The following is a 55011-nucleotide window of genomic DNA, read 5'->3' on the forward strand; positions in this document are numbered from 1 at the left end:
CTGCGGTACTGGTCGGACTTCCAGTTGAGCAGGGTCCGCAGCACCTCGGGATCGGCCGAGGACCACTCGAAGCGCAGCCCGCCCTGCTCCCTGCCGAACTTCCGCTCCTTGTAGCGGACGGTCTTGAGGTTCTTCGGCGAGTTGGTCTTGACCTGTTCGAGCCAGGCGTCGAAGCCGGCCGTGAAGTCCATCACCGGCGCGGGCCGCACATCGGTCTCGTAAGGGGCGAACGTCGGCTGCCCCGCGACCAGGTGGTCGAAGTCGAAGACGCTGAGCTTGCAGGCACGCAGCAGGGCCTTGGCGTCGAGCCGCAGGTCCTTTTCCGCGATCAACCCGTGGCACGTGGTCAGGAAGCCGCCGAGCGGCTTGCCGATGCCGAAGCTGTGCCGCTCGTACGGGAAGAATCCCTTGATGCCGCCGCCATCGGAGATGACCGCCACCCTCACGTAGTCGCGCAAGCGGTCCATCGCCACGGCGAACTCGACCGACAGGAACGGGTTGTCCAGACTCGGGTCGGCCTTCTGCAGCTCACGCCATCGGGCCCGCTCGGAGTCTCCGAGCTCTCCCGGCCGAACTACCTGGATGTTCACCTTGCCCTGGCCCCCTGTTCGGTCTGCATGTTCTTCCCCCGGTACAACACGCGAAGCACGTACATGAACCCTCCGAGCACGGCGACCGTCGCGACGCCGGCTCGGGGTGACCACGCGTTGAAGAGCAGCATGGCCTCGGCTAGGAGCACGTTCAGTACGAGGCTCGCGGCGGCTCCTACTGATAGTGCGGCAAGGGGATCACGATCACGCAACAGTCCCACCACTGCCGCCCCAGGAACCACCAGAAGGAACAGGGAGATCAGGAACGGGCGCAGCGGCGTCTCGATGTCGAACAGCGCGATGACCGCCCCCGCTATGCAGGCGAGCGCCACCAGCCAGGCCAGCGCTCTGCGATGCTGCTTGAGCATTCCTGTTTATCTCCCGCTCCTACTGGTCGAGCGCGTTTGATCGCAGTTCATGGGACCAATCCGCGCGTGGACACGTCAATGCCGACGCTTGGCGACGCACTCCGGTTTACCGCAGGCGGAGACTTCTTCGTGTGACGTTAAACACACGGTCAAGAGATCGTCTGCCCCGACGCCGTCCCCAAGCACACCAGGATGCCCTATGTGGCCTAGGATCTTCGACTCAGGGCCCGATATATGCCTATTTGTCGATCAATCCTGTGGATCTACTGTGAGTTTCCACCCGTTTTGCACATCAGTCGTGCAGCGGTTCGCTCGTCGAGGACGTCCGCAGCTCCTGGTCGGGTGAATCGGGGCCCGAGGTCGGCTCCCCGGTGACCGACGGCTCGTCACCGGGCGGGTCGGAGGCGCTCGGGGCGTCCTGCCCGCGCCAGGAGAGCGAGCAGGTGGCGGTGCCGCCGTTCGAGGTGAAGGCGACGCGGCCGCTGCCAGAGCCGCTCGGGTCGACGACCGTGACCATGAGCGTCACCGAGGCGCCCCGCCTGATCGACCCGCTGGCCGGGAACACGTCCAGCCCCTGCGAGGCCGTGGCCACCCAGGAGACGGCGGCGTTGCGGGCGCTCAGCCCGATCTTGGCCGCGCCGTCGATCCCGTCCGGGCACGAGGCGCCCAGCCTGGCGGCGGGCGCCGCCCTGCGCCGGGTGGGAGCGGGGCGAGCCGAGCGTCCCGTGGCCGGTCTGGTGCTCGGCCGGGTGGCGGCCGGCGGCGCGTCCGGCGTGCGGGTCCGGCTCGGCGTCGGCGTCGGTGTTGGGGTCGGCGTCGGATCCGGCTCCTCTTCCTCCTCGAACGACGGCGCCGGGCTCTCCTCGGCGGGGAGCGTGGGGGAGGGGAGCGGACGCAGCGTGGTCGTGTCGGAGGACTCACCGCCGTTGATCACCACCACGGCTCCCGTGGCGGCCAGCAGGCAGACGCCGGCCAGCACGAGCGGCCCCATGCGGCGCGGCCGGCGGCGGCGCGTGCGCCGGTCGGCCGACACGGGGAACCCGGTCCGGTCGAAGTTGTCGCCCAGGTCGGTGATCAGCACGCGCGTCTGGTCCAGCTCGGGCTTGACGCACGTGTCGATCACCCGGCGGCGCAGCGAGATCCTCGGGTAGGCCACCGGCACCATCTCCAGCAGCCGCGCGGCGGAGACCTGCCGGTGGCGCCGCTCGGTGCACACCTCGCACCCGCCGATGTGCCCCGACAGCCGCCGGCGCAGCAGCGGGGTGAGCGGGCCCTCCCAGGAGTCCACCATCGCCGACAGGTCGGGGCAGTGCGCCCGGCCGACCCTGGCCAGCACCACGGCCGCGGCGGCGATCTCCAGCTGGTCGCGGGCCCGGCCGAGCCTGGCCGCCGCCTGCCGGGAGGTCAGGCCGAGCACCGCGGCGACCTCCGACGGGGTCAGGTCGTGGCGCAGCGAGAGTTCGAGCACCTCGCGCTCGCCGCCGCTCAGCTCGCCCAGCGTCTCGTGGACCAGGTCGGCCAGCTCGGGGTCCTCGTGCTCGTCCGGTTCGGGCAGTGGCAGGCCGCCCGCCGGGGTGCCGCTGCGGCGGGCCAGCCTGGCGCGTACCTGGAACCTGGTCAGCGCGTACAGCCAGGGCCGCAGTCTGGCCGGGTCCTTGAGCCGGCCCACGCACTGCTGCGCGGTGACCAGCGCGTCGTGCACGGCGTCGGCGGCCAGGTCGTCGGCCCGGGAGAGGAAGAAGGCGTAGTCGTGCAGCCGCTCGGCGTAGGAGTCGTACAGCTTGGCGGGAGCATCGCTCTCACCCCGGCTCAGAGCTTCGACGAGCTGCTGATCGGCGGCACGATCGATGGTCGGCCATCCAGGCACGGATTCCCTCCCCGCGGGTAGCACAGGCGCTTCGGCCCCACGCGGAGAGGACGCGGCCGTCAACAGGCCGGTTCGCCCTTCATGCCCAATGGGCATGAAGGGGGCGGATCACCCGTCGCAGTTCGGCGTGCAGAGGCGGCGCTCCATGCCCTGGAGGAAGAAGTCGCGCACCTGGAGGATGTCCTCGGCGATGTACGCCTCGCCGCCCGTGGCCTTGGCCAGGGTCTCCATCTGCTTCTTGCCCTTCTTGGCGTCCGGCCCGAAAGCGATGAGCAGGATGGAGATCGGCCGCTTCGGGTTGTAGGTCTTGTTCAGGTACTGGATGATCTCGGCGTTCTTCACGCCGCCGTCGGGGTCGTCGTTGCCCGCGCCGTCGGTGAGGATCAGCAGCGTGTTGACCTTGTCCTGCTGGTACGTCTTCGTCAGCTGCCCGTAGGCGGCCTTGACCGTGTCGTTCAGCCCGGTGTCGCCCGTGGCCTTGGCCCGCATCTGGGCGAGCGTCCTGCCCATCACGTCCTTGCGCAGCACCCCGTTGATCGACTCGCTGAGCGGCCCGACAGGGACGTTCTCCTTCCAGTCCTTGCCCTTTCCGTCCAGGTGTGTGGAGAACGTCCACAGACCGATCTCGGATCCGGCGGGGAAGAGCCCGAGGCCCTCAGCGGCGATCTTGTTGATCGCCTGCATGCGCGTCATGCCCGTGCCGGGCACGGGCAGCGCCATCGTCCCGGAGACGTCGAGCAGGGTCAGCAGGCGGGTGCCGAGGTTCAGCCTGGACCAGGTCTGGACCATCCGCCCCACGGTCGCGCCGTCCGGCGGGTCCAGCGCCACCGGGGCCTCGGGGGTGAAGCCCTTGTCCTCCGACAGCGCGTCGCCGGCCTTGCCGTCCGCGCTGCGGAACCCGGCCGCGCGCAGGACCTTCTTGGCCGACTCCGAGGAGAGCTCCTGCTTGAAGTCCGTCGCGGCCTTCAGCACGCCCGTGTCCTTGGTCAGGATCGTGACGGGGTAGTCGAGGCTGAGCGTGCCCTCCTTGGGATAGAGGGCGACCACCGGGGCCTCGGGCTTCTTGACGTTGTGCGCGTGGATGGCCTGCTCGGTGGTGACGCCCACCGGCACCCTGCTGCCGGACTTGACCGTGAGGCTGGCCAGCAGCGCCGTCGAGTCGGGCGCGAGCTGGCCCGACAGCTCCTTGAGCGCGCCCACCAGCGCCTTGTCCTGGCCGGCCTCCTTGGCCGTGCCGGCCGCGGCCAGCAGCGCCGCCAGGCCGGCGGAGTTCTTCTGCGGGTCGAGCGCGAGCACCCGCACCTTCCTGCCGGGGCCGTCCACGTTGGCCACGTTCGCCGCCGAGACCATGGCGGTCCAGCTCGGCTGCAGCGCCCCCGACAGCTTCTGGGCCGACGCCTTCGCCGCCGCCAGCACCACGGGGGAGCTCGCGATCGAGCCCTCCACCTGCGGCAGCGTGTCCTTGCCCGAGATCGCGCGCATGCTCTCCATGAGCAGGCTGGAGTCGGCCACCCAGAAGTCGGCCTTGGCCTTGCCCGCCGCCAGCGCGTTCGCGGTCCTGGCCGCCGCCTCCTTGGCCACCGACACCTCGACGCACTTGCTGTCGATCGAGTGCATGGCCTTGTTGTAGGTGCCGGCGATCTTGTTCAGGGCGGGCTGGATGTCCGGGGTGGCCACCACGCGCAGCGGCAGCTTGCCGGCCGAGCAGTCGTGGTCCCGGTTGAAGATGACGAAGGCCGCGACACCGAGGAGCACGGCCATGGCGACCGCTCCGGCCAGCGGTACGAGCACTCTGCCGCGGCTGTTCTTGGACCGCCTGCGGGGAGGGGGTTCGCTGGCTCGGTAGCCGTCGTCGAGCTCGTCTGTGCGGTGTCGCCCCACGATGTCCTCTTAGGTTGCTTGAGACCTTCCGGAGACCCTAGCGGGAGTTGCTCCGCAATACTCCGGGAACGATACTCGGTGCGGTCTGTGTGGCAAAACAGCCCTTTTGGTGCGGCGATTACCGAGCGTGGCGGTCAATGGCAACAAGTGTGACCACCCCAGGCGCGCTTTCCCTCTCGTACGGCGACCACCGCCAGCACCACCGCCACCACCGGATCCACCCACCACAGGCCCATCGTGTTGAGCCACAGACCCGCGAGCACGCCCGCCGCCATGGCCGCGCAGATGAGGTTCTGCGTGCCCTCGCCCGCGGTGGCCGCGGAGGCCAGCCGCCGGCCGAGCCGCCGCTTGGCCAGACCCAGCGCCGGCATGCCGGCCAGGCTGAGCGACGTCACCACGATCCCCAGCGCGCTCGGCACCGCCCGGTGGCCCGCGTCCAGGTCGTGCGCGACGTGGAGGATCAGGTAGGGGGCCAGCAGCCAGAAGCTCAGCGCCACCAGCCGCCGCGCGGTGCTCTCGGCGCTGGACGACAACGTACGGGCGCCGGTGAACCGCCACACCACGATCAGGCTGGCCACCGCCTCGACCAGCGCGGTCAGGCCCCAGCCGATGAGCGCGACAGAATGCGCGGCCAGCCCCGCCGCCAGGCCGAGCGTGCTCTCCACGCCGAGCCAGACCAGCGTGGCCACCGAGAGCGAACGAGCGGTCCGCGCGGCCCGCAGCCACTCGGCTGACGCGGCCGGATGCTCATGAATTCGCTGATCAGGCACCATGAACCCCCGAACTCCCGGCTATCCGGCCGTCGACAGCGATCTGTACCGTACCCATCGCACTCCGTGACCTCGCACGGCGGTGGCAAAGGAAGGTCAAGCTTCGGCCGCATAATGAGCCTTTGATCGCCGAATGATCACCGAATGCTTAGGTGAGTGGAGATCCGGGGGGATTTCGTGCCGTTCACGCCCAGCCACATCGCCGCCGTCGTACCGCTGATCGCGTCGTCCCGGCTGCGCCGGATCGTCGATCCCTGGGCGCTGGCGATGGGCGCGATGGTCCCCGACCTGCCGATCTTCCTGCCGTTCCTGCCCGACTACACCGACTGGCACTCCTGGCTCGGCGTGGTCACCATCGACCCGCTCGCGGTCCTGATCCTGCTCCCCTTCTTCCACCTCGTCCTGCGCGACCCCCTGATCTCCCTCCTCCCGCCCGCGCTGGCGGGCCGCGCCGCCCTGCTGACCAGCGAGCGCCCGCGCCCGCTCCCCATGGTCGCGGGAGCCGTGGCCGGAGCCGCCACCCACGTGCTGTGGGACAGCTTCACCCACTCCACCGGCCCGGCGGAGTGGGGCGCGTGGCTCTCCGTCTCCGTCTTCGGCGTGATCAGGCTCTTCCGCCTCCTGCAGTACACCTCGTCGGCGATCGGCCTGACCCTGGTGGTGTGGTGGGCCTGGCGCGGGCTGTCCAGGATGCCCGCGGCGCCCGTGCCCGACCGGCTGCGCGTCTCCGCCCGCACCCGCCTGACCGTCCTCGCCGGCTCCGCCGCCGGCATCGTGGCCGGCGCCCTCCTCTGGCCCCTGGTGGACGCACCCAACCCGAAGTTCGGCCTGGCCAGTGTGATCACCAAGACGGGCGCGGGCACCGTGATCGGCCTCTGCCTGGTGCTCGTCTGCTACGCGCTCGTCTGGCAGGTCAGGCGGCGCATGGCAGTATCGGAAGGTGCTTGAGTACGTCACCGCCGCCGACGACCCGCGCCTCACCGACTACACCCGGCTGAGGGACGTGGAGCTGCGCAAGAGCCTGGAAGCCGAGCGCGGCCTGTTCCTCGCCGAGGGCGAGAAGGTGATCAGGCGGGCCATCGGCGCCGGCTACCCGATCCGCTCCGTCCTGACCACCCGCCGCTGGCTGGCGTCCCTGGAGGACGTGCTCGGCGACGCGACGGTCTACGTGGCGGACGACGCGACCATGTCCGCCATCGCGGGCTTCCCGGTCCACCGCGGCGCCCTGGCCTCGATGGAACGCCTGCCGCTGCCCGCCGTCGAGACCCTGCTGGAGGGCGGTGTGCGCCGCCTGCTCGTCCTGGAGGACCTGGTCGACCACGCCAACGTGGGGGCGATCTTCAGGTGCGCCGCCGCGCTCGGGGTCGGCGGCATCGTCCTGTCGCCGCGCTGCGCCGACCCGCTCTACCGCAGGGCGGTGAAGGTCGCGATGGGCGCGGTCTTCTCGATCCCGTACGCGCGCATGGACGACTGGTTCGAAGGGCTGTCCACGCTGCGCAAGGCCGGTTTCCAGACCCTCGCCCTGACCCCGGACCAGACGGCCACCCCGCTCGACACGGTCTCGTTGTCCGAACGGGTGGCGCTGCTGCTGGGCTCCGAGGGCGACGGCCTGTCCTCCCACTGGCTGCAGGAGGCCGACGAGGCGGTGTGCATCCCGATGAGCGCGGAGGCGATGGCGGCGGGGGTCGACTCGCTGAACGTCGTCGCGGCGGCGGCCATCGCCTGCCATGGGCTCATGCGGTCCACCTGACCGCCGCCTGAGGCCGCCGCGCTCGTCAGTCGCCGGATCCGCCCGGGGACCCGCCCGCGGGCTCGTTCGCGGACTTGTCGGGGACCACGGTGAGGCTGACGAGGTGGCGGGTGCGGCCGTCGCCTGGGCCGGTGCTCGTGCGGCGGGTCACCACCTCCTCGATCTCCGCGGCCAGCTCGGCGCACTCCTCCTCGGTCAGCCAGACCGCGGCCTGACGGCACAGCAGCCCCTCGCGGGCGGGGTCGGCGTCGTCGCGGGCGAGATAGCGGTCGACGTCGGCCATCAGAGCGCCGCTGTACAGGGCGAAGGCGCGCTGGTAGTCGTCCTTCGTCATGCTCGAACGCTCCTCCGCGTCCAGGAGCGACCTGTCCCCGCGGACCCGGTAACCGCGTTCGACCACGCCGCGGACGCGCCTCTCGCTCACCACCTCCAGGAAACCGGCCTCGGCGAGGGCGGCGACGTGCCGGTACATGGTGGCGGGCGGGACGTCGGGCAGCCGCTCGCGCAGCTGGGCCGTGGTCAGCTCGTCGGCGCCGAGCATGGTCTGCATGATGCGCAGTCGTACGGGATGGAGCAGATGATGTGCGGTTGCCATGTCCCCATGTTCTCATGTTTGATAGCATTATCGAAATCGATAACAATCGGATCGGAAGGCGCAGCCATGCCCGAGATCGACATGACGGTGACAGCGGACGACGGAACCCCCCTGGCCGGCACCCTGACCCTCCCCGCCGGGCCGGGCCCGTACCCCGCCGTGCTCCTGCTGCACGGCTCGGGCCCGCTCGACCGTGACGGCAACACCCGCAAGGCCGCCATGAACCTCGGCCGCCCGCTCGCGGACGCTCTGGCGGCGGCGGGCATCGCCACCCTGCGCTACGACCGGCGCGGCACCGGCGCCACCCCCGGCGCCTGGCGCGCCGCCGGCTTCACCGGCAATCGCCAGGACGCCGCCGCAGCCCTGCGCGCGCTGTCGAGCCACCCCGCCATCCGGCCCGAGGCCGTCGGCGTCGTCGGTCACAGCGAGGGCGCGACCCACGCCATGGCGCTGGCCGCGCACCACGGGGCCCGCGCCGCGGTGCTCCTGGCGGGCTACGCGCGATCGGGTGAGGACGCCCTGCGCGGGCAGGCGCGCTCGGTCGCCCAGACCCTGCCCGCCCCCTTGCGAGCGCTGCTGCCCGCCCTGGCCGGCCGCCTGATCGCCCGGATCAAGCAGACCCGCACGGACGTGGCCCGCGTCGCCGGAGCCCCGGTCAACGCCCGGTGGATGCGTGAGCTGTTCGTCCACGACACCCGCGCCGACCTCGCCGCCATCCGCGTGCCCGTCCTGGCCGTCACCGGCGACAAGGACATCCAGGTCGACCCGGATGATCTGGACGTGGTGCGCCGCCTGGTGCCGGGCCGTACGGAGATCCACCGCGTGCCCGACCTCACCCACCTCCTGCGCCGCGACCCCGGGCGCCCCTCGCTCGGCTCCTACCGCCGCCTCCTGCGTCAGCCGGTCGACCCTGGCGTGCTCACCCTCGTGGCAGGCTGGCTGGCCCGCACCCTCGACGCCGCCCCGGCACGGCGGCCCGGCACGGAACGGACGATCCCCTCCTGACCGCCCTCCTGATCGCCGGGGCGGAGAGGGCGTTTAGAAGCGTGACACGGGGCACCTGCACACACCACATCGTCGTAAGGAGATGGGATGCAACCCCTGGAGAAGGCCACAGCGCTGGGAATGAGCTTCGTGAGCGGCGCGCTCGCGGTCGCGCTCGCCAAGCGGGTGTGGACGCTGGCCACCGGCCAGGACGAGGCCCCCGACGCCGAGGACCTCGATCGCGGCTGGACGGAGGTCCTCGTCGCGGCGGCCGTGCAGGGCGCGATCTTCGGCCTGGTCAGGGCCGCGGTGCAGCGTACGGGCGCCAGGGCCTTCCAGCGCCGGGGTCGGTAGAAAGCCTGGCCCGCCCCCGGTGCGCGTGTGACCCTGGAGTCATGGAGACCTTATTCGAGCACGCGGGCGGCCAGGACAAGCTGCACGAGTTCATCGAGATCTTCTACCGCAGCCTGCTGGCCGACCCGCTGCTCCAGCCGCTCTTCGGCACGGGCCGGGCCACCCACGTCGATCACCTGACCGCCTTCACGGCGGAGACCTTCGGCGGCCCCGACACCTTCTCCACGGAAATGGGCGGGTTCCCGCTGCTCATCCGCGCCCATCGGGGGTTGCGCATCACCGAGGAGCAGCGGCTGCGCTTCGTCGAGCTCTACATGGCCGCCGCCGACCGCGCGGGCCTGCCCGACGACGAGCCGTTCCGTGCCGCCCTGCGCTCGCACGTGGAGTTCGGCACCGAGGTGGCCAAGCAGAACTCCCACGCCGAGACCGACGATCAGCTCCATCCCCTGCGGGAGGTGCCGCTCTGGGGCTGGGAGTGAAGGCGGTCAGCTCTGGCCGTCGGTGAGCCAGTCGGGATAGCTGTCGATGTCGTGGGTGACCGGCTCGGCCTCGACGGGCGCGTCGGGGGAGGCGTGCCTGATGTGCCGCTCCAGGGCGGCGACCTGCGGGCCGGTCGCGATGAACGTGAGCTGCCAGCCGGGCGCCTCGCGGCCGGGCGTCGCGTCCGGCGCTTCGGCGATGTCGATCGACGTCGCCAGGCCGGAGAAGAGGATGCCGTGAGCCAGCTCCGCCGCCTGCTCGCGGCCTCCGATCGTGGTGCGGACCTCGAAGAATTCCGCCATGAGGTCGTCCTTAATGGGGGAGTGACGGCCTCACCTTACCCGCCGAATGTACGGTGAGCGGTCTTTCGCCGGGAAAGTCCACATACTGAGCATGGCAGGCGTGCACCCCTGGTCAGCACCCGTGCGCTCGCCCGCCGAGGGGGTCGAACGAGGCCGGTCGATGCTGCACAATGTGAACGGTCGATTACTCTGTGCGAATGTCAGGCAGCCGAAAGGGGACCCATGAACGCGGCCCGCATCGTCGCACTCGCCACGGCGGCGAGCACCCCGCTCCTGACCCCGATGCCCGCCACCCCGCTACCGGCCCCGATGTCGGCCACCCCGTCACTGGCTCCGATGTCCGTGCCGGCCACTCCGCTGCTGGCTCCGATGTCCGTGCCGGCCGCCGCGCTGACGTGTGCCGTCTCGACGCCGGCCGGGCGGCCGGTGACCTTCGCGCCCAAGGTCGGGCTGACCCCGCGGCAGGTGACGGCGCGGGCCAACCTGGAGCTCACCGGGTGCTCCTCGCCCGACGGCTCGGCCGCGTTCCTGCGTTCGGGCTGGGCCGTGGTGAAGGCCGGGGCGCAGGCGTCCTGCACCAGTGCCCGTCAGGTGAGGGGCCGGGCGGTGATCACCTGGTTCGGCGCCGACGGCCGTCCCGTCGGCACCTCCAGGCTGCGCGTACGCGCCGACCGCCTCGTGGCCCAGCGCCCGGCCGACACCCTGCTGACCGGTGACGTCGCGGCGGGGTGGCTCGTGGGCGAACGCGTCCAGGGCGGCATCTCACCCGCCACCGCCCTCCTCGGCTGCGCCACCCGTGGCATGTCCGCCCTCCAGGGCGACGGCCGCATCACGTTCGGCTGACCCAGCCACACCGGTTCGCGACTTCACGCCGATCCACGACTTTTCGCTGTCGCACCTGTGGGGACACCTCCGGCCGGCCGGATCAGGCCACGTGGCCGGTCAGCCGAAGGCGATCTGTTCTTCGGCGTAGTCGAGGAGGCGTTCGGCCGTGGTGAAGCGGCGTTCGTTCTGGTCGTCGAGCAGGACGCCCACGACCTTGCGCCCGTTGCGCTCCCCGGCGAACAGCAGGCAGTGCCCCGCCGCGTTCGTGTAGCCGGTCTTCACGCCCAGCACCCCGTCCGCCCGTGACAGCAGTTTGTTGGTGTTCGTCCAGGTGTGCTTCCTGTGCACCTTCGTCTTGCTCACCTTGTGCGTCTTGCTGCCCACGACCGCCGTGAACGTGCTGTCCTCCAGCGCCCGCTGCGCCAGCTTGGCCTGGTCGAGGGCCGTGGAGTAGCCGCCGTTGGCCGGGGTCGGCATGCCGTCCGCGTTCGTGTAGCGAGTGTTCGTCAGGCCGAGCGAGCGGGCGGTGCGGTTCATCTTGGCGATGAACGCCTCCTTGCCGGGGCCGTAGTGCCGGGCCAGGGCGTTGGCCGCGTCGGCGCCCGAGGGGAGCATGAGCGCGTACAGCAGGTCGTTGACCGTGAACCGCTCGCCCTTCCTCAGTCCCGCCGTGGCGGCGCCGCCACGGGCGGCGTACTTGACGTCGGTCGCGCTGATCGTGATCGTGTCGCTCAGCCGGGCCTCGCGCAGCACGACGTACGCCGTCATGACCTTGACCAGGCTGGCCACCGGGACCCGCTTCGTCTCCCGCCTGCCGAAGTGGACCGTTCCGGCGGAATCGATGACGTACGCCTCCTTGGCGCCCACCTTGGGGGCCTCCGCGGCCATGGCGGGAGCGGATACCCCCACAACCACGGCGACTACCGCAGAACTGATCAAACCCGCAATACGCATGCCCAATATGGTGACAGGAGATCGAGGCTTCGTTTGCTCAACACGTCCATGCGGCGGCATCAGATGGGGGTAAATCTCTGATAGATCCGATATGGCGGGGGGAGGCCACCATGGCAGGAAGATTCATCATCAGTAGGGATGAGCAGGGCGGATACCGGTTCGCGTTGATCGCGAACAACGGGCAGACGCTGGCGGTGGGGGAGGGCTTCCCGAGCAAGGTGGCATGCGTGAACGGCATAGAAACCGTCCGCAGGAACGCTCCCGGCGCCCCCATAGAGGATCCGAACGGCCAGGAGATCGAGGGCGCGTAGCGAGAGTGTCGTCCGGCGGGCGGCTCCGTTACGGTGCGATCATGGCGGCCGTGCTGGCCCGGCCGCTCGGCGAGCTTCCCGCGACGTACGTCCTGTGCCTGCTCGCCGACGCCGAGCCCGCCGACGACGTGGCCAAGCTGCTGGCCGGCGAGCGTTGGCGGCTGGTCGAGATGGACACCGGCCACTGGCCGATGTTCTCCCGGCCCCGCGAGCTGGCGCGGATCCTGCTCGAAGCAGCCGGGGACTGACCACAGGCCGGCTCCTTCGCCGGTCGGGTCAGGAGGCGAGGGCCTGGTCCTCGGCGGCGCGGCGGCGGCGTCGGCGCCGGACCGTGAGCCAGGCGACGAGCGCGACCACGGCCACCGCCGCGACCGCTGCCGTCATCGGTGAGCGCGCGGCCAGTTCCAGCCAGCCCCACACGAGCGCCGTGAGGCCGAACCACCAGATCGGCGCCCAGGTCAGGCAGCCCAGCGCGCTGGCGACCACGTACCAGGGATAGGAGACGCGCAGCGCCCCCGCGACCCAGGGCAGCGTGTGGCGCAGCATGGGCACCCAGAAGCAGCCGTAGACGGCGAGCGCGCCCCAGCGCTCGACGACGCGTTCGATCTTGGCGATGCGGTCGCGGCCGAGCCTGACGCCGACGCGCGAGTCGTAGAGCTTCTCGCCCAGCCTGCGGCCGACCCAGTAGTAGACCTGGAACGCGCCGAACAGGGCCAGGATCAGGATGGCGCCCACGAGCCAGTAGGGCATCCCCAGGAAGAACGGCTCCGTCGGAGCGGGGACGGCGATCATCGCGCGCCACATGGCCGGCCCACCACCCCTCCACGATCCTTAGGTCAGGCTTACCTTATTTCAGCGGTGGGTCCGGTGCCACACCGGGTTGCAAGCCTTCCGCAAAGGGTGCAACCAACCGACAACCAGGACTCAACCACCCGGCCCCACTCTAAGGGTGAGTAAAAGGGGTGTTGACGATGCCGACCAGAAGCGCAGCCGTCCTGGCCAGTGGAACCACGAACGCCGCCAAGCTGTTCATCGCGGCCCTCGCCTTCACCAGCGCGTACGTCGGCTTCTCCGCCTACAGCAGCGCCGGCTCCGCGGCCGTGTCGTCCGGCCCCGCCACCACGATCACCCTGGCGGCCCGCGAGGTGCCCGTCACCGAGGAGATCACCACCGCCCCCGTGGCGGGCGAGGTCACGGTGAACACCATGGCCGACGGGCAGACCGGCTGCGTCAAGTCGTACGTGGCCCGCAGCCTGCTCATCAACCCCGACCCCGACCGGGGCGTCTCCTACCGCTGGCGGCTGACCCGCTGGAGCCCGGCCACCAAGACCTGGCGCACCTACCTGTCCGACCACGACGGCACCGCCGCCGCCGAGCAGACCGTCCAGTGGCGGCTCCGGGTCACCGGCAACCCGGGCTGGTACCGCGTCGAGCTGAAGATCCAGGGCGCCGAGCCGATCAAGAGCGACCGCTTCCAGGTGAGCTGCTGACCGGCCACTCAGCCTCGTTCCCGATGATCTCCTGACCGGCCGCACGGCCGGTCAGGAGCGGCCGTTGCCGAGGGAACTGCTGACCGACTGCCTGGCCGCCTCCACCCAGCGCGGCACGCCCACCCGCTCCGCCACCTCCAGCGCCTTCTCGTAGTGCTCGCGCGCCGCGTCCGGCTGGCCCAGCCGGATGGCCAGGTCGCCGAGGGTCAGCGCCACCGGCCACAGCGCCACCACGCCGGTGCCGGCGCCCGCCACCCGGTCGGCGAACGGCTTGAGCTTGTCGTAGCAGTCGACCATGCGCTCGCGGTCGTCGAGCAGCATGCCGGCCAGCGCCCGCCAGGTCATGGCCAGCTCGTAGAGGAAGTCGGGCCGCACCGGCGGCCTGGTCGCGGCGACGGCCTTGGCGTCGTTGACGTGGCCGGCCGAGGCCAGGGCCAGGGCGTAGGCGTCGAGGGTCCACTTGGCGCCCTGCTGATGCTTCTCGGCCAGCAGGTCGACCGTCTCGGCGGCCCGCCCGGCCACCAGGTGCAGGCAGAACGTGGTGATCAACGGCAGGTCCTGGCGGCCCTCCAGCATGCCCGCCCGCGCGGTCATCCTGGCCGCCTCGCGGTAGGCCCGCTCGGCGCCCTCGTAGTCGCCGCTGATCATGAGCCGCTGACCGGTGTACCAGACGACCACCGCGGCGGGCGCGGACAGGTCGTATTGCCTGGCCAGGCGGTCGGCCGCGGCCGCGTGCTCGTCGGCCACGGCGAACTCGCCGCGGGCCGCCGCACACTCCAGCAGCACCAGGTGGGCCAGCGCCTGGGTGGCCATCTGCCCGGAGCGCTGGGCCACCTCCAGCAGCTCCCTGCCGATGCTCTCCCGCGTGTCGACGGCCGGGATGTCGTACGACTGCCGCAACCGCCCGCTCAGCGCCGCCGCGATCAGCGTGGGGTCGCCGCTCTGCCGGGCCAGCTCCAGCGCCTCCAGCGACGCCTGGCGGCCCCGCTCGGGCGAGGAGGAGCCTTCGAGCTCCAGCGCCAGCGTGGTCAGTAGGCTCGCCCGCAGCCGCTGCTCACCCTCGGGCAGCTCCATGAGCGCCTTCTCGGTGACGTCCACGATCTCCCAGGCGGTGCGGGTGAAGTCGCGCGCCATGCCCTTGTGCGGCACGGCCAGCGACGCCGCCACCTTCGCGGTGATCTCCAGGTCGCCCAGCGGCAGCGCGGCGTCCATGGCCTGGCGGCGCAGCAGCCGGGCCGCCGTCATGTCGCCGCACAGGGCCAGCGCCCTGATCTGGCGCAGCATGAGCCGCAGCCGCTCCTTGGTCCGCTCGGGACGCTGCTCGCCGCTCTGCTCGTCCTTCCTGGACTCGTCACCGCGCGAGCGGTCGAACGCGGCGATGGCCTGCTCCCACAGGCTGGCCGCCTCGCGGTGGGCGAAGCGCCGCTCGGCCTGCTCGGCCGCCAGCCCCGCGTAGTGGACGGCCTTGTCGGCCGCGTCGGCCAGGAAGTAGTGGTGGGCCAGCGCCGCCACGTCGGACGGCGTGCGCTGCTCGATGACCGCCCCCACCTCGGCGTGCAGCCTGGTGCGGCGCAGCCGGGAGGCGTCGGAGTAGATCGTGTCGCGGACGAGGTCGTGGTCGAAGCGCAGCAGCCCGGGGCCCGGCTCGGTGACCAGCCCGGCTAGGAGAGCCGCCTCGACGGCCTCGATCACCGAGTCCTCGTCGACCGCCACCGCCACCAGCACGTCGAGGTCGACGTCGCGGCCGATCACCGCCGCCTGCAGCAGTATCTGCTGGGCGCCGGCGGGCAGCCGCGAGATGCGCCGCCGCAGCACGTCGCGCACGCCCGACGGCACCTGCGAGAGCACTTCGGTGGCGCTGGCCCGGTCGGCCGCGCCCTCGGAGTCGAGCAGGCGCACGGTCTCGCGGACGAAGAACGGGTTGCCGCCGGTGCGCTCGACGATCGACTCGACCGCGTCCTCGTCGATCTCGCGTACGCAGGTGGCCTTGACCAGCTCGGCCACGGCCTTCGGATCGAGCCCCGACAGGCCCACGCGCACGGGGCTAAGCCGGGCCAGGGCGGCCAGCACGTCGGACTGGCGGTCGTCGAGCTCGCTCTCCCTGCACGTCACCACGAGCAGTACCCGGCTGGTGGCCAGCAGGCTCGGCAGCGCGCGCAGCAGGGCCAGCGTCTGGTCGTCGGCCCAGTGGAGGTCTTCGAGCGTCAGCAGCACGGGCCCGCGCCGCGCCACCCCGGCCAGGTAGCCGCCGACCGCGCGGTGCAGCCGGAACCCGCCGGACACCTCGTCCTCGTCGGGGTCTGGGGCGGCGTCGTCGAGCAGCGGTGCGAGTAACTGGGTGTATTCGCCCGCGCCCGTCATGCCGATGAGCGTGCGCAGGATCTCCACCCAGGCCCAGCCGGGTGGCGTGGCGCTGGAGTCGGGGCAGGCGCCGGAGGCGGTGGTCCAGCCGTCGGCGCCGAGCCTGCTCTCCAGCTGGCGCAGCAGCGTGGTCTTGCCCGCGCCCGCGACCCCGGTCACGATCGCGACCTGGAAGCGGCCCGTACGGGAGGCGGCGGTGGTCAGCCTGGCCAGCTCGGCGTCCCGGCCGACGAACGGCTCTGGCTCCAGCGGCGGCGGCTCGACCGGCGCGGCGGGACGCGGCGGCCAGGTGTCGGTGACCGGCGCGGCCGGCCGCGCGGGACGCGCGCTCGGGGCCAGCTCCAGCTCCGGCGCCTGGGCCAGGATGTCGGACTCCAGCTTGCGCAGCGCGGGGCCCGGGTCGATGCCGAGCTCGTCGGCCAGGATGTTTCTGGCCCGGCGCAGCGCGGCCAGCGCGTCGCCCTGACGGCCGCAGCGGTAGAGGCCGAGGGCCAGCAGCCGCCAGCCCTCCTCGCGCAGCGGATGCTCGGTGGTGAGCGCCTCCAGGTCGGGCACGGTCTCGGCGTGCAGGCCGAGCCGCAGGCCGGTGTCGGCGTGCCGCTCACGCGCGACCAGGCGCAGCTCGGTCAGCCGGTTGACCTCGGCCTCCGCCCACGCCTGGTCGGCGAAGTCGGAGTAGGGGGTGCCGCGCCACAGGCCCAGCGCCTTCTCCAGGCGGCCTCTGGCGGACTGCGGATCGCTCTCTTCGAGATGTTCGCCCGCGGCCCGTACGAGCTGCTCGAACCTGAGCGCGTCGACCTGTTCGGAGGCCACGCGCAGGGCGTAGCCGGACGCGACCGTCACCAGCAGGCGGTTGGGCCCTCCGCGCGGGCGGCCGGGCTCCAGCACCCGGCGCAGGCGGGAGATGTAGACCTGCAGACCCGACTGCGCGCCCTTGGCCGCGTCGTCGTCCCACAGATCGTAGAGAAGCGTGTCAACGGGCACGACCTGACCTCGGGCCACGAGAAGCCGGGCGAGGACGGCCCGCTGCCGCAACCCGCCGAGGTCGAGTTCGTCGTCGTGTTCGTACGCCTCGACTGGCCCCAGAACTCGGAACGCCACCATGTCAGCCGCCACGCTATGCGGGCCTACGAATCACGCACAAGGTCTTTGAGGGGTTTGGGATTGTCACTAGGTGGCCTTCGAGATCGCGGACGGGGGCTCCGCGCCGGCGTTCCGGCCGTTGCGCCTGCGCAGGAGCGCCCATGCGCCCAGTGCCAGGCCGCCGAACGGGATCTCGATAGTGTAAGTCCAGAAGCCGAAAAGCAGTGCGGTGGCTATGGCGGGAGTCGAGTCGACGCCGAACGCGATCAGCAGCGCGGCCACCCCGCTCTCCATGATCCCGGCGCCGCTGGGCGTGATCAAAGCGCTGGTCAGGACCCTCGACAGGGCGAAGACGGCGATCGACTCGGCAAGGCCGGGCCAGGCGCCGGTGGCCTGCATGCAGACGGCCATGATCGCCCACTGGAAGCCGAGGAAGAACACCATGCCGAGCGACAGGCCAGGCCATCTGGTCCTGACGACGCCCGCGGTGTCGGCGCGCAGCCGGTGGAAGGCCCCGGAGGCGTCGAGCTTGAGCCGCAGCAGCCGGGTGATGCCGTCGAGGGCCCTGCCGAGCAGATCGGCGGCGCGCTGCCAGTAGAGGGCCGCGGCCACGATCGCGCAGAGCACGAGGATGGAGACCGCGCCCGTCCAGCCCGCGTTGGCCACGGTCGGGTTGGCCGCCTTGCCCGCCATCAGCAGCGCGATGATGCCGACGGCCGGCAGGACGAATCTGAACAAGGTGTTCCAGATGCCGCTGACCAGCGTCATGACCACGATCGCCCGGTTGCCGAAGCCCCAGCCCCTGGTCATCGCGAACGACACCGCGACCCCCACCGCGCCGCCGAACGGCAGCAGGTTGCTCACCGCGCTGCCCGCCGCGTTGAGCGTGAGCCCCTGCAGGTTGTTGAGCCCCGGCAGGGAGTTGGTCAGCACGAACGTGTAGGCCAGCAGGCTCAGCAGCCAGACCGCGGCCATCAGCGCGACCTCGCCCCCGCCGAGCGCGGCGAAGACGGCTCCGACCTGCGCCCAGGACACGTCCTTGCCGGTCAGCACGCGCACGATCTGCGGCAGGTAGACCATGAGCAGCACGGCCAGGCCGAGCGAGGCCGCCGACAGGAGGATCTGGAGCCATCTGTTCTTCATCGGGGTCCAGTCTGCCGGGTCCCGGCCGCGCGCACGTCAACCCTGAGAACTACTTCGGCCACCGGTCGAACGGATGACCGAGGCGGGCTCCGGGGGGCAGGTCGCGGCGGACGTACCACTCGGTGCCGAAGACGAAGCGGTAGATCGGGCGAGGGACCTTGAGCATCACGGCGAGCGTGCGGTCGCTGTCGCCGCCGCTGGCCTGGGAGGCGTGTGCGGCCATGGACGCCCGCTTCTGTTTCGTATATTTCCGGACATTGACCCGATGGGTGATCGTCTCACCCGGCGAGTACGCGCTCTCGAACGTCCGTACGTCGAACTCCGGCGGGAACCGGTAGAACCTGCCCGCCAGCTTCAGCAGCCGCACCAGCGGATCGCGGTTGACCGTCGCCTCCAGGACGATCTCCGTGCCGGCGATCTCGGCCGCCCGCTTGCCCACCCGGTGCACCTGCACGTGGTCGGGATGCCCGTAGCCGCCCGCCGGATCGTAGATCGCCAGCAGCTCGGCCTTCTCCTCGTGCAGGATCGCCGCCAGCGCCTTGGCGGCCGCCTCGGTGTCGGCGTCGATGAAGGCGTTGTCGGGCCGCTCGTCGGCGACGCCGCCCTTCGGGCTGAGCCCCGAGTCGCCGTAGCCGAGACACTCGACGCGGGCGCAGCCGAGCAGTGCGGCCGACTCGTACAGCTCCTTGAGCCTGGTCTCGCCCAGCTCGTCGCCCGGCTCCATCTCGGCCAGGCCGCGCTCGCCGGCCGTGGCCACCACGAGCACCACCCGATGCCCCTCGGCCGCGAGCATCGCCATGGTGCCCGCCGTCAGCAGGGCCTCGTCGTCGGGATGAGCGTGGAAGAACACAGCGGTACGTGGAGGCACACGCCCAGATTAGTGTGGGAGGCGTGCGGATCTTTCACGTGAGCGACTGTTACCTGCCGCGACTCGGGGGGATCGAGGTCCAGGTGGCCGATCTCGTACGTATGCAGCGGCAGGCCGGGCACGAGGTCTCGGTGGCCACGGCGACCAGGGGAGAGCCGCTGCCCGGCGTGCGCAGGATCGTCGCGCGGATGCCGTTCGACCTGCCCGTGCACCCCTTCGGCGTGGGGCATCTCACGCGCTGGATCACCTCGGGACGGCCTGAGGTGGTGCATGTGCACACCGGCGCGGTGTCGCCGTTCGCGTGGATGGGGGTGCGCGCGGCCTTTCGCGCGGGCGTGCCGTGCGTGGTGACCGTGCACAGCATGTGGGACCCGGTGACGCGGCTGCTCTACCGGCTGCTGCGGCTGGCCTTCGGCTGGCAGCGGTGGCGGCTGGTGGCCACCACGGTGAGCAACGCCGCCGCGGCCCCGATCCGCGCCGTCGCGGGCCCCGAGGTGCCGGTGCGGGTGGTCTCCAACGGCCTCGACCTGTCGGGCTGGGCGCCGGCTTCCGTGGGATGGGACGGCGGAGCTCCGTCTCCAGGCGGGCCGGACGAACGGGCTTCCGGCGCGCGGGAGAAGGGGCGTGAGGTGCACATCGTCGCCGTGGGCCGGCTGGCGCCGCGCAAGCAGCCCGTACGCCTGCTGAGGCTCCTCCAGGCGGCCCGTGCCCGCGTGCCGGGCGGGATCCCGATGCGGGCCACGATCGTCGGCGACGGGCCGGCCCGGGGCCAGATGGAGCGCTTCCTGACCCGCCACGGCATGTCCGGCTGGGTCTCGCTGCCCGGCCGCTACACCCGCGAGCAGATTCTCAAGCTGCTGGGCTCGGCCGACGTGTTCGTGGCGCCCGCGCCGCGCGAGTCGTTCGGGATCGCGGCGCTCGAAGCGCGGGCCGCGGGCGTCCCGGTGGTGGCCAGGGCGCAGAGCGGGGTCGCCGACTTCGTCAAGGACGGCACCGAGGGGCTGCTCGGGCGCACGCTCGGCGACCTGGCGCGGGCGGTGGCGCGGCTGTGCGCGGACGCGCGGCTGCGCGCCTCGATCGCCGCGCACAACAGGAGCACGCCCCCGGCCGCGGGCTCGTGGCCGGCCGTGCTGGCGGGGTTCGACGCGGCGTACGAGAAGGCTCGCGCCGAGCGCCCGCACCACGGCCCGGCGTAGCACCGCCCAGGGCAAGGAGCCCGGCCGCGAGAGCACAAAGCGCCACACCCCGGCAGGCCCCGCCCCCGGCAGGGGCCCGGTCGTGGGCATGGAGAAGGCCACCGCCGCGAGGAGCGCGATGGCGCTCACTCGCAGGCGGTGGCCCTGGGTCCGTGGGCGGGAGACGGCCGGCGCTCACCCCCCGTGCGCGCCGCGGAACGTCTCACCCCGCCACGGCCGGCGTCATCGCGGAGATGACGCCGGATCCGACGCGGCCGCCGCCGCGGTCCTGCCCCCCACAGGCCGTGACGGCGACCGCGAGCCCACTCAGGAGCAGGCCGCGGTGATCTTGCTGGTGAAGCCGTTGACCTTGCCGCTGAACTCGGTGATGCTGCTCAGGTTGCCGCCCTTGATGGAGCCGAAGCCGTCCGCGAGGTCGTTGAGCGCGGCGGCGACTTCGCCGTCGTACTTGCCCGCGAGCTCCTTGGTCTTCGTCTCCGCGGTCTTCGAGGCGGACTCGACGGCGTCCGCGTTGGCGGCGTCCTTGGTGACCGCGGAGCTCCACTCGGTCGCGATCTTGGCCGCGTCGTTGGCGGCGGTGTTGCAGTCAACGGCCTGGCCGATCGCACCACAGGCGGTGGTGAGCACGGCAAGAGTCAGCGTCGCGCCCGCGACGGCGAGGCGACGACGAGGGGGTGTCATTTTCTGTGCCCTTCGTAGGTTGAGCTAACGAAGGGAACATTATGGGTCCTCCCTTGACGGTCACTTGCACCCCGCTAACACCACGGGCATCAACTCGGTGTAAAGCCATGCAGCAGGACCTGCACGATCTCCTCCGGTTCAGGCAGCGGAAGATCCAGGAGCCCCCGGTACGTCACGAAGCCGGCGAACATGTCGGTGAGCATCCACAGATCCGCGTTCGGGGGGAGTTCGCCGCGTTCGATCGCGCGCTCGTACACGACCCATGAGCGCTCCATCCGGCTGCGCATGCTGGTGCGGATGAGCTCGGCGACCGCGGGGTCCCGGCCGGCCTCGCCGTACACCTGTCTGGCCGTGCGCGACAGGCCGGGCAGGCGCCACAGGGCGAGCGTGTCGGAGATGACCACGCGCAGGTCGCCCTCCAGCGAGCCGGTGTCGGGGATGGCGACGTGCGTGTTCATCAGGCCCGCGATGGCTTCGAGGAGCATGTCGCGTTTGGTGGCGTAGCGGCGGAACACACTCGCCCGGCCCACGCCTGCCGCCGCCGCGACGTCGTCCATGGTGAAGTCGAAGCCGTGGGTCAGCACGAGCCCGGCCGCGGCCTGCCTGATCCGGGTGTCGACCGTGGGGTCGGGCTTGCGACCGCGCGCAGACATTGTGATACTCCTAGTATCTGATATTGAGAGTCTCATTAATCAGGGGTCGTTATGAGGGTAATCATCATCGGCGCGGGCGTCGCGGGGCTCGCCCTGGCGCGCGGCCTGCTGAACGCGGGACACGAGGCCGAGGTGTACGAGGAGGCCCCCGAGCCGCGTACGGCCGGCGGCTCCGTCACGCTCTGGCCCGGCAGCACGGCCATCCTGGAGCGGCTCAAGGTCGACTGCTCGGGCGTCGGCCGCCGCCTGGAGACCCTGGAGTCGTGGGCCTCCGACGGGAGGCGGCTGCTCACCCTCGACCTCACCGTGGCCGAGCGCCGCTACGGCTACCCCGTCGTGCACGTGGCCCGCCACGAGCTGGTCGAGCTGCTCGCCGACGGCGTCCCGGTGACCTACGGTGCGCGGGCCGAGCACGTGACGCCCGAGCGGGCCGAGGCGCGCCTGTCCGACGGCCGCACGGTGCGCGGCGACGTGCTCGTGGGCGCCGACGGCCGCCGTTCGGTGGTGCGCGCCGCCCTGTGGGGGGAGGACTCCGCCACGCTGAGCCCGTTCGTGACCTGGCAGGGGTTCACCACGATGCCCACCGCGCTCACCGAGCTGCGCAGGGCGGTGATGATCGCGGGCGGCGCGGGGCTGTGCGGGCTGATCCCGGCGGGAAGGGGGCGGCTGCTGTGGTGGTTCGACGTACGGTCGGCGCCCGGCGGGCCGTTCTGGGCGGACGACGAGGACGTGGTGCCGCGGCTGCGCGAGCGCTTCGGCGGCTGGGCCGAGCCGGTGCCCGGCATCCTGGCCACGCTCACGGACGTCGACTTCTTCCCCCACCACCGGCAGCCGATCCGCGACGTCTGGGGCAGAGGTCCGACGACCCTGGCCGGTGATTCCGCCCACACCATGCCGCCGACCATGGCCCAGGGCGCCAACCAGGCCCTGGAGGACGCGTGGGTGCTCAGGGGGTCGATCGGGGACCTGCGGGCGTACGAGAAGGCCAGGTCAAGGGTGGTGCGCAGGCCCGCCAGGCTGGCCGGGACCGAGCTCACCGACATGCAGCGGCCGTTCGCGGGGCTGCTGCCCGACGGGCTCATGAGCGGCGTGTACGCGAGGCTGCTGCGCCGCTACAGCAACTACCTCTTGACAGCCCCCTGAGGCCGCCCGACTATGACGCATATAGAGCAACTCGGTGCGTAATACGCAACTAGGGGTGTCGGTTGACCACCACATCGAGCTTGATCTCCACGCTGCCAGGACGCTCCTACACCGACCCCGCGATCTTCGCGGACGAGCAGGCCAGGATCTTCGAAGATCTCTGGTTCTGCGCGGTCAGGGCCGACGACCTGCCGAAGCCGGGCGCGTTCAAGACCGTGCAGGTCGGCAGGGAGAACGTGATCGTGGTACGCGGGCGCGACCAGCGCTTACGTGCCTTCCTCAACGTCTGCCGGCACCGCGGCGCGCGCTTATGCGCCGAGGAGGCGGGCGAGGTCAAGCGGACGATCAGGTGCGCCTACCACGCCTGGTCCTACGACCTCGACGGCCGCCTGGCCGCCGCGCCCAACCTGGCCAAGATGCCCGACATCGACCGCGTCCAGTACGGCCTGTCACCCGTCCACCTGCGCGAATGGCTCGGGTACGCGTGGGTGTGCCTGGCTGCCGAGCCGCCCTCGTTCGAGGACGAGGTCATGTACGCCGCCACCGAACGCCTCGGCGACCCCGCCGCCATCGAGCGCTACCACGTCGAGGAGCTCGCGCTCGGCCGCCGCATCGTCTACGACGTCAAGGCCAACTGGAAGCTCCTCGTCGAGAACTTCATGGAGTGCTACCACTGCGCCACCATCCACCCCGAGCTGACCGCCGTGCTGCCCGAGTTCGCCGGCGGCTTCGCGGCGCAGTACTACGTCGGTCACGGCGCGGAGTTCGCCGCGCGGGCAGAGGGGTTCACCGTGGACGGCAGCCCGGGGTTCGGCAAGCTGCCCGACGTCGCCGAGGAGCAGGACCGGCGCTACTACGCGATCACCGTCAAGCCGCAGGTGTTCGTCAACCTGGTGCCCGACCACGTGATCCTGCACCGCATGATCCCCATGGCCGTGGACAGGACCGTGGTGGAGTGCGACTGGCTCTACCACCCGGACGTGATCGCCTCAGGGGCCGACCTGTCGCTGTCGGTCGAGCTGTTCCACCGGGTCAACGCGCAGGACTTCGACGCCTGTGAACGCACCCAGCCGGGCATGTCGTCACGGGCGTACAAGGAGGGCGGGGTGCTGGTGCCCAGTGAGCACCACATCTCGCTCTTCCATCAATGGGTGAACCAGCGTTTGCGCGGATAGCGCACGGTGAGACCGCCGTATTTCGCTCGCCCGGTGATCACCACCCGCAAGGCGCCGGGCCGTGGCCTGCTCGGCAGGCCGGAGGTGCTGACGCTGCCCCACTCACTGCTGAAACCGTCGACGTCCACCACGCCGCCCTCCGGCACGATGATCTTGCCGGAGCCGTAGGTGAGGTCGATCTCGATCTCCACGACGGGATGGGCGATGACGGCCTCGGACAGGTCGAGCTCGATGCTGCCGTATTTCGACGACACCCGCAGCCGGCGTGGGACGTTCCAGTCGCCGGAACGCTTGAGATTGCCGGTCTTCGACTCCAGCTCGACCACGTCGCCGGCCGCGGGCTGCTCGCTGGGCAGATCGTCGATCAGGCCCAGCAAGTCCGCGTACGTCTTCGCCGACAGCGCGATCTCCAGCCGGTCTTCGAGCTCCATCTGATTGAGGCGGCCTTCGGTGAACGCGCGCTGCAGCTGCTGTGCGGTGCGCTCCCGGTCCTCGTCGGACACTCTCATCTGCAATTCCGACATGTCCCGAGCATAAGGTCGAGCGGCTCAGAAGGGGAGCCGTCGCCCTGAAGGGGTACGGAGATCGAGGGAGGGGTAGGGGTTACGGACCGGACGGGGGCGGCGAACGAGCTGGACTCTCTTCACATCACTTTAGGTACCCCAATGGATTGCCGGGAATTCATCAACCTTGGGTAGCGTGGTTGGTGATGTCGGCGAAACCGTTCGCGCACCCGGCGCTCTTCTACCGGGGCGCACCCGAATACGTGGCCGCCACCACGGTTTTCGTCCGCGCGGGGCTGGCCGCGGGCGAGCCCGTGGCGGTCGCCGTGCCCGCCGCCAATCTCGCCCTGATCGAGACGGCGCTCGGGGCGGAGGCGGGCAAGGTGCTGCTGCTCGACATGACGGAGGCCGGGCGCAACCCGGGGCGGATCATCCCCGGCGTCCTGCGCGAGTTCGCCGACCGGCATCCCGGCCGGCACGTGCGCATCATCGGCGAGCCGATCTGGCCGGGCCGCAGCGCGGCGGAATATCCGGCCTGCGCCCAGCACGAGGCGCTGATCAACCTGGCGTTCAGCGGCCGGCGGGCCACCATCCTGTGCCCGTACGACCTCGACGGCCTCACCTCCGACGTGCTCGAAGAGGCGGCGCGCACCCATCCGGTGCTGCGCGACGCCTCCCGCGAATGGGACAGCGCCGACTACGCGCCCGAGCTGGTGATCGAGGGGCACAACCGGCCACTCGACGAACCCGAGACGTTCGTGTCGCTGCGCTTCGACAACGGCAACCTGTCGGCGGCGCGGAGCCTGGCCGCCCGCGAGGCCGCCGCGATGGGCTTCGGCGCCGACCGCCTCGACGACATCCGGCTGACGGTGGCCGAGCTGGGCGCCAACAGCCTCGACCACGGCGGCGGCGCGGGCACGCTGCGGGTGTGGGCCGAGGACGGCAGGCTGGTGTGCGAGGTCAGCGACGCGGGCCACATCACCGACCCGCTCGCGGGCCGCGAACCGGTCGATCCGCGCACCGCGGGCTCCCGCGGCCTGCTCATCGTCAACCTGCTCAGCGATCTCGTACGCGTGCACACCAGGGCCGGCGCCACCACGGTCCGCGTCTACTTCGACCCCGGCCGCCCCTGCCCGTAAGCGCCCGGCCGTCGAACGGGTCAGGGCAGCCGTCCCCACCCTGAGGGGGCAGGCCCTACTCGGGGTCACGTCCGCGCAGGTCAGCGGCCGGTCCCAGGGCGTACTCCGACCAAGGTATTAAGGGAACCTTCAGGGCCGGTTCGGGCCCATCTCCGATGTTCGCAAAAGCCGCGTTCCGCGAGCGTAAAAGACATGAAGGGATTGCTCGTCACGGGATTCGCGGCCATCGGCGCGGGAAGCGGCGCCATGCTCACCTTGCACGCGGGATCGAACCTGGACCCGCTGCACAGCGTGATCAGCGAGTACGTCTGGCAGTCGGCCGGCTGGCTGCTGCCCGCCTCGCTCACCCTGTTCGCCGTGGGCTCGGCGCTGATCGCCGAGGCACTGCGCCGCTCCGGGGCGAGCGGCTGGATCGTGGCCCTGTTGCTGCTGTGGGGGGCGAGCATGTTCCTGGTCGGAGCCTTCCCCACCGACAGGCCGGGCGTGCCGCTGTCGCTGTCGGGCGGCATCCACCGCTACGCCGCCTTCGCCGCCTTCCTGGTGATGCCGGCGGCGGGGATGCTGCTGGCCAGGGCGAAGATCCCGTACGCGAAGGCGCTGCGGATCCTCAGCGCGCTGGCCCTGGGCGCCCTGCTGCTGGTCGTGGTCCCGTACGTGGTGCGCATGTTCGGCATCCCGCTGAGCAACGACGACATCCCCGCCGGGCTCACCCAGCGGGTCGTGGTCGTCACCGAGCTCGGCGTGCTGGCGCTGGCCGGGCTGTCGCTGCTCAGGCCGCGGGCCCGGCGCGAGGTCGCGCCCGCACTGGCCTGACGATCAGCAGGCGTGAAAGCCGCCGTCCGGGATAGAGGTCAGGTTCCGAACCTCTTGTGGAGTGGCTGAAAATGACGATTCTGATCGCGTACGACGGTTCCGACGACGCCAAGGCCGCCATCGCCTTCGCCGGGCGGCAGTTCCCCGGGCGGCAGGCGGTCGTGCTGACGGTGTGGGAGCGGGTGGCGATGACCACGGCCCGCGCCTCGGCCGGGCTCATGATGACGTTCGACCAGACGGGCGCGGAGGACGAGGCGGTGGCCGAGGCGATGTCCGCGCTGGCCCGGCAGGGGGCGGAGCTGGCCAGGCAGGCGGGGCTGGACGCGGCGCCCCGGTGCGAGCCTGACTCCGTGGCCGTCTGGTCGACGATCGTGGACGTGGCCGACGAACTGGACGCCGACCTCATCGTGACCGGGACCAGAGGACTGGGCGGGGTGCGTTCACTGCTGCTGGGCAGCACCTCGGACCGGGTGCTGCACCACGCGCGCCGGCCGGTGCTGGTGGTGCCGGCCGCGGACAAGGACGACTGAGCGGGACGTTCATCCGGCGTTGGTGTGGATCTGTCGGTGGGATAGGGCAGAGTGGGTTCCTCCTGGCGGGAGGAGGCGAGGGACGATGCCGGAGGAGCTGGCGCGCCGGCTCGGCACCACCGACGCGGTGGTCGTGGGCCTGAGCGCGATGATCGGGGCCGGCGTGTTCGCCGCCTTCGCCCCCGCCGCCGCGGCCGCCGGCGAATGGCTGCTGGTCTCGCTCGCGCTGGCCGCCGTCGTCGCCTACTGCAACGCCACCTCCTCGGCCCGCCTGGCCGCCCTCTACCCCGAGTCCGGCGGCACCTACGTCTACGGCAGGCGCCGCCTCGGCCCCCTGTGGGGCTACCTCGCGGGCTGGGGCTTCACGGTCGGCAAGACCGCTTCCTGCGCGGCCATGGCGCTCACGTTCGGCGCCTACGTGCTGCCGGGGCGCGAACGGCCGGCCGCCGTCGCCGCGGTGGTCGTGCTGACGGTGCTCAACCTGTTCGGGGTGCGCCGCTCTGCCGGCCTGGCGCGGGCGATCGTGGTCTTCGTGCTGGCCGTGCTCGCCGGGGTGGTCGTGGCCGGGCTGGCGGGCGACGACGTGGTGAGCTGGTTCTCCTACACGCCGGAGCCGACGCTGGTCGAGCCGGGTTTATGGAGTGTGCTGCAGGCGGCCGGGCTGCTGTTCTTCGCCTTCGCCGGATACGCCAGGATCGCCACACTCGGCGAGGAGGTGCGCGATCCCGCCCGCACCATCCCCAGGGCCGTCGGCATCGCGCTGGCCATCACGCTCGTCGTCTACCTGCTGGTCGCCCTGGCCGCGCTGCGCGCGCTGAAGCCGGAGCTGCTGGCCAGGTCCGCGGCGCCACTGTCCGACCTGGTCAGGGAGGCCGGGTTCGGCTGGATGACGCCCGTCGTGACCGTCGGCGCGGCGGTGGCGGCGCTCGGTGCGCTGCTGGCGCTGCTGCTCGGCGTCTCCCGCACCGTGCTGGCCATGGCGCGCGAGCGCGACCTGCCCGGGGTGCTGGCCGCCGTGGACCCGGTGCGGCAGGTGCCGAGGCGGGCCGAGCTGGCGGTGGGCGCCGCGGTGATCGTGCTGCTGCTGGTGGCCGACCTGCGCGGGGCGATCGGGTTCTCCTCGTTCGGCGTGCTGGTCTACTACGCCGTCGCCAACGCCTCCGCGCTCACGCTCGGCCGCGAGGAGGGGGCGCCGCCGCGCGTCGTTCCCGTGCTGGGGCTGGTGCTGTGCCTGGTGCTGGCGGCCACGCTGCCGCTCACGTCGGTGCTGGCCGGGCTGGCGGTGTTCGCCGTGGGATGGGTGATCTACGCGGTGCGGCGACGGCGTACGATGTCCTCATGACGAACCGCGCGGTGATGATGACCCCCTAGGGGTCCCACCGCCACGTCCACGTTGAGGCCCTGCTAGCCGGGGCCTCTCGTCGTGTCCGGGGCCCCTCGGGAGGCATCCGATGTACATCACGACCACCATCCCCTACGTCAACGCCCGGCCCCACCTCGGCCACGCGCTCGAACTCGTCCAGGCCGACGTGCTGGCCAGGCACCACCGGCGGCGGGGTGAGCCGGTGCGGTTCCAGACCGGCACCGACGACAACTCGCTGAAGAACGTGCTGGCCGCGGAGGCGGCGGGCGTGCCGGTGCGCGAGCTGGTCGACAGGAACGCCGCCGCGTTCGAGGGCCTGCGCGGGCCGCTCGCCCTGTCGTTCGACTCCTTCATCAGGACCAGCACGCATCCGGGGCATCGCGACGGCGTCGAGCGCATCTGGCGGGAGACCGCACACGACCTCTACCAGCGCCACTACGAGGGGCTCTACTGCGTGGGCTGCGAGCAGTTCTACCCGGACGGGCCCTGTCCCGACGGGCACGAGGCGCCGCTGCAGCGCGTCTCCGAGCAGAACTGGTTCTTCCGGCTCTCGCGCTACCAGGACGAGCTGCTCGCCCTCATCAGCAGCGGGCGGCTGCGGATCGAGCCCGCCGCGCGCCGCAACGAGGTCCTGGCCTTCGTCGCGGCCGGACTCGACGACATCAGCGTCTCCCGCTCCGCCGCCCGGGCCAGGGGGTGGGGGATCCCGGTGCCCGGCGATCCGGCCCAGGTGGTGTACGTGTGGTGGGACGCGCTGGCCAACTACATCACCGCGCTGGACGGCGGCGGCACCAGGCCGGACGGCGGCGGGACCACGCTGGACGGTGGGGACTACGAGCGGTGGTGGGTGCGTGAGCCGCGCAAGGTGCATCTCGTGGGCAAGGGGGTGATCCGGTTCCACGCGGTGTACTGGCCGGCCATGCTGCTGTCCGCCGGGCGGCCGCTGCCCACGGCGATCTTCGTGCACGACTACCTCACGGCCGACGGCCGCAAGATCAGTAAGTCGTCGGGGAACGCCGCCGATCCGGCCGCCCTCGTGGCGGCGTACGGGACCGATGCGGTGCGGTGGTGGCTGCTGCGCGAGGTGCCGCGCGTGGGCGACGCCGACTTCACCGAGGCGCGCCTGGTCGCCAGGGCAGACGAGGACCTGGCCAACGGCCTGGGGAACCTGGTCAGCCGGGTCGCCACCATGGTCGTCCGCTTCCTGGACGGCCACGTACCCGACGAGGGAGAGCCGCTCGCGCGGGTGGACGGCGCGGTGGACGAGGCGCTGGCCGACTTCGACTTCCGCCGGGCGGCGCTCGCCGTGTGGACGCTCGTCGAGGAGGCCAACAAGTATGTCGAGCTGACCAGGCCCTGGCAGCAGTCCGGGCGGGAGCGGGAGACGTCGCTGGGCACGCTGGTGCGGACGTGCCGGGAACTGGCCGTACAGCTGGAGCCGTTCCTGCCGGGCGCGGCGGCGCGCGTGGCGGCGGCGGTCGGCGCCGACCGGCTGACCCGCCCCGACCCGCTCTTCCCCCGCCACGCCCGCCCGGCGGGCTGACATTGGCGAGGGCGTGCGGCGTGGCTGTTGACGGCGGGTCGGTGGGAGCTTAGTTTGGCGCACACCGACCAGCCGGTATGGAGGCGCGCATGTCCATGGTCGAGACCCTTCGCGGCCCCGTCGACGTCGGCGAGCTCGGGCAGACGCTGATGCACGAACACGTCTTCGTGACGGCCACCGAGCACCTGGAGAACTACGGCAGAGGCGCCTGGTGGGACGAGGAGCAGCGCGTCGCCGACGCCGTCACGAAGCTCCGCGCGGTGGCCGCCAAGGGCGTGCGCACGATCGTCGACCCGACGGTGTGGGGGCTCGGCCGGCACATCCCGCGCATTCTCCGCGTCTCCGAGCAGGTGCCCGGCCTCAACCTCATCGTGGCCACCGGCATCTACGTCTTCGAGGAGCTGCCCCACACCTACGCCTTCCGCGGCCCGGGCCTGATCATCGACCGCCCCGACCCGATGATCGACGACTTCGTCCGCGACCTGACCGAGGGCATCGCGGACACGGGCGTCAAGGCGGCCTTCCTCAAGTGCGCCGTGGACGCGCAGGGGCTGACGCCCGGCGTCGAGCGCATCTGCCGCTCCGTCGCGCAGGCCCACGTGCGTACGGGAGCGCCCATCACCGTGCACACCAACTCCACCGAGCGCACCGGGCTCCTCGCGCTCGACCTGTTCGCCAAGGAGGGCGTCGACCTGAGCAAAGTGGTCGTCGGGCACGCCGGTGACAGCAACGACCTCGACTACCTCATGCGCCTGGCCGACACCGGCGCGATCCTCGGCATGGACCGGTTCGGCCTCGACGTCTACAACCCGACGGCGCAGCGCGTGGCAACCATCGCCGCGCTGTGCGGGCGCGGCTACGCCGACCGCATGGTCCTCAGCCATGACGCGGCCTGCTTCATGGACTACTTCGGCGGTGACTGGGAGGAGACCCGCAGCACGCTCGCGCCGAACTGGCGCTACGATCACATTCACGACGACGTTTTGGCCGCACTGCTGGACTCGGGTGTGACCGATGGCCAGATTGAGCAGATGCTGGTGTTCAACCCGAAGCGCTACTTCTCGTAAAGTGGTCGGATCGGGAAAGCAACGCGGGTAGGTGGAGCTGGGTGACTTCGGAGCAGGCCTTGTCGATAAGCCTCGGGCTCCAGGGACCTTGCGTCATCGCGCGGCTGACGGGGGACTTCGACTTCGGGTCGGCGGCCGAGGTTCGCGATCGCGTCACCAAGGCGCTCGATCTCACCCAGCCCCCGATGCTGGTCATCGACATGCAGGCGGTGGCCGTCTGCGACTCATCGGGCCTTTCCGTCCTGGTCTACCTGCACAAGGCCGTCACCGCCTCGGGCGGCCGGCTGCTGCTGTCTGGGCTCAACGGCAGGTGCAAGCACCTGTTCGCGATCACCGCGCTGGACAAGTTCTTCGACATCCGCTCCACGGCCGAGCTGGCCATCGCCGAACTCAACGAAGAGGGGAATCCGCCGCCGTTTACCGGGTAGTGCCCGGGCATGTCGGCCGACGAGCCCGACCTGCTCGGCATGTACCTGGAGCAGATCGGCAAAATCCCTTTGCTCTCCGCCGCGGAGGAAGTCGACCTCGCCCGGCGGATCGAGGCAGGCCTGTACGCGGGCCATCTGATCGGGCGTGGTGAGGGCACGCCGGAACTCCACTGTGTCGCACGTGACGGGCGGCGCGCCAAGGACCTGCTGATCAGGTCCAACCTCCGGCTGGTCGTGGCCGCCGCCAGGCGCTACTCCTACCGGGGGCTGCCGTTGCCGGACGTCATCCAGGAGGGGAACCTCGGCCTCATCAGGGCCGTGGAGAAGTTCGACTACACGCGGGGATACAAGTTCTCCACGTACGGGATGTGGTGGATCCGCCAGGCGATCGAGCGCGGCATCCACGACAAGAGCCGTACGGTGCGGCTGCCCATCCACATGGCGGAGGAGCTGTCGCGGCTGGTCAGGGTCGAGCGGCGGCTGGCCGCCGAGCTGGGCCGCGAGCCGACCGAGGCGGAGCTGGGCGCGGTGGCCGAGCGGTCGCCGGCCCAGGTGGCGGCGTTGCGCCGGCTCGGCCAGGAGACCGTCAGCCTCGACCTGCCTGTGGGGGAGCACGGCGACAGCCGGATCGGCGACATGATCGCCGACGAGGAGGGGCCGCAGGTGCAGGAGCTCGCCGAGCGCCGCGCGCTCGGCGCGGAGCTGCGCGCGCTGGTCACGACGCTGCCGCCGCGCGAGGCGTTCGTGATCAGCTGCCGGTACGGCCTGGCCGGGCAGGAGGCCCAGAGCTGCACCCAGATCGCCGAGCGGCTCGGCCTGACCAGGGAGCGGGTTCGTCAGCTGGAGAAACAGGCGTTACGGCGGCTCAGGGAAGGGAGTCCGCTGCTGGCGTGGGCCTCCTGAGGCGGCGGATACTTGTGCGCATAAAGCCGATATAAGCGGATAACCGTTCGATATCGAATCTTGCGCGTCGTGCACTATTTTACTCGAGCGCCTGATAGTAGTCGAAGGGACACGGGTCGCTGCCAAGAGGGGGAAGCGGCCGTTTCGACTCTGGGGGCACAATGTTCCAGCGCCTCGCCGGCGCGGCCTTAGTGGCCGCTGCCGCGACATCGCTCATGGCCACACCCGCCGGCGCGTCCACCACCGCATCGACCACCGCTGCGTCGTTCACACCGGTGTCCGTCTCGGCCTCGGCGGCGGGGACCGCCACGACGGCGGCACGTCAGCTGATCCGCACCAAGGTCTATTTCGGCAGATGCAAGGACACGTGCCGGATCAACGTCCGGATCACGAACATCTCTCGCACGTACCTCTACCGCGTCAAGCTCAACGCCCGGCTCAGCGTCAACGGCAGGTCTGTCGGCAGCTGCTACGACTATGTCGGCACCATCAAACCGCGCAAGGTCCGCTACGCCGCCTGCACCGTCCGTACGAGGGCGCTGTCGCAGAAGTGGAACAACTACCTGGACGGCTGGGCCAGCTTCAACCGCTACGCCAGGACCAGCGTCGCCTACCGCTACTACCGCTGAGAGAGTGTGGGGGCCGGCCGGCGACGGCCGGGCCCCCAAGTGCTCACGCGGTGACGAGGAGCGCTACCCCGATCAGCACCACGACCGGGACGACCCACATCACGGCCTCGACAGCGAACTCCTTGTACATCGCGGAAGTCTCCTTCAAGGGTGAGGGCGGCATACGTCATTGCGCAGCATAGCCGCCCGCGCCCCGTGTCCGGTCCAGGGCTCAGGCCGTGACGGCGCCGTCGGAGGCGGAGGCGACACTGGCCACGTACTTGGTCAGCACGCCGCGCTCGACCGGCCGCTCGGGACGCTGCCAGGTGGCGCGGCGCGCGGCAAGTTCCTCCTCGGGGACGAGCAGGTCCAGCGTGCCGGCGGCACTGTCGATCACGACCGTGTCGCCGTCGTGGACCAGCGCGATCGGCCCGCCGTGGTACGCCTCGGGCGCCACGTGCCCGATGACCAGCCCGTGCGAGACCCCGCTGAAGCGGCCGTCGGTGACCAGGGCGACCGAGGTGCCGAGCCCGCGTCCCACGAGCGGGCCGGTGATCGACAACATCTCACGCATGCCGGGCCCGCCCGCCGGGCCCTCGTACCGGACCACGATGACGTCGCCGGCCACGATCCGCCCCTGCTGGATGGCGGTGTAGCAGTCGGCTTCGGAGTCGAAGACCCGGGCCGGGCCCTCGTGGCGGAAGTCGTCCTTGCCGCCCAGCTTGAGCACGCAGCCGCCCGGGGCCAGCGAGCCGCGCAGGATGGCCAGCGCGCCGCGCGGCTTGAACGGCCGGTCGGCCCCCGCCACCACGGTCTGGCCCGGGGTCTCGTGGGCGTCGGCGGCGACCTCGGCGAGGGTGCGGCCGTCGACGAGGGTGACGTTCTCGCGCAGCAGCCCCGCCTCCAGCAGGCGGCGGACCACCAGGGAGGTGCCGCCGGCCCGCCACAGGTCCAGCGCCGTGGCGTCGCCGCCGCTGGGCTTGAGGCCGGTGATGATCGGGACCTGGCGGCAGACCTCACCGATCCGGTCGATCTCCAGCGGCAGCCCGGCCTCGCGGGCGATGGCCAGCAGGTGCAGGACGGCGTTCGTGGAGCCGCCCATGGCGGCCACCGACACGATCGCGTTGTGCAGCGCGTCGGCGGTCACCACCTTGGAGGGGCGGGCGTCGGCGGCCAGCGCGCGCATGGCGATCTCGCCCACGCGGCGGGCGGCGGCGCCCTTGTCGGGGACGGTGGCCGGGATGTCGCCGATCCCGAACGGGGCCAGGCCGAGGAAGTCGGCGACGGTGCCCATGGTGTTGGCGGTGTACTGGGCGGCGCAGGTGCCCGCACCCGGGCAGGCGTGCTTGGCCAGGTCGTCGAGGTCGGCCTGGCTCATCCGGCCGACCTCGCGCTCGCCGAGCGCCTCCCACATGTCCTGGATGGTGACGTCCTTTCCGCGCCAGCGGCCCGGCAGCATGCTGCCGCTGTAGAGGATCACCGAGGGCACGTCCAGCCTGGCCAGCGCCATGATCGCGGCCGGTACGGTCTTGTCGCAGCCGACGATGGCCACCAGCGCGTCGAAGCCGTGCGCGCGGCCCATCAGCTCGATGGAGTCGGCGATGACCTCGCGGCTGATCAGCGAGGCACGCATGCCGGGGGTGTGCATGGTGAGGTTGTCGGAGACGGCGATCGTGTTGAACTCCATGGGCAGCCCGCCCGCCGCGCGCACGCCCTCGGCCACCTGGACGGCCAGGTCGCGGTGGTTCAGGTTGCACGGCATCGTGCCGGTCCAGGTGGAGGCGATGCCGACCACGGGCCGGCGCATCTCCTCCTCCGACAGGCCCATGGCGTACAGGTGGGATCGGGCCGGTGCGCGGTCGGGATCGTCGGCGATGCTCAAGGGAAACCTCCGATGTTCGGTTCGCTGCCTCCCATGATCCTGCGCCCGCCTTCACCGGTGGACCCCGGCCCCCTCACTGCTCGCGCAGACCCCATGGTGAGCCGTACTCGACCAGCAGATCCAGGTACGGCTCCGGCTCGAACGCCTCGGGCCCCAGCACGCCCGCGCCCTTCCAGACGCCCGTGGCCATCAGCTCCAGCGCGATCACCGGGTTGACCGCGGTCTGCCAGACCACCGCCTGGGAGCCGTACTCGCGCATCGACCACTCGTTGTCGACCACGTGATAGAGGTACACCTCGCGCGCCCGGCCGTCCTTGACGCCCTTCACCCAGGTGCCGGCGCACGTCTTGCCGTGCATGCGCTCGCCGAGCGCGGCCGGGTCGGGCAGCACGGCGGCGACCACGTCGCGCGGTGACACCCGAGCCTCGCCGCGGTCGGTCATGACGGCGACCGGCTCGGTGCGGTCCACGCCCAGCGCGTGCAGGGTCTTGAGCGTGCCGATGAACTCCTCGCCGAGGCCGTACTTGAAGGTCACCCGCTGGGCCGGGATCCACCGCGGCACCAGCACGACCTCCTCGTGCTCGACGTTCACGCACTCCACCGGGCCGATCCCGTCCGGGAAGTCGAAGATCTCGGGCTCGCTGAACGGCTCCGTGGTGTACCAGCCGCGCTCCTTCTCGTAGACGAGCGGCGGGTTGAGGCACTCCTCGATCGTGGTCCAGATGGAGAAGGAGGGGGCGAAGTCGTAGCCGTCGACGGTCAGGTTGCCGCCGTCCCTGATGCCGATCTCCTCGATCTCGTCGAACAGCTCGTCGGCGGCGTAGCGGGCGAAGACGTCGGCCAGGCCGGGCTCCACGCCCATGCCGACCAGCGCCAGCCGGTCCCGCTCGGCCCATTCGGCGGCGCGGGCGAACTGCTCGTCGCCGAGCTTGACGCCCACCTCCTCGTACGGGCGGTCGGGGTGCGGCCTGGACATCGACATGGCCATGTCGAGGTAGTCGACCCCGGCGGCCAGCGCCGCCTCGAACAGGGGCAGCACGAAACGCGGGTCGGTGGCGTTGAGCAGCACGTCGCAGCGGTGCTCGGCCAGCAGCGCGGTGACGGCGCGCGCGTCGGCGGCGTCCACCTTGGCCGCGGTGAACCTTTCGGCCCGGTCGCCGAGCGCGGCCACGGCGGCCTTGGCGCGGGGCAGGTCGTAGTCGGCGACCACCATGTGGTCGAAGAAGGGGCGGCGGGCGGCGATCCGGGTGATGGCGGTTCCCACGCCGCCGGCTCCAACGAGGAGGATACGCATGACGATAAATCCCCTTTTGAGATGATTTTTCGGGGTGTGCTGACCATCCAACGGCCGTAGGCTGTTCAACGTCAATGGTGTTGGCATAAGGAGGGGCCTTCATGGCCAAGCGAGTGGTGCCGGAGGCGGCCCGCAGGCGGCGCCGTCCCACCAAGCGGGGGCAGGTGCTGACGCACGCGCTGATCGTCGAGACCGCGCTGCGGATGTTGCGCGAGCACGGTGCCGACGGGCTGAGCGCCCGCCGGCTCGGCCTCGCGCTCGGTGCCGACGCCAGCACCGTCTACCGGTACTTCCGCGGCATGGACGATCTGATCCTGGCCATCGCGGACGAGCTGTTCCGCCAGGCCATGGAGGACTGGCGGGCCACCGGCGACTGGCGGGCCGACCTGCGCGACCTCGGCCTGCGCATCCACCACGCCTACCTGGCCCATCCGCAGGCCGCCGTGCTGACCGCCAGCCGGGTCACCGGCCGGACCAACGAGGTGGCCGGCGACGAGACGATCCTCGGCATCGTGCGCGGGGCCGGCTTTCGCGACGCGGACGCGGTCCGGATTTATCACGCTTTCATCGACCAGAGCCTGGCCTTCGCCATCCTCGACGCCGCCACCCTGGCCCTGCCGAAGGCGGCCCGGGAAGCCGATGAGGAGGTGTGGCGCGACACGTACGCCCACCTGCCCGCCAGTACCCACCCCAACATCGCGGCCACCGCGCCGCTGCTGGTGGCAACGATGAACGACAGCGCGTACCCGACGGCACTGGACATGCTGTTGTCCAGCGCGTCCGCCCAGCTCACGGGGTAGATGCCCGGGTATGCCGGAAGGACACCTCATCCACCGTTACGCCGACGCCCAGGACGCCGACCTCGCCGGACGGGTCGTGCACGCGTCCGGCCCTCAGGGCCGCTTCGACGCGCGCCCCTACGACGGACGGACGGTGACGAGCGTGGAGGCCGTGGGCAAACACCTCCTGTACCACTTCGACGACGACGAGCACGAAGACCCGAACCCGAACCCGAACCCGGACTCGGGGATGGCGATCCACGTCCCCCTGGCGATCCACGTCCACCTGGGGATGCGCGGCATCTTCCTGCGCTACGACGACCCGGCCACCGAACCCCGGGCCGGCACCCGGCTGCGGCTGGCGACGGACGAGGTGGCGTACGACCTCATCGCCCCCTCCCGCTGCGAACCCCTCGACGCGCACGCCGTGGCGGCACTGCGCGCCTCGCTCGGCCCCGACCCGCTGCGCGCGGACGCCTCTTCCGGCGAGGCGGTGCGGCGGCTGACCGCGTTCAAGGGACCGGTCGGGGCGGCCGTGCTCGACCAGAGCGTGTGGGCCGGCATCGGCAACGCCTGGCGAGCCGAACTGCTCTACCTGACCGGCCTGCACCCGAGCCGGCGCGACGTGGACGAACCGGCGGCCCTGCGCCTGTGGCAGACGGCGGTGAAGCACCTCGCCATAGGACGCGACGCCGGTCAGGTGATCAGCGACCCGACAGCGCCCGACGAACGCTGGGTCTACAAACGCGAACGCTGCCGGCGCTGCGGCACCCCCGTCGAGACCTGGCCCCTGGCCTCCAGAACCGCCTACGCGTGCCCAGCCGAACAGAGCAGGTAGCCTGAGACGAGGAGTAACATGAAGCTCACTTCTCGTAACAACCTGCTGGACATCCGCCGCATCTACGTCGAGCCCGCCGCCGCCGAGCTGCCGCGCGGGCAGGAGATCCTGGCCCGATACTCTGCCGCCGAACGTGTCGAGATCGAGAGCCACCACCGCATCCCCGAGCTCTACGGCGACGAGACCAACGTGGCGCGCTGGGTGCGGATCAAGACCGAGGCGCTCGTGCTCGGGGTCAAGAAGTCGCTGACGGCCCGGCCCAACGGCCGCTCGGCCGACTTCATCGCCCCCTCGACCGCCAACGGATGCGCCATGGCCTGCGCCTACTGCTACGTGCCCAGGCGCAAGGGCTACAGCAATCCGATCACGGTCTTCGCCAACATCGAGCAGATCCTCGGCTACGTACGCCGCCACGCCGGCCGCCAGGGGCCCAAGACCGAGCCCAACCAGGTGGACCCGCACGCCTGGGTCTACGACATCGGCGAGAACTCCGACTGCTCCCTCGACGCCACCGTCTCGCGCAACGTCCGCGACCTCGTGGAGCTCTTCCGCGACCTGCCCGAGGCCAAGGCCAGCTTCGCCACCAAATGCGTCAACCCGGAGCTCTTGGACTGGGACCCGCGCGGCCGCACCCGGATTCGGTTCAGCCTCATGCCCGCCGCCGACTCCAAGCTGCTCGACATTCGCACCTCCCCGATCGCCGACCGGATCGCCGCGATCTCCGACTTCGTCGCCGCCGGCTACGAGGTACACGTCAACTTCAGCCCTGTGGTCGTACGGGACGGCTGGCTGGAGTCGTGGGCCGACCTGTTCACCCAGCTGGACGACGGGCTGAGCCCGCAAGCCCGGGAACAACTGGCCGCCGAAGTGATCTTCCTGACCCACAACGACCGACTGCACGAGGTCAACCTGGGCTGGCACCCCAAGGCCGAGGAGGTGCTCTGGCGCCCGGACCTGCAGCAGGCCAAACGCTCGCAGACAGGCGGCTGGAACGTCCGCTACCGCACCGGCCACAAGGGCCGCTACGTCAACGCCCTCACGGACCTCCTGGGGACCCGCCTCCCGTACTGCCGCATCCGCTACGCCTTCTGACCCTGACGACGACGTCGCGCCGTCGGGGTACCGAGGTCGTAGGGACGCCTATTCGGGGAGGTTCTGCTGGGCGAGGCGTTTGCCCAGGCCGGCCAAGGAGGCGTCGGCCATGAGGACGGGCAGGCGGGGTGCGTCCTCGTCGATCTGGCGCAGCACGGCCGGCTGGTCGCCGCAGTGCCGGGTCCACGCCCTGACGACCTCCGGCATGGCCTCGATCGCCTCCTGCGACAGGATCGCCTCTCTGGGCAGCCACGACGTCAGGAACTGCCGCACCCTTCCCGGACTCCACCACAGCGGCCGATCCCCGACGAACTCGGTCAGCTTCCCGAACGCCTCCTCGGCCCCCGGCAAGTCCGGCAGGTCCTGGAACGCGGCCATGGCACCGTCGGGAGCGCCACCCCGTACGAGACCGGGCACGGACCGGGCGCGGGCCACCGCCAGCGGCCGGATCGCCGGCAACGTCTCCGCCACCTCCGCGCCCATGAGCCGATCACCCAGCTCGAACGCGTCCAGGATCCGGCCCGCCACCACCCCCGGCTCCGCCTCCCGCAGGCCCAGATCGTCGAGGAACTTCAACTCCTCCACCAGCGCGTCCACGGCCAGGCCACCGTGGGGCTGGTCGATGCCGGTGACCAGGATGTGGGGCTCTTTGCCGTTCTCGTAACGGAAGGCCAGGACCGCGAGAACCTGCTCACCGTAGGGATCGGCCTTGCCGTACCAGGCGCCCTCGCAGGTCACGCGCCCCATCCGCCGCACCCACCCGGGCAGCTCACCGCCACCCTCGCCGCTGTCTTCGACGGGAGTCTCGCCCGGATGATCGAGCACCGCCATGGCCGCCACCGCGAGACGCGCCTCCAGGCGACCGTCCTCCGCTGCTCGCCGCGCGAACGCCTCCGCCTCCCCGGCCTCCTCCAACTCGGCCATGAGCCTGGCCGCCCAGAGCTCGGTGCGCAGGGGAGAACGCCACCTGAGCAGGTCGCGGGCCTGAGTGATCGCCGTGTCGAACGCAGTCGTGCTCACCCTTGCACCGTACCGCCCATCCTCACCGCCCCAGCGGACGCACGGGGCCCTCCCGGCAGGGTTGAGCGCAGTTGATCACGCGTCTCCGACCGACCTCCCACTCCTCCGGAGGAAGGGCCAGCACTCCGGGCAGTGCGTGCTCGTCTGCACATATCCGGCTGGCTCTGCGCCGACCTGAGCGATTGAGCGACACAGGCCACCCCATCCACCGGTCCTGGGCAGATGGGCCGGTGGCTGGCCGCTATGTCGGCTGGCTGGGCCCGTTACTTCTTCGCCGGGCCAGCGTGATGGGGCGGGGGCCGGTGGGTGCGCCGGCTGACTGGGGTGGGTGGGCTGCCCCTCTGTAGTCGGCTCAGGCACCCAGGGCGACCAGGCGGGAGCCAGCCGGTCGGTGCGTCGGCTGGGCGAGGGGGCGAGTGGCGCCCGTCGCCTATCGGCCGGATCGTGGTGCTGGGGTGGTAGCTGCTCGGTGTGCCGGCTGGCTGGGTCGGTGGTGAGACGTGCCGTTCCTGCGCCGGGCGGCCAGGGCGGTGGTGGGTCCATGCGTTGGCCGGCTGGGGTGGGTGGCGTGCGCCGCTTTCCCTCTGACCAGGGTGGCGGTGCTCGCTGGCTGCTGCCACGGCTGGTCAGGGGTGGGTGGCGCGTGCCCGGCGGCTCAGTTCGGCCGGCGGGCACGCGCGTGCTGTGTTGGGCTGTGGCTGTTAGCGGTTGTCGCCGCCCAGGCCCGCCTTTCGGAGGGCTTCGGCCATGGCGCCGGTCGGGGCCGGGCGGTCCTGGCGGCGCGGGCCGTCGCCGCGGCCTCGCCCGCCGTCGCCGCGACCCCGGCCGCCGCCGTCGCCTCGCTGGTCGCCACGACCGCGGCCACCATCACGGCCACCATCACGGCCACCATCACGGCCACCATCACGGCCACCATCACGGCCACGGTCACGGCCGCTGTCGCCTCGTCCGCCGCCACCGTCGCCGCGGCCGCGTCCGCCGTCTCGGCCGCCGCCTTCACCGCGCCCACCGTCTCGACCACCCTGGCTGCGGCCCCCGTCGCCGCGGCTCTCGGGACCGTCGCCGCCTCGGCGGGCTCCCGAGCCCCTGCGCGAGCCGTCGCCGCCGCCCTGGGCGGTGGTCTCGTCTTCCAGGCGCAGGGTCAGGGAGATGCGCTTGCGCGGGATGTCCACGTCGAGGACCTTGACGCGGACGATGTCGCCGGGCTTCACCACGTCACGCGGGTCCTTGACGTAGTTGCGCGACATGGCCGACACGTGAACGAGCCCGTCCTGGTGCACGCCGATGTCGACGAACGCGCCGAAGGCCGCGACGTTGGTGACGACGCCCTCCAGGATCATGCCGGAGGCCAGGTCGGAGATCTTCTCGACGCCCTCCTTGAAGGTGGCCGTCTTGAAGGCGGGACGCGGGTCGCGGCCGGGCTTCTCCAGCTCGCGCAGGATGTCGGTGACCGTCGGCAGGCCGAACTTGTCGTCGGTGAACTCGTCGGGCTTGAGCGAGCGCAGCGCCGCCGTGTTGCCGATCAGCGACTTGAGGTCGGTCTTGGCCGAGGTCAGGATGCGCCGCACCACGGGGTAGGACTCGGGGTGCACGCTGGAGACGTCGAGCGGGTCGTCGCCGCCCGGGATGCGCAGGAAGCCCGCGCACTGCTCGAACGCCTTGGGCCCGAGCCGGGGCACGTTCTTCAGCGCCGAACGGGTGCGGAAGGGGCCGTTGGAGTCGCGGTGGCGCACGATGCTCTCGGCGAGCGTGGCGCCGATGCCCGACACGCGGGTGAGCAGGGGCGGCGAGGCCGTGTTGACGTCGACGCCCACCGCGTTGACGCAGTCTTCGACCACCGCGTCGAGCGAGCGGGACAGCTTGGACTCGGCCAGGTCGTGCTGGTATTGGCCGACGCCGATCGACTTGGGGTCGATCTTGACCAGCTCGGCCAGCGGGTCCTGGAGCCGGCGCGCGATGGAGACCGCGCCGCGCAGCGACACGTCGAGCTCGGGCAGCTCCTGCGAGGCGTAGGCCGAGGCGGAGTAGACCGAGGCGCCCGCCTCGGAGACCACGATCTTGGTGAGCCCGGGCATGTGCTTGACCAGCTCGCCGGCCAGCTTGTCGGTCTCGCGGGAGGCGGTGCCGTTGCCGATGGCGATCAGCTCGACGCCGTGGCGCTGGGCGAGCGCGCCCAGCGCCGCCAGCGACTGGTCCCACTGCCGCTTGGGCTCGTGGGGGTAGATGGTGGCGGTCTCGACGACCTTGCCGGTGGCGTCGACGACGGCGACCTTCACGCCCGTACGCAGACCGGGGTCGAGCCCCATCGTGGGCCGGGTGCCGGCCGGAGCGGCGAGCAGCAGGTCGCGCAGGTTGGCCGCGAACACCCGTACCGCCTCGTCCTCGGCCGCCTGCCACAGCCGCATCCGCAGGTCGATGCCGAGGTGGACGAGGATGCGGGTGCGCCAGGCCCAGCGCACGGTCTCGCTCAGCCACTTGTCGGCGGGCCTGCCCTGGTCGGAGACGCCGAACCGGGAGGCGATGCGCAGCTCGTAGTCGGGGCTGTCGTCGGGCTCCAGGGTGACGGAGAGGATCTCCTCCTTCTCGCCCCTGAACATGGCCAGGATCCGGTGGGAAGGCAGCTTCGTGAACGGCTCGCCGAACTCGAAGTAGTCGGAGAACTTGGCCCCCGCCTCCTCCTTGCCCTCGCGCACCTTCGACACCAGCCGGCCACGGGTCCACAGCTGCTCGCGCAGGCCGCCGATGAGGTCGGCGTCCTCGGCGAAGCGCTCGATCAGGATCGCCCTGGCCCCTTCGAGCGCCGCGCTCTCGTCGGCGACGCCTTCGGCGATGAAGCCCTTGGCGGTCGTCGCCGGGTCGAGCGTGGGATCGGCGAGGAGCTGGTCGGCCAGCGGCTCAAGGCCCAGCTCGCGGGCGATCTGCGCCTTGGTGCGGCGCTTGGGCTTGTAGGGCAGGTAGATGTCCTCAAGCCTGGCCTTGGTCTCGGCCGCCATGATCTGCTCGCGCAGCTCGTCGTCGAGCTTGCCCTGGGACTCGATGGACTCCAGGATCGCCGTCCTGCGCTCCTCCAGCTCGCGCAGGTAACGCAACCGCTCCTCCAGCGTGCGCAGCTGCGCGTCGTCGAGGGCGCCGGTGGCCTCTTTGCGGTATCGCGCGATGAAGGGCACGGTCGCGCCGCCGTCGAGCAGCTCGACCGTGGCCTGAACCTGCCCGTCGCGTACGCCGAGCTCGGCCGCGATCCGCTGGGAAATAGAGAGCACTTGCCTGCCTTTCGATGGTCCCGCCGGTCAATTGTGCAGGACGACGCCGTCCTTCATGACCAGAGTGCGCGCAGGGTGAACGACCACCGCCTCCGCCGGGCTCCCGCAGGGGAGCACGACAAGGTCGGCCCGGTCGCCGGGGGATAGGCCGTAGCCCTCCAGCCCGAGCGCCCGCGCCCCGCCGTGGGTGGCCGCCTCCAGCGCCAGCTCGATGTCGTGGTCTGCGCGGAACGTGCTGCGGTAGGCGACGTGCATCGCCCGTTCGAGCATGTCGCCGCTGCCGTACGGCCCCCACAGGTCGCGGATGCCGTCGTGGCCGCAGGCCACGGTGACCCCGGCGGCCCGCAGCTTCTTCACCGGCGGCACGGGGAAGCTGTAGACGGCGGCGGTCACGATCGCCACCCCCGCCCGCGCCAGCCCCTCGGCCAGGCGGTCCTGGTGGGCCTCGTCGAGCTGGCCCAGCGCGTAGGCGTGGCTGACCGCCACCCGGCCGCCCAGCCCGAGCGCCGCGGTGCGTTCGATGATCAGCTCCAGCTCCCACGCGCCGAGCGTGCCGCCGTCGTGCAGGTGGAGGTCGAGGTGGGTGCCGTAGCGCCCGGCCAGGCCGAAGATCAGGTCGAGGTGGCGGACCGGGTCGCGGTCGATGCCCGCCGGGTCGAGCCCGCCCACCGCCTCCACCCCGCTCTTCAGCGCCTCTTCGAGCAGCTCGGCCGTGCCCGGGTTGGTGAGCAGGCCGTGTTGCGGGAAGGCCACCTGGCGCACCTCGACGAGGGAGCCCGCCGCGGCCTCGCGCACGGCCTCCACGCCGCGTAAACCCACTTCGGGGTCGATGTCGGTGTGGGTGCGGACGTGGGTGGTGCCGGCCGCGCTCATGGCGGCCAGCAGCGCGGCGATCCGCTCCACGCTCGGCACGCCCAGCTCGGCGCGGCGGCGCAGGTCGTTGCCGATGCGGCCGGCGAGTGTGTCGTCGGCGGAGTGGGGCACCCACGGGCCGCCGTAGAGGGTCTTGTCGAGGTGGCAGTGCGCCTCGACCAGGCCGGGCAGGACGAGCTGCCCGGAGACGTCGACCACCGTGGCCCCGGGCGCGTCGAGAGCCGGCGCCACCTGGTCGATGCGCCCGTCGCGCACCAGGATGTCGAGCGGAACGCCGGGGGCGGCGGGCCGCCACGGAAGCCCGCCACGCAACAGCACACTGGGCAGCACGTCGGTCATGCCCAGCACCCTAAAGGGCGGGACCGACGATTTCGCTGGCTCTGCTGTGACGGTCTTGGATACCTTTCCGCCCTCTGAGGCTCCTCATGGGAGTACGCCGGTACGCCGAACCCGGCCATGGCACCAAGCGGCACGAAGCCAGCGCCGCTTCACCCATCAGATGTCGTCGAGGTGGGAGACGTTGGCCACGTCGGCGGGGTCGGCGCTCGGCCGGCCGCCGAACCAGGCGTCCAGGATCTCCTTCAGCACCACCTCGGACGTGAGCCGCAGGCTGAGCGCCAGCACGTTGGCGTCGTTCCATCTGCGGGCGCCGTCGGCGGTGTAGGCGTCGACGCAGAGCGCCGCCCGCACCCCGCGCACCTTGTTCGCCGCGATCGACGCGCCGGTGCCGGTCCAGCAGCAGACGACCGCCTGCTCGGCTCGCCCCTCGCTCACGTCTCTCGCGGCCAGTTCGCAGGCCCACGCCCAGTCGTCGCGTTCGCCGTCGTTGAGCGCGCCGTGGGTGACGACTTCGTGCCCGCGCTCGCGCAGCTCCGACACCACCAGCTCGGCCACGCCGTCCTTGCCGTCGGCGGCCACCGATATCCGCATCTGCCCATACTCGCACGTACGCGGACTGGCGCGGGTGGGGCGGTATGTGCTTGGTTGTGGCGTCATATGAGTCTTATGAGTATTGACGCGAATGACATCGCGGCGCTCGCCCGGGGATGTGCCGTTCTGGGCACGGGCGGCGGGGGAGACGTGCGCACGGGTTCGCTGGCGGCGGTACGGGCCATCAGGGAGCACGGTCCTGTGCCGCTGACCCGATTGGCCGACCTGGACGACGACGCCCTGGTCGTGCCGCTGTCCGGCATCGGGGCCCCGACCGTCAGCCACGAGATGATCCACGGCGAGGACGAGCCCAGGCGCATCGTCGAGGAGATCGAGCGGATCTTCGGCCGCCGGCCGAGCGCGATCATGTCCTCCGAGATCGGCGGCGCCAACGGGGTCGCGCCCGTGGCCTGGGCCGCCCAGCTCGGGGTGCCGCTGCTCGACGCCGACGGCATGGGCCGGGCGTTCCCCGAGGTCCAGATGGTCTCGATGTACGTGGCGGGGCTTCCCGCCGACCTCGTGGTGATGTCGGACGTCGCGGGCAACGTGGTGACGATCCGCCCGGTGGACGGGCTCTGGTCGGAGCGCCTGGCCCGCGCCGTCTGCGTGGCGGCCGGCTCGCACGCGCTGATGGCCGACTACGTGCTCACCGCCGGACGGGCCAGGGGCGCGGTCATCGAGGGTACGGTCACCCGCGCGCTGGAGATCGGCCGGGCCACGCAGGGCGCGGCCGACCCGCTCCAAGCGCTCCAGGACCGCCTCGGCGCCGCCCGGCTGATCACCGGCAAGCTGACCGACGTGGAACGCCGCACCACGGGCGGATTCGTCCGGGGCACGGCCACGATCGAGGGCACGGGCGACGACCGGGGCCGCCGGCTCGCGCTGGAGCTGCAGAACGAGAACCTGGTCGCCCAAGAGGACGGCCGGACGCTGGCCATGGTCCCCGACCTGATCACCGTGGTGGACACCGAGACCGCCGCCGCCGTCCAGACGGAGGGCCTGCGCTACGGCCAGCGCGTCACGGTGCTCGCCTGGCCCTGCGACCCGCTCTGGCGCACGCCCAAGGGGCTGGAGACGGCCGGGCCCGCGGCCTTCGGATACGACCTGGACTACGTACCCGTCGAGGAGCTGATGGCGCGTGCCTGACCTGCGGATAGGGATCGACGTCGGCGGGACCAACACCGACGCGGTGGTGCTCGGGCCGGACGGCCAGGTGCTCGCCAAGGCCAAGCGGCCCACCACGCCCGAGGTGACCGACGGGCTGCGCGCGGCCCTGGACGCCGTACTGGAGCAGGTCCAGGACCGGGCCGGCGTGACACGTGTCATGCTGGGCACCACGCACGCCACGAACGCGATCCTGGAGCGGCGCGGGCTGGGTCGGGTCGCGGTGCTGCGGCTCGGCGCGCCCGCCACCACCTCCGTGCCCCCGCTCTCCGACTGGCCCGACGACCTGCGCAAGGTGGTCTCGGCCGGTGAGGCGATCGTGCCCGGTGGCCACTACGTGGACGGCAGGGAGATCAGCCCGCTGGACCTGGACGCCGTACGCCGTTTCCTCGACGGCGTGCAGGCTGACGCGGTGGCGGTCACCAGCGTGTTCAGCCCGGCCGACGACGGGCACGAGCGGGCCGTCGCGGACCTGGTCCGCGCCGAGTACGGCCTGCCGGTCTCGGTGAGCCACGAGATCGGCTCGCTAGGCCTGCTCGAACGCGAGAACGCGACCGTGCTGAACGCCGCCCTGTACGGCGTCGCCGCCCACGTCACCGACGCCCTGGTCACGGCCCTGGCCGAACGAGGACTCGGGGCGCGGCCGTACCTGGCCCAGAACGACGGCACGCTCATGACACTGGAGCACGCCGCCCGCCTGCCCGTCTCCACGATCGGCTCAGGCCCGGCGAACTCGCTGCGCGGCGCCGCCTACCTGTCCGGCGTGCCGGACGCGATCGTGGTGGACGTGGGCGGCACGAGCACCGACCTCGGTGTGCTGATGGGCGGCTTCCCGAGGGAGTCGGCGGCGGCGGTCGAGATCGGCGGCGTGCTGACCAACTTCCGCATGCCCGACATCCTGGCCATCGCCCTCGGCGGCGGCACCGTGGCGCGGAGCGGGGGCGTCGGGCCCGACTCCGTCGGCTACCGGATCGGGCGCGAGTCGCTGGTCTTCGGCGGGACGACGGCGACGATGACGGACGCGGCGGTGGCGGCGGGCCGCGTCCCGGCGGGCGCTGAGGGGTGGCGCGAGCGGCTCGAATCTGACATGTCGGAAGGAATCGCCGACATCCTGCAAAGGGCGCTGGCGGTCGCCGACGACATGGTGGCCGACGCCGTGGACCGCATGTCGCTCGGCCGGAGTGACCGTCCGCTGGTGGCGGTGGGGGGCGGGGCGTTCCTGCTGCCCGATCACATCACCGGGGCGAGCACGGTGATCCGCCCCGAGCACGCGGAGGTGGCCAACGCCGTGGGGGCCGCCATCGCGCTCGCGAGCGGCAGAGTGGATACGATCTTGCCAGCGGGAGATAGCAGGACAGAAGCGATCGAAAGCGTCAAGGAGGAGGCGCGGGCCCGAGCCGTGGCGGCCGGGGCCGACCCCTCAGGAGTCGAGATCGTGGACCTTCTCGAGGTGCCGCTGAGCTACCTCTCCGAGCCCGCCGTGCGGGTACACGTCAAAGCAGCCGGACCCCTCGCCCGGTGACCCACCGAAAGGATCCCCCACCATGCGCTGGCACAAGCGTCTGCTCGTCGCCGGGGTAGCCGGTCTCATGGCCCTGACCGCGTCCGCGTGCGCGGGCGGCCAGGTACGCGGCGCCGGCGGCACACCCCAGCCGCAGACGAGCGGCAGCGGCAGCCCGGCCGGCGGGCAGGCCAACGACAGCACCTTCGTCTACGCGCCCAACCACGACGTGGTCACCGACTGGGACCCGGCCACCTCCTACTCCAACGAGATCATCGCCCTGTCGAACATCTACGAGGGCCTGACCAGGTACGACTCCGAGACCCACGAGGCCGCGCCGCGCCTTGCCACCGAGTGGACCTCGGCCAAGGACGGCAAGGAGTGGACGTTCAAGCTGCGGCAGGGCGTGAAGTTCCACTCCGGCGCCACGTTCGACGCCACGGCCGCGAAGAAGGCCATCGAGCGGACGATCGACAAGAAGGGCGGCGCCGCCTACATCTGGGACCCGGTCGACAAGATCGAGGCGGTGGACGCGAGCACGCTGAAGTTCACCTTGAAGTACGCCGCCCCGCTCGACCTGGTCGCCGCCTCCGGCTACGCCGCCTGGATCTACGACGTGGACGCCGTGGACGCCGACGGCAAGAAGACCGCCGGCACGGGGCCGTACACGATCGACACTTGGCAGAAGGGCAAGGAGACCGAGCTCACGCTGAAGGCGTTCGAGGACTACTGGGGCGGCTGGAAGCCGGCGCAGTACAAGAAGGTCGCCTTCCGCGTCACGCCCGAGATCACCACCGCCTGGCAACTGCTGCAGAAGGGCGAGGTGAACTTCGTCGAGCGGCTGAACCCGCAGCTCTTCGAGCAGGCGCAGACCACGGAGTCGGTGCGCACGGCCGAGTCGCCGTCGTTCCAGAACCTGCTGGTGCTGTTCAACACGGCCGCGGGCCCGACGGAGGACGTCAAGGTCAGGCAGGCGCTGCAACTGGCCATCGACTACGACGGCCTGGCGGCGGCGCTTGAGGGCGCAGGCCAGAAGGCCAGCGGCCTGGTGCCGCAGGGCCTGGTCGGCCACGTCAGCGGGATGGAGCCCAAGCAGGACCTGGCCAAGGCGCAGGCGCTGCTGGCCGAGGCGGGCTACGGGCCCGACCTCAAGGAGCTCAAGCTGAGCCTCACGTACGGCATCGGTGACGAGGACCAGAAGCTGCTGGTCACGCTGCTCAGCTCGACGCTCAGCAAGCTGAACGTGACCCTCCAGGCCAAGCCGATGAACTGGAGCGCGCAGTGGGACCTGGGCAAGAAGGGCGGCCAGGACGTCTTCGTCATGTACTGGTACCCGGACTATCCGGACGCCTACTCCTGGTTCCTCAACGTGTTCAAGAGCGCCGACAAGCCGCAGTTCAACCTCTCCTACCTGAAGAACGCTGAGATCGACGCGACCATCGACAAGCTCCCCGAGCTGACGGCCACGGACCGGATGGCGGCCGTGGAGGAGTACGAGACGCTGCAGCAGAAGATCATCCAGGAGCAGGCCGCGGTGGCCGTGCCCTACGTGCAGAAATACCAGCGCGCCCTCTCCTCTGACGTCCAGGGCTACAAGGACAACGCCGCCTATCCCAACGTCGTCTTCTTCTACGACCTGACCCGCGCCTCCTGACGATGCTGCGCTATCTGGCCCGCCGCCTCGGCCAGGCCCTCCTGGTCGTGGCCGGCGTGGTCGTGCTCACGTTCGCGGTGATGCGGCTCGTGCCCGGCGATCCCGCGGTGGCCTTCGCCGGGCCGAAGGCCACGCCCGAGCAGCTGGCCGAGGCCCGCGCGCGGTTCGGGCTCGACGATCCGCTGCCGGCGCAGCTGCTCACGTACGTGCGCGACCTGATGACCGGCGACTGGGGCGTCAGCCTGCGCACGCGGCAGCCCGTGCGGGACGACCTCTACCTCGCCTTTCCCGCCTCGCTCGAACTCGTCGGTACGGCGCTGCTCATCGCGGTTGTTCTGGGCATTCCGCTCGGCGTACTCGCCGCCCGCTATAAGACGAAATTTCCGGACTTTGGGGTGCGGTTCGGGAGCATGCTGGCCGTCTCCGTCCCGGTCTTCTGGCTGGCCCTGGCCCTCCAGACGATCTTCGCCAGCAACCTCGGCTGGTTCCCCATCGCCGGCGAGTACGACTCCGCGCTCGACACCACCAGCCCGCTCACCCTCTGGACGAACATCACCGTCGTCGACGCCCTCATCACCGGAAACTGGCCCATCTTCACCAGCACCCTCGAACACCTGGTGCTGCCCGCCCTGGTCGTGGCCGCCTATCCCACCGGCGTCATCGCGCAGATGACCAGGGCCGCTCTCATCGAGGAGTCAGGGCAGGACCACGCCAGGCTGGAGCGCGCGCTGGGCTTCGGTGAGACGTCGATTCTGACCAGGTTCGCGCTGCGACCGGCGCTCGGTCCCGTGCTGTCGCTGATCGCGCTCGTCTTCGCGTACGCGATCGTCAACGGCTTCCTCGTCGAGGCCGTCTTCAACTGGCCGGGCCTGGGCCGCTACGCCGCCGAGTCCATCCGCTCGCTGGACACCCCGGCCATCGCGGGCGTCACCCTGCTGGTCGCCCTGGTGTACGTCCTGGCCAACCTGGTCGTGGACATCCTCCAGGGCTTCGTCGACCCCCGGGCCAGGACACGATGACCACGGAGACACAGACACAGGAGACACAGCCGCTGCGCCGCACGCTGCCGCGGATCCCCGACCGGTTCGCCGCGTTCGGGGCGGTGCTCATCGTGGTCGTCGTGCTGGCGGCGGTGCTCGCGCCATGGCTGGCGCCGTACCCGGTGGACGACCCGAGGCCGCTGGAGCGGCTGCTGCCCCCGAGCGGCGCGCACTGGTTCGGCACCGACCAGGTCGGCCGCGACGTGCTCACGAGGATCCTGTACGGCGGGCGCACCTCGCTGTTCATCGCCGTGGCCGTGCTGGCCGTCTCGGCGATGGCCGGGGTGACGCTCGGCGTGGTAGCCGGGTACGCGGGCGGCTGGATCAGGGACGTGATCATGCGCGTCACGGACGTCTTCCTGGCCTTCCCCGCGCTGCTGCTCTCCCTGGCCCTGGCGGTCGTGCTGCAGCCCGGCGTGAACACCGTGATCCTGGCCATCGCGGTGACCTGGTGGCCCTGGTACACGCGGCTGGCCGCCTCCATGGCCGCCTCGATCGCCACCCGCCCCTACGTGGACGCGGCCCGCTGCCTCGGCGTGCCCGCGCCGCTGATCATCCTGCGCCACGTGCTGCCCAACTCGCTCACGCCGGTGCTGGTGCAGCTCTCGCTGGACGCGGGCGGGGTGATCCTGACCTCGGCGGCGCTGTCGTACCTGGGGCTCGGCGCGCAGGAGCCGACGGCCGAATGGGGGCTGATGGTGCAGCAGGGACAGACGCTGTTCACCACGAACTGGTGGGTGGTGACCTTCCCTGGGCTGGCGATCCTGGTGACGGCGTTCGCGTTCAACGTGCTCGGCGAGGGGCTGCGCAACGCGCTCGACCCGCGAAGGGCGGTCAAGTGACAGGGCACCTGATCGAGGCACGCGACCTGCGCGTCAGTTACGGCCGGCGGGTGGTGGCCGACGTGCCGCGGCTCGACGTGGGCGCGGGCGAGTGCGTGGCGATCGTGGGGGAGAGCGGCTCGGGCAAGTCCACGACGCTGCTCTCGCTGCTCGGCCTCACCCAAAATGCCGAAGTATCGGGACAAGTACGGGTGTGCGGGGTGGACGTGCTCACGGCCGCCCCGCGCGCGCTGCGCGAGCTCAGGGGCGCGCGGGCGGCGCTGGTGATGCAGTCGCCGCACGCCGCGCTCAGCCCCGCCACCCGCCTCGGCGTCCTGATGCGCCGCGCGCTCAAGCTGCACGGCGTCAAGGACGTGGCCGGCACCATGGCGCGGGCCATGGACGCGGTCCTGCTCGACCGCGAGCTGCTGCGCCGCTATCCGCACGAGGTCTCCGGCGGCCAGGCCCAGCGCTTCGCCATCGCGCTGGCCATCGCCCTGGGCGCCGAGGTCATCCTGGCCGACGAGCCCACCAGCGCGCTGGACGTGACCGTACAGGCCGAGGTGGTCGGCGTGCTGCGCCGGCTGCGGGCAGAACGGGACCTCGCGCTGCTACTGGTCTCCCATGACCTGGCCCTCGTCTCGACGATCGCCGATCGGGTGCTGGTCATGAAGGACGGCGCGGTGGTGGAGTCGGGCCCCGCCGCCCAGGTGCTGGCCGAGCCGTCCCACCCCTACACCCGCGAACTGCTGGAGGCGCTGCCGTGACCATGCCCAGGGCTGAGCTCAGTGCCGAGCCGAGGGCCGAGCTCAGGGCCGAGCGGGTGACGCTCGGGTACGGCCGCCGCCCGGTGGTGCACGACGTGAGCATCGACATCACCGAGGGCGGCGTGGGGCTGATCGGGGAGAGCGGCTCGGGCAAGACGACGCTGGCGCGCGCGTTTCTGGGCCTCCTGAGCCCCATCTCCGGAAATATCTGGTACGGCGACCAAACACTGAAAAAAGCGGACATGAGGAAGTTTCGGAAGGACGTCCAGCCCGTCTTCCAGGCCGAGGCCCTCGACCCCCGGATGCGCGTCGGCACCTCCATCGCCGAGGCCCTCCCGCGCGCCGCCCGCTCCCGCGTCCCCGACCTGCTCGAACAGGTCGGCCTCGATCCCGCCCTGGCCGTCCGCCGCCCCCACGAGCTCTCCGGCGGCCAGCGCCAGCGCGTGGTGATCGCCCGCGCCCTGGCCGTCGGCCCACGCCTGCTCATCCTCGACGAGCCCACCAGCGCGCACGACGTCACCGTCCAGGCCAGGGTGCTCGACCTGCTGGCCTCCCTGGAGACCGAGCGCCTGCTGATCACGCACAACCTGGCCGTGGTGGAACGGCTCTGCCGCACCTCCCACGTGCTCTTCGCGGGCCGCGTCGTCGAGTCGGGCCCCACGTCCGACCTGCTGGCGAACCCGGCCCACCCCTACACCAGGGCCCTGCGCGACGCCGTACCGAAGCTGGGCGGGGACCCGCCCGAGGCCAAGGGCAGGACCGAGGCCGTCCCCGCGGCCACCGGCTGCCCGTTCCGGCTGCGCTGCCCGCTGGCCGCGCCCGAGTGCGAGGTGGCGCCCAAGCCGAGGGACGTCCAGGGACGTCAGGTGGCCTGCCACCGTGCGGAGGACGTCCTCACCTGATCACCTGACGGGCCTTCAGGTGGTCCTGGAGGTCGTCGGCCAGTTTGCTCATCAGCCGGCTCAGCTCGGCCCGATCCGCGCCGGACCAGCCGGCCACGGCGGCGCCCAGCCAGTCGTTGGTCACCCGGCGGCACCGGTCCGCCGCCACGGCGCCCTCGTCCGTGAGCGTGATGCGCCAGGCCCGGCCGTCGTCGGGGTCGCGTACCCGCTCGACCAGGCCGCGCTGCTCCAGCGCGGCGACGTGCCGCGTCACGTGCGGGCTCTCCACCTGGAGGCTGTCGGCGATCGCTCCGACCCTGCGCGGCTCGCCGGCCTCCAGCAGGTTGACGAGGATCTGGACGTCCGGCCGGTCCAGCCGGACGCCCGCCGCCTCGGTCAGCCGCTCATGCGTCTTGCCGCGGTTGAGCATGGTGACGAGCCGGCGAAAGGCGCTCACCGTCGTCTGCAGATCCTCGTCCATCCGCTTGCTTACCTAACTTACGTATGTATTATCGGTTCTCGATTACTTACCTAAGTTATCCAAAGGAGCCGTCATGGCGACAGTCGTCGTGCCCGCAGCACGTGAGACGTTGAAGAGAAATCCCTGGCCCGCGGTGGTCGCGCTGTCCGTCGCGGCCTCCATCGCCGCCATGCAGAACACCGCCGTGGTGCCGTTGCTTCCCGTGCTGCAACGGGAGCTGAACACCTCCTTGACCGCCGTGAGCTGGACGCTCACGGTGAGCCTGCTGGTCGGCGCGGTGTCCACGCCGCTGCTCTCCCGCTTCGGCGACATGTACGGCAGGCGCCGCATGATCCTCGGCGCCCTGGCGTTCCTGGTGGCCGGCTCGGTCATGGCGGCCATGGCCACCTCGTTGCCCTGGCTGATCGTGGCCCGGGTGTTGCAAGGCTCTGTGGCCGCGCTCGTCCCCTTGTCCATCGGAGTGGTCCGCGACGCGCTGCCGCGCGCGCAGTTCGCGACCGGCGTCGGCGTGCTCAGCGCGACGATGGGCTTCGGCAGCGGCGGCGGCATGATCCTGGCCGGGCTCGCCGACGGGGACTTCCACCTGGTCTTCTGGATCATCGGCGGCTTCTCGCTGGCCGCCGGCATCGTCGTGGCCTTCCTCGTCCGTGACGCGGCCCCGCCCGTCAAGGGCCGCCCCGACCTGTTCGGGGCCGCGCTGCTCGCCGCCTGGCTGGTGGCGCTGCTGCTGGGGATCAGCGAGGGCGGCTCATGGGGCTGGACCTCGCCCGGCGTGCTCGGGCTGTTCGGCGCGGCGGTCGTGCTCGCGGCCGGATGGGTGGCGGTCGAGCTGAAGGTGGCCGAGCCGCTGGTGGACATGGCGATGCTGGTGCACAGGGGCACGGTCGGCGCGACGGTGTCCTCGATGCTGCTCGGGTTCTCCTTCTTCACCCTGCTGACCGGCATGTCCAGCTTCGCCCAGGCTCCCGTGGGCTTCTCGGCCACGACCCTGCAGGTCGGGCTCTACCTGCTGCCGAGCACGCTGTTCATGCTGGTGATCTCGCTGTTCGCGGGCCGGCTGATGCGCCGGCTGCCCGCCGCGTCCATGGTGGCGACGGGCTCACTGGTCACGGGGCTGGCCGCGCTGTGGCTGATCTTCGAGAACGACAGCCCTTGGCACCTGTACGCGGCCTCCTCGCTCATGGGCGTCGGCCTCGGCGTCGGATACGCGGCCCTGGGCACCATGGCCGTCGAGCACGTGGACCAGGGCAAGACGGCCCTGGCCTCCGGGGTGAACGCTCTGGTGCGCATCGTGGGCGGCAGCACGGCGGGTGCGGTGATCGCCGCCATCCTGGCGGCGCGGCCGGGCGCCGGCGGCTACCAGTGGGTCTTCGGGGCAGCCGCCGGGGCTGGCGTCTTGGCCGCGCTCTTCGCGGCCGGGTTCGGATATCTCAACCGCGGGGCCGTCACGGGACCTGTCACTGGGCCCGTCACAGGGCCCGTCACAGGGCCTTCAGCCCGCTGATCACTTCCAGCAGCACCTTGGCGTCGGGGGCGGGCGGCGGCAGCTCGACCTGGACGAGCTGCTGCGCGTGCAGGTCACCGACCAGCACGCGGACCACCCCGATGGGCAGGTTCAGCTCGGCCGCCACGTCCACCAGCCGCGTGGGCTGGGTGCACTTCTGCAGGATGATCAGATGCTCGGGGTCGAGGCCGCGCGGCGGCGCCAGGCCGCCGGCGGTGATGATCACCGCGATGAGGTCGATGGCCTCGCTCGCGGGCACCGTCCGGCCCCTGGTCAGCAGGTAGGCCGGAACGATGGGACCGGCGTCCTCGTCCAGCCAGCGTTCTTCAGTCACTTCGCACCACCCGCATGGGGCGCTCGGACTCCTGCTGAGCCGCCCTCGGGGCCTCGTCCTCTGGCTCTGCCACGTGCTCTTCCGGGATCAACACGATCGCGGTGGTCCCTCCATATGGTGAACCGCGCAACGTCACGCGGATGTCATGCCTGGCGGCCAGGCGGGAAACGACGAA

Annotated in this window: 56 protein-coding genes (2 of these 56 only partly in view); 32 read left to right on the forward strand and 24 right to left on the reverse strand. The window is 71.3% G+C overall.

Annotated elements, in window-relative coordinates; translation table 11 throughout:
• The 5 genes from AB0C28_RS38625 to AB0C28_RS38645 form a co-directional block, all read right to left on the reverse strand.
• Window positions 1-590 carry the 5' portion of a GNAT family N-acetyltransferase gene (locus tag AB0C28_RS38625; RefSeq protein ID WP_357848049.1) on the reverse strand. The gene continues 514 nt to the left of window position 1, outside the view, so the window shows 590 of its 1104 coding nt (coding positions 1-590); the start codon lies at window positions 588-590; its stop codon lies off the left edge, out of view.
• On the reverse strand, window positions 587-958 hold the full coding sequence (locus AB0C28_RS38630; RefSeq protein WP_106249078.1) for a hypothetical protein: 372 nt from the start codon (window positions 956-958) through the stop codon (window positions 587-589). The genes AB0C28_RS38625 and AB0C28_RS38630 overlap by 4 nt, the downstream gene beginning before the upstream one ends.
• A gap of 292 nt (window positions 959-1250) precedes the next feature.
• Complete coding sequence (locus AB0C28_RS38635; RefSeq protein WP_358080383.1) at window positions 1251-2825, reverse strand: sigma-70 family RNA polymerase sigma factor; 1575 nt, start codon at window positions 2823-2825, stop codon at window positions 1251-1253.
• Window positions 2826-2933: 108 nt separating this feature from the next.
• Window positions 2934-4706, reverse strand: coding sequence for a substrate-binding domain-containing protein (locus tag AB0C28_RS38640; RefSeq protein ID WP_357848044.1), 1773 nt, complete (start codon window positions 4704-4706; stop codon window positions 2934-2936).
• A 134-nt stretch (window positions 4707-4840) separates the two neighbouring features.
• A complete protein-coding gene (locus tag AB0C28_RS38645) occupies window positions 4841-5479 on the reverse strand; it encodes a hypothetical protein (protein WP_357848043.1) in 639 nt (212 codons plus the stop codon).
• Window positions 5480-5632: 153 nt separating this feature from the next.
• On the opposite strand from AB0C28_RS38645, the gene AB0C28_RS38650 reads away from it, so the two are divergent.
• Window positions 5633-6424: a DUF4184 family protein gene (locus AB0C28_RS38650; protein ID WP_358080384.1), complete on the forward strand. Its 792-nt coding sequence runs from the start codon at window positions 5633-5635 to the stop codon at window positions 6422-6424.
• On the forward strand, window positions 6417-7226 hold the full coding sequence (locus AB0C28_RS38655) for an RNA methyltransferase (protein WP_358080385.1): 810 nt from the start codon (window positions 6417-6419) through the stop codon (window positions 7224-7226). The genes AB0C28_RS38650 and AB0C28_RS38655 overlap by 8 nt, the downstream gene beginning before the upstream one ends.
• 25 nt (window positions 7227-7251) lie before the next feature.
• Here AB0C28_RS38655 and AB0C28_RS38660 read toward each other — a convergent pair whose 3' ends face one another.
• A complete protein-coding gene (locus tag AB0C28_RS38660; RefSeq protein ID WP_357848037.1) occupies window positions 7252-7821 on the reverse strand; it encodes a helix-turn-helix domain-containing protein in 570 nt (189 codons plus the stop codon).
• A 66-nt stretch (window positions 7822-7887) separates the two neighbouring features.
• Between AB0C28_RS38660 and AB0C28_RS38665 the strand changes: the two genes are divergently transcribed.
• The 3 genes from AB0C28_RS38665 to AB0C28_RS38675 all read left to right on the forward strand — a co-directional run bounded on the left by AB0C28_RS38665 (window position 7888) and on the right by AB0C28_RS38675 (window position 9638).
• Entirely contained in the window at window positions 7888-8826 is a 939-nt protein-coding gene (locus AB0C28_RS38665; protein ID WP_357848035.1) for an alpha/beta hydrolase, read from the forward strand.
• Between the two features lie 87 nt (window positions 8827-8913).
• A complete protein-coding gene (locus AB0C28_RS38670; protein ID WP_346113078.1) occupies window positions 8914-9159 on the forward strand; it encodes a DUF4235 domain-containing protein in 246 nt (81 codons plus the stop codon).
• A 41-nt stretch (window positions 9160-9200) separates the two neighbouring features.
• Entirely contained in the window at window positions 9201-9638 is a 438-nt protein-coding gene (locus AB0C28_RS38675) for a group II truncated hemoglobin (RefSeq protein WP_357848033.1), read from the forward strand.
• A 6-nt stretch (window positions 9639-9644) separates the two neighbouring features.
• Here AB0C28_RS38675 and AB0C28_RS38680 read toward each other — a convergent pair whose 3' ends face one another.
• The gene (locus AB0C28_RS38680; RefSeq protein WP_357848031.1) at window positions 9645-9941 is read right to left on the reverse strand and encodes a hypothetical protein; all 297 of its coding nucleotides are present in this window, start codon (window positions 9939-9941) and stop codon (window positions 9645-9647) included.
• 222 nt (window positions 9942-10163) lie between these two features.
• On the opposite strand from AB0C28_RS38680, the gene AB0C28_RS38685 reads away from it, so the two are divergent.
• Entirely contained in the window at window positions 10164-10784 is a 621-nt protein-coding gene (locus AB0C28_RS38685; protein WP_357848029.1) for a hypothetical protein, read from the forward strand.
• A 99-nt stretch (window positions 10785-10883) separates the two neighbouring features.
• Here AB0C28_RS38685 and AB0C28_RS38690 read toward each other — a convergent pair whose 3' ends face one another.
• A complete protein-coding gene (locus AB0C28_RS38690) occupies window positions 10884-11654 on the reverse strand; it encodes a serine hydrolase (RefSeq protein ID WP_358080386.1) in 771 nt (256 codons plus the stop codon).
• Between the two features lie 176 nt (window positions 11655-11830).
• On the opposite strand from AB0C28_RS38690, the gene AB0C28_RS38695 reads away from it, so the two are divergent.
• Together AB0C28_RS38695 and AB0C28_RS38700 are read left to right on the forward strand one after the other, a co-directional pair.
• On the forward strand, window positions 11831-12031 hold the full coding sequence (locus tag AB0C28_RS38695) for a DUF1508 domain-containing protein (RefSeq protein WP_357848025.1): 201 nt from the start codon (window positions 11831-11833) through the stop codon (window positions 12029-12031).
• A 41-nt stretch (window positions 12032-12072) separates the two neighbouring features.
• Complete coding sequence (locus AB0C28_RS38700) at window positions 12073-12279, forward strand: hypothetical protein (protein WP_358080387.1); 207 nt, start codon at window positions 12073-12075, stop codon at window positions 12277-12279.
• A gap of 28 nt (window positions 12280-12307) precedes the next feature.
• On the opposite strand, the gene AB0C28_RS38705 is transcribed toward AB0C28_RS38700, so the two are convergent.
• Window positions 12308-12835, reverse strand: coding sequence for a VTT domain-containing protein (locus tag AB0C28_RS38705; protein WP_357848021.1), 528 nt, complete (start codon window positions 12833-12835; stop codon window positions 12308-12310).
• Window positions 12836-13002: 167 nt separating this feature from the next.
• Here AB0C28_RS38705 and AB0C28_RS38710 point away from each other — a divergent pair, with 167 nt between their 5' ends.
• On the forward strand, window positions 13003-13521 hold the full coding sequence (locus AB0C28_RS38710; RefSeq protein WP_357848019.1) for a hypothetical protein: 519 nt from the start codon (window positions 13003-13005) through the stop codon (window positions 13519-13521).
• A gap of 51 nt (window positions 13522-13572) precedes the next feature.
• Here AB0C28_RS38710 and AB0C28_RS38715 read toward each other — a convergent pair whose 3' ends face one another.
• The 3 genes from AB0C28_RS38715 to AB0C28_RS38725 all read right to left on the reverse strand — a co-directional run bounded on the left by AB0C28_RS38715 (window position 13573) and on the right by AB0C28_RS38725 (window position 18976).
• Window positions 13573-16986 carry a BTAD domain-containing putative transcriptional regulator gene (locus AB0C28_RS38715; protein ID WP_357848017.1) on the reverse strand — a complete coding sequence of 1138 codons (3414 nt, stop codon included), beginning with the start codon at window positions 16984-16986 and terminating at the stop codon, window positions 13573-13575.
• A gap of 66 nt (window positions 16987-17052) precedes the next feature.
• Window positions 17053-18108 carry a lysylphosphatidylglycerol synthase domain-containing protein gene (locus AB0C28_RS38720; RefSeq protein WP_357848015.1) on the reverse strand — a complete coding sequence of 352 codons (1056 nt, stop codon included), beginning with the start codon at window positions 18106-18108 and terminating at the stop codon, window positions 17053-17055.
• Between the two features lie 49 nt (window positions 18109-18157).
• Entirely contained in the window at window positions 18158-18976 is an 819-nt protein-coding gene (locus AB0C28_RS38725) for a PIG-L family deacetylase (protein WP_357848013.1), read from the reverse strand.
• A 23-nt stretch (window positions 18977-18999) separates the two neighbouring features.
• On the opposite strand from AB0C28_RS38725, the gene AB0C28_RS38730 reads away from it, so the two are divergent.
• The gene (locus tag AB0C28_RS38730; protein ID WP_358080388.1) at window positions 19000-20172 is read left to right on the forward strand and encodes a glycosyltransferase family 4 protein; all 1173 of its coding nucleotides are present in this window, start codon (window positions 19000-19002) and stop codon (window positions 20170-20172) included.
• A 306-nt stretch (window positions 20173-20478) separates the two neighbouring features.
• Here AB0C28_RS38730 and AB0C28_RS38735 read toward each other — a convergent pair whose 3' ends face one another.
• Together AB0C28_RS38735 and AB0C28_RS38740 are read right to left on the reverse strand one after the other, a co-directional pair.
• Window positions 20479-20853: a hypothetical protein gene (locus tag AB0C28_RS38735; RefSeq protein ID WP_357848009.1), complete on the reverse strand. Its 375-nt coding sequence runs from the start codon at window positions 20851-20853 to the stop codon at window positions 20479-20481.
• Between the two features lie 89 nt (window positions 20854-20942).
• Window positions 20943-21506 carry a TetR-like C-terminal domain-containing protein gene (locus AB0C28_RS38740; protein ID WP_357848007.1) on the reverse strand — a complete coding sequence of 188 codons (564 nt, stop codon included), beginning with the start codon at window positions 21504-21506 and terminating at the stop codon, window positions 20943-20945.
• A gap of 51 nt (window positions 21507-21557) precedes the next feature.
• On the opposite strand from AB0C28_RS38740, the gene AB0C28_RS38745 reads away from it, so the two are divergent.
• Together AB0C28_RS38745 and AB0C28_RS38750 are read left to right on the forward strand one after the other, a co-directional pair.
• Window positions 21558-22649, forward strand: coding sequence for an NAD(P)/FAD-dependent oxidoreductase (locus AB0C28_RS38745; protein ID WP_358080389.1), 1092 nt, complete (start codon window positions 21558-21560; stop codon window positions 22647-22649).
• Window positions 22650-22711: 62 nt separating this feature from the next.
• Window positions 22712-23824: an aromatic ring-hydroxylating dioxygenase subunit alpha gene (locus tag AB0C28_RS38750; RefSeq protein ID WP_357848003.1), complete on the forward strand. Its 1113-nt coding sequence runs from the start codon at window positions 22712-22714 to the stop codon at window positions 23822-23824.
• On the opposite strand, the gene AB0C28_RS38755 is transcribed toward AB0C28_RS38750, so the two are convergent.
• Window positions 23794-24348 (reverse strand): DUF1707 domain-containing protein, encoded by a 555-nt coding sequence (locus tag AB0C28_RS38755; protein WP_357848001.1) that lies wholly within the window; start codon window positions 24346-24348, stop codon window positions 23794-23796. The genes AB0C28_RS38750 and AB0C28_RS38755 overlap by 31 nt on opposite strands.
• A gap of 185 nt (window positions 24349-24533) precedes the next feature.
• Between AB0C28_RS38755 and AB0C28_RS38760 the strand changes: the two genes are divergently transcribed.
• The 9 genes from AB0C28_RS38760 to AB0C28_RS38800 all read left to right on the forward strand — a co-directional run bounded on the left by AB0C28_RS38760 (window position 24534) and on the right by AB0C28_RS38800 (window position 32742).
• On the forward strand, window positions 24534-25466 hold the full coding sequence (locus AB0C28_RS38760) for a sensor histidine kinase (protein WP_357847999.1): 933 nt from the start codon (window positions 24534-24536) through the stop codon (window positions 25464-25466).
• Between the two features lie 192 nt (window positions 25467-25658).
• Window positions 25659-26279 (forward strand): DUF998 domain-containing protein, encoded by a 621-nt coding sequence (locus AB0C28_RS38765; RefSeq protein WP_346113099.1) that lies wholly within the window; start codon window positions 25659-25661, stop codon window positions 26277-26279.
• Between the two features lie 71 nt (window positions 26280-26350).
• Window positions 26351-26809 carry a universal stress protein gene (locus tag AB0C28_RS38770; protein ID WP_346113100.1) on the forward strand — a complete coding sequence of 153 codons (459 nt, stop codon included), beginning with the start codon at window positions 26351-26353 and terminating at the stop codon, window positions 26807-26809.
• Window positions 26810-26894: 85 nt separating this feature from the next.
• Entirely contained in the window at window positions 26895-28151 is a 1257-nt protein-coding gene (locus AB0C28_RS38775; protein ID WP_357847996.1) for an APC family permease, read from the forward strand.
• Between the two features lie 109 nt (window positions 28152-28260).
• Window positions 28261-29715, forward strand: coding sequence for a methionine--tRNA ligase (locus AB0C28_RS38780; RefSeq protein ID WP_358080390.1), 1455 nt, complete (start codon window positions 28261-28263; stop codon window positions 29713-29715).
• 89 nt (window positions 29716-29804) lie between these two features.
• Window positions 29805-30782, forward strand: a complete 978-nt coding sequence (locus AB0C28_RS38785; RefSeq protein WP_357847992.1) for a phosphotriesterase-related protein — start codon at window positions 29805-29807, stop codon at window positions 30780-30782.
• 41 nt (window positions 30783-30823) lie between these two features.
• Complete coding sequence (locus AB0C28_RS38790; protein WP_106249128.1) at window positions 30824-31210, forward strand: STAS domain-containing protein; 387 nt, start codon at window positions 30824-30826, stop codon at window positions 31208-31210.
• A 9-nt stretch (window positions 31211-31219) separates the two neighbouring features.
• Window positions 31220-32113, forward strand: coding sequence for a sigma-70 family RNA polymerase sigma factor (locus tag AB0C28_RS38795; RefSeq protein WP_357847990.1), 894 nt, complete (start codon window positions 31220-31222; stop codon window positions 32111-32113).
• Between the two features lie 215 nt (window positions 32114-32328).
• A complete protein-coding gene (locus tag AB0C28_RS38800) occupies window positions 32329-32742 on the forward strand; it encodes a hypothetical protein (protein WP_357847989.1) in 414 nt (137 codons plus the stop codon).
• A gap of 211 nt (window positions 32743-32953) precedes the next feature.
• On the opposite strand, the gene AB0C28_RS38805 is transcribed toward AB0C28_RS38800, so the two are convergent.
• On the reverse strand, window positions 32954-34603 hold the full coding sequence (locus tag AB0C28_RS38805; RefSeq protein WP_358080391.1) for a dihydroxy-acid dehydratase: 1650 nt from the start codon (window positions 34601-34603) through the stop codon (window positions 32954-32956).
• 73 nt (window positions 34604-34676) lie between these two features.
• Window positions 34677-35897: a saccharopine dehydrogenase C-terminal domain-containing protein gene (locus AB0C28_RS38810; protein ID WP_357847984.1), complete on the reverse strand. Its 1221-nt coding sequence runs from the start codon at window positions 35895-35897 to the stop codon at window positions 34677-34679.
• Between the two features lie 101 nt (window positions 35898-35998).
• Here AB0C28_RS38810 and AB0C28_RS38815 point away from each other — a divergent pair, with 101 nt between their 5' ends.
• Genes AB0C28_RS38815 through AB0C28_RS38825 form a run of 3 tightly spaced genes read left to right on the forward strand, consistent with a single transcriptional unit; the run spans window position 35999 to window position 38606 of the window.
• A complete protein-coding gene (locus tag AB0C28_RS38815; protein WP_357847982.1) occupies window positions 35999-36697 on the forward strand; it encodes a TetR/AcrR family transcriptional regulator in 699 nt (232 codons plus the stop codon).
• 10 nt (window positions 36698-36707) lie between these two features.
• Window positions 36708-37514: a DNA-formamidopyrimidine glycosylase family protein gene (locus AB0C28_RS38820; RefSeq protein WP_358080392.1), complete on the forward strand. Its 807-nt coding sequence runs from the start codon at window positions 36708-36710 to the stop codon at window positions 37512-37514.
• A gap of 18 nt (window positions 37515-37532) precedes the next feature.
• The gene (locus AB0C28_RS38825; RefSeq protein ID WP_358080393.1) at window positions 37533-38606 is read left to right on the forward strand and encodes a spore photoproduct lyase family protein; all 1074 of its coding nucleotides are present in this window, start codon (window positions 37533-37535) and stop codon (window positions 38604-38606) included.
• 48 nt (window positions 38607-38654) lie between these two features.
• Here AB0C28_RS38825 and AB0C28_RS38830 read toward each other — a convergent pair whose 3' ends face one another.
• From AB0C28_RS38830 to AB0C28_RS38845, 4 genes are all read right to left on the reverse strand, one after another.
• Complete coding sequence (locus tag AB0C28_RS38830; protein WP_358080394.1) at window positions 38655-39626, reverse strand: hypothetical protein; 972 nt, start codon at window positions 39624-39626, stop codon at window positions 38655-38657.
• 701 nt (window positions 39627-40327) lie between these two features.
• Window positions 40328-42886 carry a Tex family protein gene (locus tag AB0C28_RS38835; RefSeq protein ID WP_358080395.1) on the reverse strand — a complete coding sequence of 853 codons (2559 nt, stop codon included), beginning with the start codon at window positions 42884-42886 and terminating at the stop codon, window positions 40328-40330.
• Between the two features lie 27 nt (window positions 42887-42913).
• The gene (locus AB0C28_RS38840; RefSeq protein ID WP_358080396.1) at window positions 42914-44098 is read right to left on the reverse strand and encodes an amidohydrolase; all 1185 of its coding nucleotides are present in this window, start codon (window positions 44096-44098) and stop codon (window positions 42914-42916) included.
• Window positions 44099-44254: 156 nt separating this feature from the next.
• Window positions 44255-44689 (reverse strand): RpiB/LacA/LacB family sugar-phosphate isomerase, encoded by a 435-nt coding sequence (locus AB0C28_RS38845; RefSeq protein ID WP_357847970.1) that lies wholly within the window; start codon window positions 44687-44689, stop codon window positions 44255-44257.
• A gap of 75 nt (window positions 44690-44764) precedes the next feature.
• Here AB0C28_RS38845 and AB0C28_RS38850 point away from each other — a divergent pair, with 75 nt between their 5' ends.
• From AB0C28_RS38850 to AB0C28_RS38880, 7 genes are read left to right on the forward strand one after another with little or no spacing between them, the layout of a single operon-like run.
• On the forward strand, window positions 44765-45835 hold the full coding sequence (locus tag AB0C28_RS38850; protein WP_357847969.1) for a DUF917 domain-containing protein: 1071 nt from the start codon (window positions 44765-44767) through the stop codon (window positions 45833-45835).
• On the forward strand, window positions 45828-47375 hold the full coding sequence (locus AB0C28_RS38855; RefSeq protein ID WP_357847967.1) for a hydantoinase/oxoprolinase family protein: 1548 nt from the start codon (window positions 45828-45830) through the stop codon (window positions 47373-47375). Before AB0C28_RS38850 ends, AB0C28_RS38855 begins: the two co-directional genes overlap by 8 nt.
• Before the next feature lie 22 nt (window positions 47376-47397).
• Entirely contained in the window at window positions 47398-49008 is a 1611-nt protein-coding gene (locus AB0C28_RS38860; RefSeq protein WP_358080397.1) for an ABC transporter substrate-binding protein, read from the forward strand.
• Between the two features lie 2 nt (window positions 49009-49010).
• Window positions 49011-50027 (forward strand): ABC transporter permease, encoded by a 1017-nt coding sequence (locus AB0C28_RS38865; RefSeq protein ID WP_357847963.1) that lies wholly within the window; start codon window positions 49011-49013, stop codon window positions 50025-50027.
• A complete protein-coding gene (locus tag AB0C28_RS38870) occupies window positions 50024-50890 on the forward strand; it encodes an ABC transporter permease (protein WP_358080398.1) in 867 nt (288 codons plus the stop codon). Before AB0C28_RS38865 ends, AB0C28_RS38870 begins: the two co-directional genes overlap by 4 nt.
• Window positions 50887-51636, forward strand: a complete 750-nt coding sequence (locus AB0C28_RS38875; RefSeq protein ID WP_358080399.1) for an ATP-binding cassette domain-containing protein — start codon at window positions 50887-50889, stop codon at window positions 51634-51636. Before AB0C28_RS38870 ends, AB0C28_RS38875 begins: the two co-directional genes overlap by 4 nt.
• A 2-nt stretch (window positions 51637-51638) precedes the next feature.
• Window positions 51639-52538, forward strand: coding sequence for an ABC transporter ATP-binding protein (locus tag AB0C28_RS38880; RefSeq protein ID WP_358080407.1), 900 nt, complete (start codon window positions 51639-51641; stop codon window positions 52536-52538).
• Here the strand turns inward: AB0C28_RS38880 and AB0C28_RS38885 are convergent.
• Complete coding sequence (locus AB0C28_RS38885; protein ID WP_357847959.1) at window positions 52531-52998, reverse strand: MarR family transcriptional regulator; 468 nt, start codon at window positions 52996-52998, stop codon at window positions 52531-52533. The two genes, AB0C28_RS38880 and AB0C28_RS38885, sit on opposite strands and share 8 nt — an antisense overlap.
• Window positions 52999-53071: 73 nt before the next feature.
• Here AB0C28_RS38885 and AB0C28_RS38890 point away from each other — a divergent pair, with 73 nt between their 5' ends.
• Window positions 53072-54502 carry an MFS transporter gene (locus AB0C28_RS38890; RefSeq protein ID WP_358080400.1) on the forward strand — a complete coding sequence of 477 codons (1431 nt, stop codon included), beginning with the start codon at window positions 53072-53074 and terminating at the stop codon, window positions 54500-54502.
• Here AB0C28_RS38890 and AB0C28_RS38895 read toward each other — a convergent pair.
• Together AB0C28_RS38895 and AB0C28_RS38900 are read right to left on the reverse strand one after the other, a co-directional pair.
• The gene (locus AB0C28_RS38895) at window positions 54480-54836 is read right to left on the reverse strand and encodes a DUF742 domain-containing protein (RefSeq protein ID WP_106249159.1); all 357 of its coding nucleotides are present in this window, start codon (window positions 54834-54836) and stop codon (window positions 54480-54482) included. The genes AB0C28_RS38890 and AB0C28_RS38895 overlap by 23 nt on opposite strands.
• Window positions 54829-55011, reverse strand: the 3' end of a protein-coding gene (locus tag AB0C28_RS38900) for a nitrate- and nitrite sensing domain-containing protein (protein ID WP_357847955.1). The gene runs 1689 nt beyond the window's last position; 183 of the gene's 1872 nt are visible here — the last part of the coding sequence; the start codon falls outside the window, past its right edge; the stop codon is at window positions 54829-54831. Before AB0C28_RS38900 ends, AB0C28_RS38895 begins: the two co-directional genes overlap by 8 nt.

The organism is Nonomuraea sp. NPDC048892, from assembly GCF_040649735.1.
GTDB lineage: Bacteria > Actinomycetota > Actinomycetes > Streptosporangiales > Streptosporangiaceae > Nonomuraea > Nonomuraea maheshkhaliensis.

Excerpts from the sequence above, each read along its gene's own strand:
- AB0C28_RS38825 (WP_358080393.1), top strand. The coding sequence starts at position 37,533 with ATGAAGCTCACTTCTCGTAACAACCTGCTGGACATCCGCCGCATCTAC.
- AB0C28_RS38690 (WP_358080386.1), bottom strand. The coding sequence starts at position 11,654 with ATGGCCGCGGAGGCCCCCAAGGTGGGCGCCAAGGAGGCGTACGTCATC.
- AB0C28_RS38735 (WP_357848009.1), bottom strand. The coding sequence starts at position 20,853 with ATGACACCCCCTCGTCGTCGCCTCGCCGTCGCGGGCGCGACGCTGACT.
- AB0C28_RS38845 (WP_357847970.1), bottom strand. The coding sequence starts at position 44,689 with ATGCGGATATCGGTGGCCGCCGACGGCAAGGACGGCGTGGCCGAGCTG.
- AB0C28_RS38755 (WP_357848001.1), bottom strand. The coding sequence starts at position 24,348 with ATGTCGGAATTGCAGATGAGAGTGTCCGACGAGGACCGGGAGCGCACC.
- AB0C28_RS38780 (WP_358080390.1), top strand. The coding sequence starts at position 28,261 with ATGTACATCACGACCACCATCCCCTACGTCAACGCCCGGCCCCACCTC.
- AB0C28_RS38840 (WP_358080396.1), bottom strand. The coding sequence starts at position 44,098 with ATGACCGACGTGCTGCCCAGTGTGCTGTTGCGTGGCGGGCTTCCGTGG.
- AB0C28_RS38720 (WP_357848015.1), bottom strand. The coding sequence starts at position 18,108 with ATGAAGAACAGATGGCTCCAGATCCTCCTGTCGGCGGCCTCGCTCGGC.
- AB0C28_RS38680 (WP_357848031.1), bottom strand. The coding sequence starts at position 9,941 with ATGGCGGAATTCTTCGAGGTCCGCACCACGATCGGAGGCCGCGAGCAG.
- AB0C28_RS38850 (WP_357847969.1), top strand. The coding sequence starts at position 44,765 with ATGAGTATTGACGCGAATGACATCGCGGCGCTCGCCCGGGGATGTGCC.
- AB0C28_RS38870 (WP_358080398.1), top strand. The coding sequence starts at position 50,024 with ATGACCACGGAGACACAGACACAGGAGACACAGCCGCTGCGCCGCACG.
- AB0C28_RS38880 (WP_358080407.1), top strand. The coding sequence starts at position 51,639 with ATGCCCAGGGCTGAGCTCAGTGCCGAGCCGAGGGCCGAGCTCAGGGCC.
- AB0C28_RS38820 (WP_358080392.1), top strand. The coding sequence starts at position 36,708 with ATGCCGGAAGGACACCTCATCCACCGTTACGCCGACGCCCAGGACGCC.
- AB0C28_RS38885 (WP_357847959.1), bottom strand. The coding sequence starts at position 52,998 with ATGGACGAGGATCTGCAGACGACGGTGAGCGCCTTTCGCCGGCTCGTC.
- AB0C28_RS38890 (WP_358080400.1), top strand. The coding sequence starts at position 53,072 with ATGGCGACAGTCGTCGTGCCCGCAGCACGTGAGACGTTGAAGAGAAAT.
- AB0C28_RS38765 (WP_346113099.1), top strand. The coding sequence starts at position 25,659 with ATGAAGGGATTGCTCGTCACGGGATTCGCGGCCATCGGCGCGGGAAGC.
- AB0C28_RS38810 (WP_357847984.1), bottom strand. The coding sequence starts at position 35,897 with ATGCGTATCCTCCTCGTTGGAGCCGGCGGCGTGGGAACCGCCATCACC.
- AB0C28_RS38795 (WP_357847990.1), top strand. The coding sequence starts at position 31,220 with ATGTCGGCCGACGAGCCCGACCTGCTCGGCATGTACCTGGAGCAGATC.
- AB0C28_RS38675 (WP_357848033.1), top strand. The coding sequence starts at position 9,201 with ATGGAGACCTTATTCGAGCACGCGGGCGGCCAGGACAAGCTGCACGAG.
- AB0C28_RS38665 (WP_357848035.1), top strand. The coding sequence starts at position 7,888 with ATGCCCGAGATCGACATGACGGTGACAGCGGACGACGGAACCCCCCTG.
- AB0C28_RS38705 (WP_357848021.1), bottom strand. The coding sequence starts at position 12,835 with ATGTGGCGCGCGATGATCGCCGTCCCCGCTCCGACGGAGCCGTTCTTC.
- AB0C28_RS38670 (WP_346113078.1), top strand. The coding sequence starts at position 8,914 with ATGCAACCCCTGGAGAAGGCCACAGCGCTGGGAATGAGCTTCGTGAGC.
- AB0C28_RS38700 (WP_358080387.1), top strand. The coding sequence starts at position 12,073 with ATGGCGGCCGTGCTGGCCCGGCCGCTCGGCGAGCTTCCCGCGACGTAC.
- AB0C28_RS38860 (WP_358080397.1), top strand. The coding sequence starts at position 47,398 with ATGCGCTGGCACAAGCGTCTGCTCGTCGCCGGGGTAGCCGGTCTCATG.
- AB0C28_RS38745 (WP_358080389.1), top strand. The coding sequence starts at position 21,558 with ATGAGGGTAATCATCATCGGCGCGGGCGTCGCGGGGCTCGCCCTGGCG.
- AB0C28_RS38710 (WP_357848019.1), top strand. The coding sequence starts at position 13,003 with ATGCCGACCAGAAGCGCAGCCGTCCTGGCCAGTGGAACCACGAACGCC.
- AB0C28_RS38660 (WP_357848037.1), bottom strand. The coding sequence starts at position 7,821 with ATGGCAACCGCACATCATCTGCTCCATCCCGTACGACTGCGCATCATG.
- AB0C28_RS38695 (WP_357848025.1), top strand. The coding sequence starts at position 11,831 with ATGGCAGGAAGATTCATCATCAGTAGGGATGAGCAGGGCGGATACCGG.
- AB0C28_RS38630 (WP_106249078.1), bottom strand. The coding sequence starts at position 958 with ATGCTCAAGCAGCATCGCAGAGCGCTGGCCTGGCTGGTGGCGCTCGCC.
- AB0C28_RS38775 (WP_357847996.1), top strand. The coding sequence starts at position 26,895 with ATGCCGGAGGAGCTGGCGCGCCGGCTCGGCACCACCGACGCGGTGGTC.
- AB0C28_RS38770 (WP_346113100.1), top strand. The coding sequence starts at position 26,351 with ATGACGATTCTGATCGCGTACGACGGTTCCGACGACGCCAAGGCCGCC.
- AB0C28_RS38785 (WP_357847992.1), top strand. The coding sequence starts at position 29,805 with ATGTCCATGGTCGAGACCCTTCGCGGCCCCGTCGACGTCGGCGAGCTC.
- AB0C28_RS38715 (WP_357848017.1), bottom strand. The coding sequence starts at position 16,986 with ATGGTGGCGTTCCGAGTTCTGGGGCCAGTCGAGGCGTACGAACACGAC.
- AB0C28_RS38760 (WP_357847999.1), top strand. The coding sequence starts at position 24,534 with ATGTCGGCGAAACCGTTCGCGCACCCGGCGCTCTTCTACCGGGGCGCA.
- AB0C28_RS38685 (WP_357848029.1), top strand. The coding sequence starts at position 10,164 with ATGAACGCGGCCCGCATCGTCGCACTCGCCACGGCGGCGAGCACCCCG.
- AB0C28_RS38645 (WP_357848043.1), bottom strand. The coding sequence starts at position 5,479 with ATGGTGCCTGATCAGCGAATTCATGAGCATCCGGCCGCGTCAGCCGAG.
- AB0C28_RS38740 (WP_357848007.1), bottom strand. The coding sequence starts at position 21,506 with ATGTCTGCGCGCGGTCGCAAGCCCGACCCCACGGTCGACACCCGGATC.
- AB0C28_RS38800 (WP_357847989.1), top strand. The coding sequence starts at position 32,329 with ATGGCCACACCCGCCGGCGCGTCCACCACCGCATCGACCACCGCTGCG.
- AB0C28_RS38865 (WP_357847963.1), top strand. The coding sequence starts at position 49,011 with ATGCTGCGCTATCTGGCCCGCCGCCTCGGCCAGGCCCTCCTGGTCGTG.
- AB0C28_RS38815 (WP_357847982.1), top strand. The coding sequence starts at position 35,999 with ATGGCCAAGCGAGTGGTGCCGGAGGCGGCCCGCAGGCGGCGCCGTCCC.